Source organism: Streptomyces sp. NPDC004111 (genome assembly GCF_042874215.1).
Classification (GTDB): Bacteria; Actinomycetota; Actinomycetes; order Streptomycetales; family Streptomycetaceae; genus Streptomyces.
This window is the reverse complement of sequence record NZ_JBIAMU010000003.1, coordinates 1-56,967: the sequence shown is the minus strand read 5'-3', so window position 1 is coordinate 56,967 and position 56,967 is coordinate 1. Positions and strand designations below refer to the sequence as shown.

47 protein-coding genes and 3 pseudogenes (1 of these 50 only partly in view) are annotated in these 56,967 nt (G+C 69.7%); 16 read left to right on the top strand and 34 right to left on the bottom strand.

Annotation, left to right across the window (positions count from 1 at the left end):
- The 5 genes and pseudogenes from ACFYVL_RS07305 to ACFYVL_RS07285 all read right to left on the bottom strand — a co-directional run.
- Window positions 1–116, bottom strand: a pseudogene (locus ACFYVL_RS07305) (MBL fold metallo-hydrolase) (its annotated part extends 31 nt beyond the left edge of the window); the annotation flags it as partial.
- 390 nt (window positions 117–506) lie between these two features.
- Complete coding sequence (locus tag ACFYVL_RS07300) at window positions 507–2,408, bottom strand: alkyl/aryl-sulfatase (protein ID WP_389241863.1); 1,902 nt, start codon at window positions 2,406–2,408, stop codon at window positions 507–509.
- Between the two features lie 151 nt (window positions 2,409–2,559).
- A complete protein-coding gene (locus tag ACFYVL_RS07295; RefSeq protein ID WP_389241862.1) occupies window positions 2,560–3,648 on the bottom strand; it encodes an alpha/beta hydrolase in 1,089 nt (362 codons plus the stop codon).
- 481 nt (window positions 3,649–4,129) lie between these two features.
- Window positions 4,130–4,780, bottom strand: coding sequence for a permease prefix domain 1-containing protein (locus tag ACFYVL_RS07290; RefSeq protein WP_389241861.1), 651 nt, complete (start codon window positions 4,778–4,780; stop codon window positions 4,130–4,132).
- A complete protein-coding gene (locus ACFYVL_RS07285) occupies window positions 4,777–5,121 on the bottom strand; it encodes a PadR family transcriptional regulator (RefSeq protein WP_389241860.1) in 345 nt (114 codons plus the stop codon). Before ACFYVL_RS07285 ends, ACFYVL_RS07290 begins: the two co-directional genes overlap by 4 nt.
- A 95-nt stretch (window positions 5,122–5,216) precedes the next feature.
- On the opposite strand from ACFYVL_RS07285, the gene ACFYVL_RS07280 reads away from it, so the two are divergent.
- Complete coding sequence (locus ACFYVL_RS07280) at window positions 5,217–5,699, top strand: hypothetical protein (protein WP_389241859.1); 483 nt, start codon at window positions 5,217–5,219, stop codon at window positions 5,697–5,699.
- A 59-nt stretch (window positions 5,700–5,758) separates the two neighbouring features.
- On the opposite strand, the gene ACFYVL_RS07275 is transcribed toward ACFYVL_RS07280, so the two are convergent.
- Window positions 5,759–7,684 (bottom strand): flavin monoamine oxidase family protein, encoded by a 1,926-nt coding sequence (locus ACFYVL_RS07275; protein ID WP_389241858.1) that lies wholly within the window; start codon window positions 7,682–7,684, stop codon window positions 5,759–5,761.
- 271 nt (window positions 7,685–7,955) lie between these two features.
- Complete coding sequence (locus ACFYVL_RS07270; protein ID WP_389241857.1) at window positions 7,956–9,824, bottom strand: potassium transporter TrkA; 1,869 nt, start codon at window positions 9,822–9,824, stop codon at window positions 7,956–7,958.
- Between the two features lie 549 nt (window positions 9,825–10,373).
- Between ACFYVL_RS07270 and ACFYVL_RS07265 the strand changes: the two genes are divergently transcribed.
- Together ACFYVL_RS07265 and ACFYVL_RS07260 are read left to right on the top strand one after the other, a co-directional pair.
- Window positions 10,374–11,474, top strand: a complete 1,101-nt coding sequence (locus tag ACFYVL_RS07265) for a hypothetical protein (protein ID WP_389241856.1) — start codon at window positions 10,374–10,376, stop codon at window positions 11,472–11,474.
- 54 nt (window positions 11,475–11,528) lie between these two features.
- Window positions 11,529–12,269 (top strand): hypothetical protein, encoded by a 741-nt coding sequence (locus ACFYVL_RS07260; protein WP_389241855.1) that lies wholly within the window; start codon window positions 11,529–11,531, stop codon window positions 12,267–12,269.
- A gap of 411 nt (window positions 12,270–12,680) precedes the next feature.
- Here the strand turns inward: ACFYVL_RS07260 and ACFYVL_RS07255 are convergent, their stop codons facing one another.
- Window positions 12,681–15,035, bottom strand: coding sequence for a hypothetical protein (locus ACFYVL_RS07255; RefSeq protein WP_389241854.1), 2,355 nt, complete (start codon window positions 15,033–15,035; stop codon window positions 12,681–12,683).
- A gap of 317 nt (window positions 15,036–15,352) precedes the next feature.
- Between ACFYVL_RS07255 and ACFYVL_RS07250 the strand changes: the two genes are divergently transcribed.
- Window positions 15,353–15,550: a hypothetical protein gene (locus tag ACFYVL_RS07250; RefSeq protein WP_389241853.1), complete on the top strand. Its 198-nt coding sequence runs from the start codon at window positions 15,353–15,355 to the stop codon at window positions 15,548–15,550.
- A gap of 340 nt (window positions 15,551–15,890) precedes the next feature.
- Here ACFYVL_RS07250 and ACFYVL_RS07245 read toward each other — a convergent pair whose 3' ends face one another.
- From ACFYVL_RS07245 to ACFYVL_RS07220, 6 genes and pseudogenes are all read right to left on the bottom strand, one after another.
- Window positions 15,891–15,983: an iron transporter gene (locus ACFYVL_RS07245; RefSeq protein ID WP_389242542.1), complete on the bottom strand. Its 93-nt coding sequence runs from the start codon at window positions 15,981–15,983 to the stop codon at window positions 15,891–15,893.
- 1 nt (window position 15,984) lies between these two features.
- Window positions 15,985–16,104, bottom strand: a pseudogene (locus ACFYVL_RS07240) (iron transporter); the annotation flags it as partial.
- Between the two features lie 187 nt (window positions 16,105–16,291).
- The gene (locus ACFYVL_RS07235) at window positions 16,292–16,678 is read right to left on the bottom strand and encodes a peptidase inhibitor family I36 protein (RefSeq protein ID WP_389241852.1); all 387 of its coding nucleotides are present in this window, start codon (window positions 16,676–16,678) and stop codon (window positions 16,292–16,294) included.
- A gap of 41 nt (window positions 16,679–16,719) precedes the next feature.
- A complete protein-coding gene (locus tag ACFYVL_RS07230) occupies window positions 16,720–17,178 on the bottom strand; it encodes a hypothetical protein (protein WP_389242540.1) in 459 nt (152 codons plus the stop codon).
- A gap of 571 nt (window positions 17,179–17,749) precedes the next feature.
- On the bottom strand, window positions 17,750–17,935 hold the full coding sequence (locus ACFYVL_RS07225; protein ID WP_389241851.1) for a hypothetical protein: 186 nt from the start codon (window positions 17,933–17,935) through the stop codon (window positions 17,750–17,752).
- Window positions 17,936–18,447: 512 nt separating this feature from the next.
- Window positions 18,448–19,272 carry a helix-turn-helix transcriptional regulator gene (locus ACFYVL_RS07220; protein WP_389241850.1) on the bottom strand — a complete coding sequence of 275 codons (825 nt, stop codon included), beginning with the start codon at window positions 19,270–19,272 and terminating at the stop codon, window positions 18,448–18,450.
- A 220-nt stretch (window positions 19,273–19,492) separates the two neighbouring features.
- On the opposite strand from ACFYVL_RS07220, the gene ACFYVL_RS07215 reads away from it, so the two are divergent.
- The 3 genes from ACFYVL_RS07215 (at window position 19,493) to ACFYVL_RS07205 (ending at window position 23,984) form a co-directional block, all read left to right on the top strand.
- Entirely contained in the window at window positions 19,493–20,230 is a 738-nt protein-coding gene (locus tag ACFYVL_RS07215) for an SDR family oxidoreductase (RefSeq protein ID WP_389241849.1), read from the top strand.
- A gap of 565 nt (window positions 20,231–20,795) precedes the next feature.
- Window positions 20,796–20,957: a hypothetical protein gene (locus ACFYVL_RS07210; RefSeq protein ID WP_389241848.1), complete on the top strand. Its 162-nt coding sequence runs from the start codon at window positions 20,796–20,798 to the stop codon at window positions 20,955–20,957.
- A 903-nt stretch (window positions 20,958–21,860) separates the two neighbouring features.
- The gene (locus tag ACFYVL_RS07205; protein WP_389241847.1) at window positions 21,861–23,984 is read left to right on the top strand and encodes a BTAD domain-containing putative transcriptional regulator; all 2,124 of its coding nucleotides are present in this window, start codon (window positions 21,861–21,863) and stop codon (window positions 23,982–23,984) included.
- Between the two features lie 18 nt (window positions 23,985–24,002).
- Here the strand turns inward: ACFYVL_RS07205 and ACFYVL_RS07200 are convergent, their stop codons facing one another.
- From ACFYVL_RS07200 to ACFYVL_RS07145, 12 genes are all read right to left on the bottom strand, one after another.
- Window positions 24,003–24,689 carry a LysE family translocator gene (locus ACFYVL_RS07200; protein WP_389241846.1) on the bottom strand — a complete coding sequence of 229 codons (687 nt, stop codon included), beginning with the start codon at window positions 24,687–24,689 and terminating at the stop codon, window positions 24,003–24,005.
- Window positions 24,686–25,978 (bottom strand): ATP-grasp domain-containing protein, encoded by a 1,293-nt coding sequence (locus ACFYVL_RS07195; RefSeq protein WP_389241845.1) that lies wholly within the window; start codon window positions 25,976–25,978, stop codon window positions 24,686–24,688. Before ACFYVL_RS07195 ends, ACFYVL_RS07200 begins: the two co-directional genes overlap by 4 nt.
- Window positions 25,965–26,921 (bottom strand): alpha/beta hydrolase, encoded by a 957-nt coding sequence (locus tag ACFYVL_RS07190; RefSeq protein ID WP_389241844.1) that lies wholly within the window; start codon window positions 26,919–26,921, stop codon window positions 25,965–25,967. Before ACFYVL_RS07190 ends, ACFYVL_RS07195 begins: the two co-directional genes overlap by 14 nt.
- Before the next feature lie 72 nt (window positions 26,922–26,993).
- A complete protein-coding gene (locus ACFYVL_RS07185; protein WP_389241843.1) occupies window positions 26,994–28,349 on the bottom strand; it encodes an MFS transporter in 1,356 nt (451 codons plus the stop codon).
- The gene (locus tag ACFYVL_RS07180) at window positions 28,346–29,596 is read right to left on the bottom strand and encodes an acetyl-CoA carboxylase biotin carboxylase subunit family protein (protein WP_389241842.1); all 1,251 of its coding nucleotides are present in this window, start codon (window positions 29,594–29,596) and stop codon (window positions 28,346–28,348) included. Before ACFYVL_RS07180 ends, ACFYVL_RS07185 begins: the two co-directional genes overlap by 4 nt.
- A gap of 92 nt (window positions 29,597–29,688) precedes the next feature.
- The gene (locus ACFYVL_RS07175; RefSeq protein WP_389241841.1) at window positions 29,689–30,066 is read right to left on the bottom strand and encodes a Rieske 2Fe-2S domain-containing protein; all 378 of its coding nucleotides are present in this window, start codon (window positions 30,064–30,066) and stop codon (window positions 29,689–29,691) included.
- A complete protein-coding gene (locus ACFYVL_RS07170) occupies window positions 30,063–31,481 on the bottom strand; it encodes an iron-containing redox enzyme family protein (RefSeq protein WP_389241840.1) in 1,419 nt (472 codons plus the stop codon). The genes ACFYVL_RS07175 and ACFYVL_RS07170 overlap by 4 nt, the downstream gene beginning before the upstream one ends.
- Before the next feature lie 66 nt (window positions 31,482–31,547).
- Window positions 31,548–32,594, bottom strand: a complete 1,047-nt coding sequence (locus ACFYVL_RS07165) for a 50S ribosomal protein L11 methyltransferase (protein WP_389241839.1) — start codon at window positions 32,592–32,594, stop codon at window positions 31,548–31,550.
- A gap of 608 nt (window positions 32,595–33,202) precedes the next feature.
- Window positions 33,203–34,003, bottom strand: coding sequence for an Ada metal-binding domain-containing protein (locus ACFYVL_RS07160; RefSeq protein ID WP_389241838.1), 801 nt, complete (start codon window positions 34,001–34,003; stop codon window positions 33,203–33,205).
- Window positions 34,000–34,593 (bottom strand): RNA polymerase sigma factor, encoded by a 594-nt coding sequence (locus ACFYVL_RS07155; RefSeq protein ID WP_389241837.1) that lies wholly within the window; start codon window positions 34,591–34,593, stop codon window positions 34,000–34,002. Before ACFYVL_RS07155 ends, ACFYVL_RS07160 begins: the two co-directional genes overlap by 4 nt.
- 134 nt (window positions 34,594–34,727) lie before the next feature.
- On the bottom strand, window positions 34,728–36,326 hold the full coding sequence (locus ACFYVL_RS07150) for a hypothetical protein (RefSeq protein ID WP_389242538.1): 1,599 nt from the start codon (window positions 36,324–36,326) through the stop codon (window positions 34,728–34,730).
- Window positions 36,327–36,510: 184 nt separating this feature from the next.
- Entirely contained in the window at window positions 36,511–38,148 is a 1,638-nt protein-coding gene (locus ACFYVL_RS07145) for an NB-ARC domain-containing protein (protein ID WP_389241836.1), read from the bottom strand.
- Between the two features lie 565 nt (window positions 38,149–38,713).
- Between ACFYVL_RS07145 and ACFYVL_RS07140 the strand changes: the two genes are divergently transcribed.
- Complete coding sequence (locus ACFYVL_RS07140; protein ID WP_389241835.1) at window positions 38,714–39,067, top strand: ANTAR domain-containing protein; 354 nt, start codon at window positions 38,714–38,716, stop codon at window positions 39,065–39,067.
- 386 nt (window positions 39,068–39,453) lie between these two features.
- Window positions 39,454–39,816, top strand: a complete 363-nt coding sequence (locus ACFYVL_RS07135; RefSeq protein WP_389241834.1) for a hypothetical protein — start codon at window positions 39,454–39,456, stop codon at window positions 39,814–39,816.
- Window positions 39,817–40,179: 363 nt separating this feature from the next.
- On the opposite strand, the gene ACFYVL_RS07130 is transcribed toward ACFYVL_RS07135, so the two are convergent.
- From ACFYVL_RS07130 to ACFYVL_RS07120, 3 genes are all read right to left on the bottom strand, one after another.
- Window positions 40,180–41,403, bottom strand: coding sequence for a serine hydrolase domain-containing protein (locus tag ACFYVL_RS07130; protein WP_389241833.1), 1,224 nt, complete (start codon window positions 41,401–41,403; stop codon window positions 40,180–40,182).
- 734 nt (window positions 41,404–42,137) lie between these two features.
- Complete coding sequence (locus ACFYVL_RS07125) at window positions 42,138–43,613, bottom strand: purine-cytosine permease family protein (protein ID WP_389241832.1); 1,476 nt, start codon at window positions 43,611–43,613, stop codon at window positions 42,138–42,140.
- 102 nt (window positions 43,614–43,715) lie between these two features.
- On the bottom strand, window positions 43,716–45,380 hold the full coding sequence (locus ACFYVL_RS07120; protein WP_389241831.1) for an amidohydrolase: 1,665 nt from the start codon (window positions 45,378–45,380) through the stop codon (window positions 43,716–43,718).
- Between the two features lie 277 nt (window positions 45,381–45,657).
- On the opposite strand from ACFYVL_RS07120, the gene ACFYVL_RS07115 reads away from it, so the two are divergent.
- Together ACFYVL_RS07115 and ACFYVL_RS07110 are read left to right on the top strand one after the other, a co-directional pair.
- Complete coding sequence (locus ACFYVL_RS07115; RefSeq protein WP_389241830.1) at window positions 45,658–46,263, top strand: TetR/AcrR family transcriptional regulator; 606 nt, start codon at window positions 45,658–45,660, stop codon at window positions 46,261–46,263.
- 259 nt (window positions 46,264–46,522) lie between these two features.
- Complete coding sequence (locus tag ACFYVL_RS07110; protein WP_389241829.1) at window positions 46,523–46,975, top strand: SRPBCC family protein; 453 nt, start codon at window positions 46,523–46,525, stop codon at window positions 46,973–46,975.
- Window positions 46,976–47,023: 48 nt separating this feature from the next.
- Here the strand turns inward: ACFYVL_RS07110 and ACFYVL_RS07105 are convergent, their stop codons facing one another.
- From ACFYVL_RS07105 to ACFYVL_RS07085, 5 genes and pseudogenes are all read right to left on the bottom strand, one after another.
- Window positions 47,024–48,376 carry a lipase family protein gene (locus ACFYVL_RS07105; RefSeq protein ID WP_389241828.1) on the bottom strand — a complete coding sequence of 451 codons (1,353 nt, stop codon included), beginning with the start codon at window positions 48,374–48,376 and terminating at the stop codon, window positions 47,024–47,026.
- Between the two features lie 543 nt (window positions 48,377–48,919).
- Window positions 48,920–50,450, bottom strand: a pseudogene (locus ACFYVL_RS07100) (FAD-dependent oxidoreductase).
- A 97-nt stretch (window positions 50,451–50,547) separates the two neighbouring features.
- Entirely contained in the window at window positions 50,548–51,201 is a 654-nt protein-coding gene (locus tag ACFYVL_RS07095) for a TetR/AcrR family transcriptional regulator (protein ID WP_389242536.1), read from the bottom strand.
- 271 nt (window positions 51,202–51,472) lie between these two features.
- Window positions 51,473–51,928, bottom strand: coding sequence for a hypothetical protein (locus ACFYVL_RS07090; RefSeq protein ID WP_389241827.1), 456 nt, complete (start codon window positions 51,926–51,928; stop codon window positions 51,473–51,475).
- Window positions 51,929–52,275: 347 nt separating this feature from the next.
- A complete protein-coding gene (locus ACFYVL_RS07085) occupies window positions 52,276–53,109 on the bottom strand; it encodes a helix-turn-helix transcriptional regulator (RefSeq protein WP_389241826.1) in 834 nt (277 codons plus the stop codon).
- A 141-nt stretch (window positions 53,110–53,250) separates the two neighbouring features.
- Between ACFYVL_RS07085 and ACFYVL_RS07080 the strand changes: the two genes are divergently transcribed.
- From ACFYVL_RS07080 to ACFYVL_RS07060, 5 genes are all read left to right on the top strand, one after another.
- Window positions 53,251–53,517: an Atu4866 domain-containing protein gene (locus tag ACFYVL_RS07080; RefSeq protein ID WP_389241825.1), complete on the top strand. Its 267-nt coding sequence runs from the start codon at window positions 53,251–53,253 to the stop codon at window positions 53,515–53,517.
- A complete protein-coding gene (locus ACFYVL_RS07075; RefSeq protein ID WP_389241824.1) occupies window positions 53,514–54,248 on the top strand; it encodes an SDR family oxidoreductase in 735 nt (244 codons plus the stop codon). Before ACFYVL_RS07080 ends, ACFYVL_RS07075 begins: the two co-directional genes overlap by 4 nt.
- 447 nt (window positions 54,249–54,695) lie before the next feature.
- Window positions 54,696–55,265: a DUF6189 family protein gene (locus ACFYVL_RS07070; RefSeq protein ID WP_389241823.1), complete on the top strand. Its 570-nt coding sequence runs from the start codon at window positions 54,696–54,698 to the stop codon at window positions 55,263–55,265.
- A gap of 916 nt (window positions 55,266–56,181) precedes the next feature.
- The gene (locus ACFYVL_RS07065) at window positions 56,182–56,469 is read left to right on the top strand and encodes a hypothetical protein (RefSeq protein ID WP_389241822.1); all 288 of its coding nucleotides are present in this window, start codon (window positions 56,182–56,184) and stop codon (window positions 56,467–56,469) included.
- Window positions 56,470–56,719: 250 nt separating this feature from the next.
- Window positions 56,720–56,967 (top strand): transposase (locus ACFYVL_RS07060; RefSeq protein WP_389241821.1); only part of this gene is annotated, 248 nt, incomplete at its 3' end.

Genomic DNA, 56,967 nt, shown 5'->3' with positions numbered 1-56,967 from the left:
TGGGGGCTCTCTGCCCCGATGGTGGTGGAGTTGCCGTGACCGGTGTGCACGGCGATTGTCGGCGGAAGAACGAACAGCTTCCGGCGGACAGAGCCGATGACGGTCGGAAAGGGGGCGAGGGAGCTGCGCGACCTGCCAGCAGGCGGACAGCGGATCGGGCGCGCAGAGTTCGGCGGGCTGCCCGGCGACTTTGCGAGGCTCGAAGCCGTCGCGAGAGCCTTTTTCGACCTCTGCTCCGTGCGGGAACCCCCAGGTGATGGCCACGAAGTCCGCGCGCGTCGTCTGGCCGTCTGGGGGTGTGGCCGCCGCCTGCATTGCTCGGCGGGTCGCTGAGGCCGCCCCGGACTACCTGCAAGAGTCGTGTGCGGTCACAAGTGAACGTCTCAGGGGCACAGCCGAGCTGACGGACCAGCACGTCACCGGACAGGAATCCCTGCTGGCCGCGTTGCACTCACTGGTCCACACCCGGAGCGGAGCAGACCTGGCCGCTTTCGGGGCGGGTGGGGTTAGGGGGTGACGATGGGGAAGTTGCGGTCACCGGGGTCAAGTACGGCGGCGAGGCGTTCGAGGGTGGTGGTGTCTCCGGCCGTCTGGATGCCGGCGTCGGCCAGTGCCTTGGGGTCCAGATTGCCCCGGGCGAGTGCGGGCAACTGGAGGGTGGTGGTCGTGAGAGTGACATCCGGGGTGTCCTGCTGGGGTGCGGCGGTGTGGGTGAGGACACCGTTGTTCAGGCGCAGCCGGTACGTTTCGTTGGTGTCCGTGAGGACGATGTCGAGGGCGAGCTTCTCGTCCCAGGCTTCGGGGCCATTGATCTGGACCGCGAGGGCGTCGAACAGCAGGCGGGGGCTGAGGTTGGCCAGGATGTCGGCGGAGGCGGTGACAGTGGGGGTGCCGAACTGGCCGTGGCGGAGTTCGGTGGCGCCGGAGAGGTAGAAGTTGCGCCAGGTGCCGTTCTCCGCACCGTAGCCGAGTTGTTCGTAGGTGTCGGCGAGGAGACCGCGGGCCGACGTGTGGTCGGGCTGGGCGAGGACGACGTGGTTGAGGACTTCGGCCGCCCATCGCAGGTCTCCGGCGTCGAAGGAGGTACGGGCCTTCTCCACGACGGTGTCCGCGCCGCCCATGAACTCCACGTACCGCTTGCCGGCTTCGGTGGGCGTGTGCTGCCACAGGTGGGCGGGGTTGCCGTCGAACCAGCCCATGTACCGCTGGTAGACCGCCTTGAGATTGTGGCTGACCGAACCGTAGTAGCCGTGGGTGGACCACTCCTTTTCCAGGGCGGGCGGCAGTTGGAGGTGTTCGGCGATTTCGCTGCCGGTCCAGCCCTGGTTGATCAGGCGCAGGGACTGGTCGTGCAGGTAGCCGTAGAGGTCGCGCTGTACGGACAGGAAGTGCTTGACGCGGTCCTGTCCCCAGGTGGGCCAGTGGTGGGAGGCGAAGGCCACGTCGGTGGTGTCGCCGAAGAGGTCGAGGCATTCGGTCAGGTAGCGCGACCAGTTGTGCGGGTCGCGGACCACCGCGCCGCGCAGGGTCAGCAGGTTGTGCAGGGTGTGGGTGGCGTCCTCTGCCGTGCACAGCGCGCGCAGGTCGGGGAAGTGGATGAGCATTTCCGAGGGGGCTTCGGTGTCCGGGGCCATCTGGAAGACCATGCGGACCCCGTCCACGGTCTCCTCCTGCCCGGTGGTGGTGATGTCCACGGTCGGCGGGATGAGGCTGACGGTGCCCGTCGCGGTGGTCTGCCCCAGGCCGGCGCCGACCTGCCCCTGCGGGCCGCGAGCCAGGGCCGCTCCGTACATGTAGGCGGCGCGTCGGGCCATCGCGGTGCCCGCGTACACGTTTTCCGCGACGGCGTGCTCGGTGAAGCCCTCCGGCGCGAGGACCGGCACCCGGCCCGCGTCGACATCCTGTTGGGTGGTGACGCCCTTGACGCCGGCGAAGTGGTCGACGTGCGAGTGGGTGTAGACGACACCGGTGACCGGGCGTTCACCGCGGTGCTCGCGATACAGGGCGAGCGCGGCCGCGGCGGTCTCCGTGGACAGCAGGGGGTCGATCACGACGATGCCGGTGGTGCCCTCGACGAACGTCACGTTCGACAGGTCCAGGCCGCGGACCTGGTAGATGCCTTCGACCACCTCGAAGAGCCCCTGTTCGGCGACGAGCTGGGACTGACGCCACAGGGACGGGTTGACCGTGTCGGGGGCCTCGCCGCGGAGGAAGGCGTAGGAGTCGTTGTCCCATACGACCCTGCCGTCCTCGGCGGTGACGGCGTTCGGAGTGCGGCGGGCGATCAGCCCGCGCTGCGCGTCCTCGAAGTCCCGGGTGTCGGCGAACGGCAAACGGGTCTTGAGCTCGGCTTGCTGCTGGACGATGAACGGCTGCGCGGGCTTGGGCCCCGGGGCTGAATTGGTCATGGCCCATACCTATTCAGAATCTTCCAAAGTTACACATATCGGTGAGTGCGGGTGCACCAGGTCGCAGCTTGGAATCCCGTACACGGCGATGGATATGCCCTGGTCGATACCCGAACAGCCTCGGCGGCGGGACCCACCGGGGCGGGTCGCGTCAGGTGGTGGGGAAGGAGCGGGTTATCTCGGGGAGCGAGCGTGAGAAGGCCGTGTAGTGGCTGACGTCGCCCTGGTCGACGAGCCGGACCCGGCCGCCGTGTGCGGTGACACGGCGTGCGCAGTTCTGGCTGTTGGCCAGGGGGACGTCTCGGTCGCCGGTGGCGCTGTAGAGCGTGACGGGGACATCGGGTTTCCAGTCACAGGTGTAGTCGTTGGTGCGCATCGCCGTGAGCAGGGAGCCGCCGGGGTGGCGCAGCTTCTCGTACCACTGGTCGGTGAGCAGTTCCCGCAGGGTTCCCGGCAGCTTGCCGGCTATCTGGTCCGCGGGATGGTTGCTGTCGAAGAGGGATTCCACATGTGCCGCGTAGGGAGCTCGGAAGACTTCGCGGGGGTCGGCGTAGAAGTGGTGCAGGCGGTTCTGAGCGGTGAGGTAGTAGGCGGTGTAGAAGACTGCCGATCCTGGGCCGACCCGCCCGTCGAAGAGGGCCGGGAGCTGGCTGCCCTCGACGTCGTACGCGCCGCCGACCGCGGCAACCGCGCGCAGTCGGAATCGGGCGTCCTCCCCGGAGTTCAGTGCGCGGCCGAGCGCCATGGCCACCTGCCCGCCCTGGGAGAACCCCGTGGCGTACACCCGGCCGTCGAGCCGTCGGCCGAGCCCGGGGGCAGCCTGGCTCGCGGCACGCAGCATGTCGAGGGAAGCGGTGGCCGCGGAGCGGTTGTCGATGTAGGGGTGGGTGCCCGGCCCCGTGCCGAGGCCCAGGTAGTCGGGTGCGACGGTGGCGCGGCCGGCCGAGGCGTAGAGGCGGGAGACGGTGCGGTCCGGGCCCTCCGCGACGGATGCCGCATAGCCCCGGTAGGCCAGGGTGCCGTGCCCGTGGACGACGGTGGGCACGCGGCGTGCGCCGCCGTCGGTGGGCAGCACGAGGAGACCGGATGCGGTGGTGGGGTTCCCTTCCGGGGTGACGGTGCGATAGGTGAGCCGGTAGGCCGCGACCCCGTACCGTGCGGTGTCGGTGGGGTAGCCCGCTTTCCGGGCGTCGTCTACGACGCGGGCACGGTCGACCGTGCCGAGTGGGGTCACGGACATCAGCTCGCCACGGAGGTGACCGCCGGACGTCTCCGCTCCGGCCGGTGGGGCCGGGAGGGCGACGAGTGCCGTGAGTACGCCCGAGGCAGCCGATGCGGCGACCTTCCGAGGCGCGCCCACCGTACGCCAACGGCCCTTTGTCGCAGCGGACTTGCCGCTCCCCGCCCTGCCGGACCCGTACCCGCTCTCGCTGCTTTTCCTGCTCCGAAGTGATCTCATGTCAAAAAGGCTAGAGAGCAACGGCCGTACGCAGAATGCGGTCTACCGCACACTTCTCCTGCGGTAAACCGCACCCTCGCCCGACGATGAGCGACGCCGGATCGTTCCTGCCCGCGAACTCCGCAGCTCCGCGGGCGCATTCCCGGGACGCGTCGGAGAGGCCCTTCCTCTCCAGGCAGGACAGCCCCTACCGGCGGTCGGCACCCACCGCCAACTGGACCCGAAGGCTCCTGCGCCCAGAAGGCCGTCCGGGGGGACGGGGTTACGCGGGCACTTGCGCGCAGCGACGGCAGGCCCTGGCCGAGGCCGCCACCACCGCATGGGACACGGCGGCCAGTGCGCCCGCCGCGACGGCCAGCGGCCAGTGCGTGACGACCAGTGCCAGTACGACGAGGAGGAGCGCGGCGAGGGCCATGCCGACGCTGGAGGCCGTTCCCAGCCAGGCGACGGTACGGGGCAGCCCGTCCGGGGTGGGCAGCCGTCGGGCGAGCGGGCCCGTGGCCGCCAGGGAGGCCGCGGTGAGCACGGCGGTGCCCGCGGCGAGACCGATCGCCGTGGTCGCCAGCAGGTGCGGCAGGGAGGGGAGTTGCCAGAGTTCGCGTCCCGCCATCCGTACCAGCAACCAGCACAGGCCCGCGAACGGCACCGCGAGGGCCGCGGCGCGGGCGGTGTGGCGGGCCTGCGCAACGGTCAGCTCGTGCTGGAAGGCCGGCAGCAGATCCTGCGACGTGCCGAAGTCCCGCACGGCCAGCTCGGCGGCGCGCTCCGGGGGCACCCCGGCCTCGGCATAGGCCGCCGCGGTGTCGGTCAGGCCGTCGCGCACCTCGTCGAGCATCCGGTCCTTGGCGCGGGCGGGGCCGTGCAGGGCGCCGGCGAGGCTGGTGAGGTACTCCTCGACGCGGGCGGACCTCACGCGGTCGATCCTGTCGCTCCCGCGGCCGGATCAAGGACCGAGCCGATCGCGCGGGTGAACTCCTGCCAGGCGGAACGCTCCTGCGCGAGGCTCTGCCGTCCGGCCCCGGTCAGCTCGTAGCAGCGGCGGCGGCGCTCACCCACCGCGTCCCACGTACTGGCCAACAGGCCCAGCCTCTCCAGGCGTTGCAGCGCGGGATAGATGGTGCCGGTGCGCAGTTCGAGTGCGCCGCCGCTGCGCTGCTGCACCGCGGTGATGATCGCGTAGCCGTGCAGGGGGCCCTGTTCCAGCACGGCCAGCAGGAGTCCGTCCAGGTGGCCGCGCACCGCATCCGTCTTCATGAGTAGGCAGCCTACCCAACCCAGTTGTAGCTGTGCTACCTATTGGCAACCTACATATGAGTTCGTTCGAGATCTTCGCCCGGAGGCGTCACCCGATGACCAAGTTCCTGCTGTCCGCGCATGTACTCGTCGCGATCCTGGCGGTCGGATCGATCGCCGTGGCGGCCTCGATGTTCCCGCGCTACGCCAAACAGGCGGTGACGGAGCACGGCCAGGCCGTGGGCATCGCCACGACCTTGCACAAGATCTGCCGGGGATACGCGATCGCCGGGCTCGCCGTACCCGCCCTCGGCATCGCGACCGGTGCCGCGCTGGGCGCCCTCAGGGACGCCTGGCTGGTCGTCTCGCTGATACTGACGATCCTGGCCGCGGCGCTGCTGGGCCTGTGGATCCTCCCGTACCAGCAGCGCATGCTCGCGATGGCCCGAACCGTGCCGGGCACCGAAACAACCCTCACAGAGGCCGGACTGACCAAAACCACCGCCCGGCTCCATATGCTCACCGGGATCTTCAACCTGCTGTGGGCGGTCGTCGTGGTCCTGATGATCGTCCGCCCGGGTTCGACGACGAGCGCCTAGCGCTCCGATCAGCCCGTTCGTCCACGCCGACGCGGAGGATCGACGAAGTGGCGCATCGGTCAGGGCCGGAGCACTCGGGTGTGCACCTCCAGGGCCGTACGGACTGCCGACTCCAGGGCTCCCTCGATCCAGGCCGGTTTGACGGAGGTGTGGCAGCCCGCGAAGTGCAGTGGCCCCTCAGCGGAGGGGACGTCCGAGAACAGTTCGGTGTGCTGTCCGGGGAGCAGTACGGACGCCTCGCCGTACGCGTAGGGGTCGCGCATCCACGACTGGGTGCGGCCCATGCCGGTGTAGAAGACTTCGACGCGCTGTCCGTACACGTCCTGGACACCGCCGAGTGCTCGCGGGTAGCGCTCCTCGCTGTCGAAGGAGTCCCACTTCAGGGCATCGTCGGACCAACTGTAGGAGGCGAGCAGCACGCCGCCCCTGCTGCCCGCGACAGGGTGGGACGGCTCGAACATGAAGCGGTTGGGGTTGTCGGTGGTCGAGCCGCCGCCGATGACGGCGGCTGCCTCCGGCTGGTCGCGCTGGACGGCACGGTGTGCCGCGTAGTGGGTGCGCTGCCCGTCGGAGATGTGTCCCTTCGGTACGGAGGGGTGGGCGCCGAGCAGGGAACCGTCGGCCGGGGCCTTGCCGCGCTGGTACGCCTCGTACAGACCGGGCCTGACCGCGTCGAGTTCGCGCTTCCAGTCCTGCTCGGTGAATTCCCACCAACGGCGGGAGAACTCCAGCAGCACCTTGGTCGCCGCGTCGTAGTGCAGTTCGGTGATTGCCCGCCGCTTGCCGTAGGGGAGTGGGGGAGTGAAGGTCACGTGCCGCAGCCCTGCGTACGGCACCGTGATGATCGCTTCGTCACCGCTGAACGCTTCTTGTACGACCTTGCCGTCCCGGCCCTCGGAGACGGTGTGCACCGTGACGCCTCCGCCCGGCCCGTGCTCCACGCGCACGGCGCGTCGGTCCAGTCGCACCGCGTCCTTCACCCGCGCGTACAGAGCGTCGGTGAGGGTCGCGGTGCCGTCGGGCAGTTCGTAGAAAGAGGTGTCCGGGCTGATCAGGGCGGAGGACAGGAAGCTGTGGAGGAAGGAGAGATGGATGCGGGAGGTGACGTTCTGGACGGTGCCGATGAGGTCGATCGTCCGGACGTCGAGCTTGGCCTCCTCGGTGAGGTAGCGGAACATCGACCAGGATCCGTACCGCTGGATCACCTTCGCCCAGCCGTCGAGCAGTTCCTGCCCCTGTTTGCCGTCGATCAGCGCGCGGGCGGGGGCGAGCGCCGACCGGTAGATGTCCGAGGCCGGGACGTCCTCGTACTGTGTCGGAACTCCGAAGGAGCGGTTGAGCGCCTGCGGCCTCTGCTGGTAGCGGGCGCGGCGGATACGGATGCCGTTGGCCTGGATCCAGGTCCTGTTCGCGGGTCTGCCGGAGGCGTCGACGTCGACGAGATGGAAACGCCGTCGCTTCAGACCGAGGGAGTCCATCAGTCCGGTGACCAGGGGGTGGCTGTCGGGAATGCGCATGGCGCCGGCCTCGGCGTACTGCTTGGGGTCGGCGAAGGGCTGGGCGGCCCCCTCATGACCGCCGGTGCGGAAGGTCTTGACGCGACCGCCGACCCGGTTGCCGTTGGCCTCGATCACCGTGACCTCGTGCCCGGCCCGGCCGAGCAGGTCGGCTGCGACGAGCCCCGCGGGCCCCGCGCCGACGACCAGCACCTTCTTGGCCTTGCCGCGGCCGCGCGGCAGACCTTCCTCCAGCAAGATCCTGGAGTACCGCGGGACGAGGGGTTCGTCGTTCTCGCCGAGCACGAGGACGGCACGGGCCACGGCGAGACAGGTTTTCCACGATGGGTCCGCTTCAGGCGCGACGGGTGCGGCCGGCACCACGGCGGGGGGAGCGGCGTCGGCGTGCGACGCGAAGGTGAGACCGGCGGCGAGCGTCGTGGCACCGGTCGCGGTCATCATCGTGCGCCTGGAAAGCGGAGTGTCCATTTACGGCACTTTCGGGGAGGTACGTACCGCACGGAGAATGGCACGCGAAGGGCGCTCCGCGATTCACCCGAACGCAGACGCTCCGGACCATCGGCCCTGGTGGGCCCACGGCCTTCTCCTGTTCGTGGGAGAGCGGACGTGAGTGTCGGGGCCGCTGTGTCAGGCGACGCGAGCGGCCCTGTGCGTCGTCGTAGACCGCCCTCGGCTGCACGGATCTCCCGCAGCCGGGTCGCCTGAGGCCGGTCAACCGGCCACTCAGCCGGTGAGCTGGTCAGCCGATCAATACGATGATCCGGTCCTGGTCCGCGTAGCGAACACACGACGACTTGTCCGGGTTGAGGACGTTCCCGTACTGGGGCGGTCGCTGGGCCTCGGCGTGGATGCGGTATCCGATGGCGATCTCGCCCCGTTGCCGCGCCGCGGTGACGACGGCGTAGAAATCGGTTTCCTCCGCCAGGGGGACGTAGTCGCCCGCTGGGCGAAGGGCGATGCGGCAGCCCTCCGGGGAGAACAGCTCATCGAAGATCACGTCCAGCCGGGGGTTCTCGGAAACCTGGGCGAGCCGCAGGCTCAGCAGGTTGCCGCTGACGACGAAGTCGTCGGGTCTGGCCGCCTGGGCGAGGGCGCGGTGGCGGTCGTCGGCCATCTCCGTCACCACGGAGTAGGTGTGCGTGCGGAGTTCGGAGAGGTCGCGGAGGTTCAGCAGGACGGTGAGGGTCCGGGCATCCGCGTCGTGCGGGTCGCAGTCGTCGGGGCTGATGGCGAGTACGTGGTCGTAGTTCCCCAGGGCAAGGGATTCGAGGACGTCCCTGCGGGTGACGTCCGCCTGGCGAAAACTCAGCGCCACCGAGACGTCCGCCTCTTCCGCGGGCTCTTCCGACGGCGGGGGACACAACTGGTGGGCGACCACATCGATCCGGGAACCGGCGTGCAGGTGGGCGCGGAGCTGCCCGATGATGTCGGGGAGTCGCTGATTGCTGCCCAGGATCAGCACCGCGCGCTCCGCCCGCAGGGGGCTCGCCGACATCCGGGGCAGTACCGGTTCGGGCAGTGCGGGGGGCTCGGACAGCCGCATGGTGGTGTCGTCCTCGGTGATGGCGACGATCTGGTCCGCGGGTCCGATCAAGGTTCCGCCCGGCGGGTTGAGCAGCACCCGGCCGCCGTCCTCCACCAGCCCGACGACGCTGGAGGTGCGGTAGGCGAGTTGAGCCTCGGCAAAGGTGCGCCCCACCAGCTCCGGCTGCGGCTGCACATAGATCTCGTCGCCCGCGAAATCGAGCAGTTCGGTGTAGACGGACGAGAGTCCGCTGTGGAGGCTCGTCTGCACCAGCAGCTGGGCGATGAAGCCCTGGATGTTGACGAGGCGGCAGTTCGCGCCGCCCGCCAGTCGTGCTGCGGGCAGATTCTCCTTGTCCTTGATCCCTGCCACGACGACCGGACCGGACCCGTCCATCGCTTGGGTACGGGAGACGGCCAGCAGGGACTTGATGACGGCGAAGTCGGGCCTGTCCGCCTCGGGCGCCACGACGATCACCGACCTGGCGCGTCGAGGACAGACCAGTTCGATGTCGTGCACGTCGGCCGGGTCCCCGGTCCTGCAGACGATCCTGGTGCTCGCCGGGTCACCGATCCGCTCCCGGATCTCCCTCTCCATCTCGGTGCGGTCCTTCTCGGCGAGGACGACCACACAGGCGCGCCGCCTGCTCCGGTTGGCCTCCACCAGTTCCGCCAGCAGCACGTGGACCTGCGACGACCAGCCGAGCAGGACGACGTGCCCCGTCTCGGCCACGGGTGACCGACCCTGGCGCAACCTCGCCAGCTGGTTCTGAAGCCCCGCGCTCAGCACCGGAATGAGGGTGCTCATCAGCAGGATGCCGCCGAAGGCCATGACCGTGGCCGCCGCCAGGAAAGGTGCCGGGCCCCGGTCCCTCAGCAGGGCCGCCGGGCTCAGCATGCGCAGGAAACCCGACCAGAAGGAGGTGCCCACGTCCCGGTGATGGACGGTCTCCGGTGCCAGAAGCAGCAGGAGTAATCCGTTGAGCAGGGTGAAGAGGCAGCACACGGCGGCGAGGACACCGATCAGAGCGGGCGTGCCGCGCGCCATGACGTTGTCGAACCTGTAGCGCAGACGCCGCAACAAGCGGGGCTCCTCGTTCTCTCGGCCCTCGGGAGGATTCTCAGCACTGCGGAGGGATCACACCTGCCGCGCGGGCGGCCGACCTGCAGGGCGCGCAGCTCGGGGGCCGGCCAACGCGGGAGGTGATCGCGACCGGAACACTACTGGGAGTCACCGCGCGACACCCCGACCGCAGGCCGTCGATGGGCCGGTCGGGGGACGACAGCGAGGTACGGACGGGCCCCACCGCAGTGGCCTCGGCCGAAGTGCTGCCCCTGGACGCCTCTCGTCGCGCCGCGCACGCGCCGCGCTCCGTGGTGGCGGCTCCGCCTGAAGCGCATTGGAGTGAACCCGGGACGGTGTGCGGCGCGCCCGAGGTGGGAGGCCGGGGAACCTCTGGATCGTCGCGATGTGATCAGCACACGAAGCTGCGGGCGGAGCCGTGCCGTCACCCACACGCGGGGGTCCGCATGGCTTCTCGTGCTGTGCCTGTGCGCGACCCTGGTCAGCTCCCAGGGAGTACGTAACGCGGCTGCCGACGGCGCCAACAACAGAGGACTGACGCTCCAGGTCATGGTGAACACACGGCCCGGACTGGGAGCACTGCGCCCCGGAGTCAGGGCCGGCCAACCTGTGATGAAGAAATACCGCCTGGTCAACCGCGGCGCGGCGGACCTGTACGACGTCAGGGTGAGCGACCCGGGGCTGGCAGGAGCCCGTATCCGCTGTCCCGGCGGCGATGATCACGTACGAATGCTCACCGGCCTGCGCACGGTCACCTGCTTCGCCCGCGCGCCCGCCCTCGCGGGTGTCTGGGTCCGTGAGGTGGATGCGACCGGCCGCATCCCGTCCCTGCGCGCCACCGCACGCGCCGCCGCGATGTCCGGATACGCCGGTGTCGGCGGCTCACTCGAACTGACGCAGACAGCGAAGGCCGGCGGCTCGGCCCGCGCGGTGGTCCGCTACGCACTGCGCAATACGGGCAACCGCCCGGTGTACGCCGTCAGGGTCTCGGACAGGGCCCTCCCCGCCCTGCGCATGTCGTGCGGGAACGGGCTGGCGACCGTCGCCCGGATCGATCCCGGGCGCAGTCACATCTGCACAGGTACCGCCCGGCTGGCCCCCGGCAGCTACTCGTCCGCGGGCCAGGCTCAGGGCAGCGACCGCATCCGCACGCTCGGGCAGTACGGCGACCAGGTGCCGCCGCCGCGGCTGACGGCACGAGCCTCCGTGCGGTTCACCGTCCCCGAACCTCCGCCGCCGCAGGGGCCGGCGCCGGGCTCCGCCCCGCCAGCGAGCCCACCGCGTGACCCGCCCGCGTCCGCCGCGTCCGCCGCGGCAGTCCCAGCAGCTCCGGCAGCTCCGGCCGCGGGTCTCCCCGTACAACCGGCCCCTCCCGCGCCACCCGAGATCGCCGTTCTCCCGGACGCCTTCGCCCTCCCCGCGGAAGAAGCGGCCCCTCCCGAGGCTCCCGCTCAGGCGGCTGAGCCCGATGCCCCCGCAGGGCGTCCCACCGCGTCCGACAGGACGACTGCGCAGCAGGAGCGTTCGGCACCGGGCCGCTTCTCGCGGCGCGATCAGCGGCGGGAGCGTCTTGGGGTGCTCGCCGCCCTGTTGCTCGTCCTTCTCCCCGCAGCTGCGGCAGCCGCGGTCCTGGGATCCCGAAAGCACTGAACGTCCCCCTGCAGCACTGAACGTCCCCCTGCCGACAGGAATCAGGAACCGTCCATGACCGAAACCCTCGCGATCGTCCTGGGTGTCGCGCTGCTCGCCGCAGGCGTCGTCCTGATCAAGCACCGCTTCTGGCCGATGGGGCCGGACGACGAGCCGCGCGAGGACGTCGCCGAGTACATCTCCATGATGGTCGGTGTCCTCTACGCCTTGGTGCTGGGCCTCGCCCTCGTCACGGTCTGGGACTCGAACTCCAGCGCCGAGCAGCATGTTCGGACCGAGGCCAGCGCCGCGCACCAGGTGAGTCTGCTGGCCGACGGGCTGCCGGCCGAGCAGGGCGCGCTGGTGAGGGCGCGGGTCGGGGAGTACGTCAGGTTCGTCACGGGAACCGAGTGGCCGGCGATGGAACGGGGGGAGCCCTTGGGGCAGGAGGGCTGGCGGCTGCTGAGCGAAGTGCGCAGCGCCGCGCAGGTCTCCGAACGGGCGGACGGCGCCCAGCGGATGATCGCCGAGGAGACGCTCGTGCAGCTGGGGATGCTGGACGACTCGCGGCGCGGACGCGAAACCGACCTGGACGACCGGCTTTCCCCGATCCTGTGGCTGGGCCTGATCGCCGGGGGTGTTCTTACTGTGTCGTTCATGTTCATGTTCGGGGTGAAGCGGAACTTCACCCACGTAGTTATGGTGATGGGCCTTTCCGGTCTTATCACCTTCATGGTGCTCCTCATCCACCAACTGGACGCACCGTTCAGCGGCTGGCTCGCCGTCGACGCCACACCGTTCACCCGCTACTTCTGACCGACTCAGCGTTTGGTCCGTCGGCCGGTACTGGATCTCGGGTCCGGTTCCCTGCAACTTCGGCGAGCAGGACGGATGCAGGCGCCTGATGGAAGACGCGCGGTTCAACCCGGAATGCGGGGGAACCGTGAAATCCATGAGTGTCGGCGGAAAAGTGTTCTATTGCCTCACGAGTGCAAGGGAGATCGGTCCCGGTGCCGTGCATTGGGCACTTCATCAGCGCCGATCTCTCCCGCGGCTGAGTTCTTGGTCCGGGCTGCTTGTGCTCCTGGTATGGGCCGTTGCGGCAGGACTCATTGGCCGGTTGCTCAGCGCACTGCTCGACCGCGCGCGGAACAGATAGCTCGTTTCGCACATCGAAGGACGTGATGCGGGCCCCGGAGCCAACTCCCGATGTCGGTCTCCACCTTGCTACAGCGTCGTCGGGGTGCCGTCCGGGTCGAGACCGTGTGGCCATCTCTGCAAGAGGGTGTCCTCCCAACGCATGGTGTGCCCGGTGTCCGCGATGCGTCGGTAGAGGGCGTCGGCAGTCCTTCGGTCACCGGCGGCGTCCCGTAGAGCCGCCAGGGCTGCCAGGGAGGGAATGTGACCGGCTGCGGCTGCGGGCTCGTAGAGAGTGCGGGCCGTCTCCTTCTTCCGTCGTGCGGTCAGCAGCTCGGCCAGGGCGAATTGCGCGTCAGCGGAGCCGCTCTCGACGACCTCGCGCACCAGCTTCTCCACTGTCCCTGCGGCGCCGTCCTCCAGCAGCAGCTTGAACAACTGATCCCATGTGTGGGCGTGGTCGTACCGTGTTGCCGCCTTCTGCAGGACGGACCTGGCTCCTTCCCTGTCACCCGACTCCTGCTTCATCGTGGCCAGGACACCGATGGCCACGGAGTCCCCGGTGCCGATGACGCTGGCTTCCACTGCCGGATCCCTCTTCCACTCGGGGTCCCTGAGGCTGGCCAGCAGCATCATGGCGTGCGGTTCACCGGCATCCACTGCTTCCTGGAGCAGCGGACGAGCAGCTTCCTCGTCACCTGTGAACAGATGGTGCTCACCGAGGTGGGTCAGGGTCATGGCACTACCGATGTGTCCGAGCTTCCGGGCCAGTGCCGCAGCGCCGTCTCCATCACCGAGACGCGCCAGATATGAGCAGAGGATTCCCATCTCGTGGAACCGGCCCGATTCTTCCGCCCATTGGCACAAGAGGTGGATCGTCTCCGTGTCCCGACGGCCCGATGCCGACTCCGCCAGTTCGAGCAGCGCCTCGGAGTTGCCGGCTCGTGCAGCCTGACGCAGCAGGGTTGCGCTCTCCTCTGCGTCCTTGCTTTTGGCCCGTCGGCGGGCCAGTGCCATCAGCGCATCCGCACACTCCAACGCTGCGGCCCTCTGGAGAAGACTCTCCGACCCGGCATCGTCGTCCGTCACCTCGGCCAACTGCACCATGGAGTCCGGATCTCCCATCTGCGCCGCCTTCCGCACCAGGTGCTCGGCCCACTGCAATCGGAAGCGCTGGGATGCGGCGCCGGCGAGTCCGGCCAGATCGGTGGTCCGGGTGAGGTGGCGATCGGCGGCGTGCCAGAACGAAGCCGGTGGGCACGTGCGTGCCCGCGCGTCGCGGCCGTACTGCTCCAGATAGTCGGCGAGCCGGAACGTCTCCCTCGGGGGGTGCGACGTGCGGTGCCCCGGTGGCGGGCCGCCGGTTCGCGGCGCATTGCGGCGCAGTGGCGCCTGGCGGCCGTGAACCCTCTGGGCGAGTTCATCGAGCGCGGCCTGTGCCCAGGCACCGCCGATGTCGACCTGACCGTTGTCGTCGTAGGTCTCGTAGGCTTCGTCGTCGAGGTAGTCGGTGGCGGCGTCAGTCAGGAAATCGCGGGGGAGGGCGAGGCCGACACCCAGACGGCGTGCGTCCATGGCGGCTTCCAGGAGGGCCCTTGCTGCAGGGCTTCCCGTCTCGTAACGCGCCAACAGCGCCGGTGCTCCCGCCAGGTCCTGTGTCAGTCGGCCCGTGTGCCGGGTACGGGTGAGCGCGTCGGCCAGGAGAGCGTCGCCCGCATCGGCAAGGAGTGCGGCTTCGCGCAACGCCAGGTCGTCGAAGGTCTCCGGTACGGCTACCGTGCGCCCCGACAACAACTCGCGCGTACGGGTGTGCGGATCTGCCGAGCCGGGCCTGGGCAGCGCGGTGTAGCGGGCCGCGTATTCGGGCCACAGGGTGGCGAGCACCAGGACCGGTCCGCGGGCGGGGGTGACGAGGAGGCTGTGTACGGCGGCCGCGAGCTGCTCGCCCACCGCTGGATCGCCAAGGTAGTGCTGGGCTTCGTTCAGCCACACCACGGTGCGCGGTTCCACCTGCTGCAGGTCCTGCAGCGCGGCCTCGGCCCGGGTGGGATCGAACGGATGCCAGAGGCGCCATCCCTGTTCCGCGAGGGGCTGTACGGCCTCCCAGCACGCCCGCGTCTTGCCGGTCGACGACGTTCCCACGAGCGCGAGCATGCTGCTACGGCCGCCCTCCGCCTCGCGTACGAGGTTCGCGAGCACGCGGTCGTGTCCGCGTGGCACATAGGCGGACAACGGCGGTCGCCCCGCCGCGCCCTGTTCTCCCGGCACGGGGAGCGTCTGTGCGGGATGCACTTCCAGGTCGTGCGGATCCCACGCGGGGATCGGCTGCCCGGGTGCGGCCGATTCCGGGGCTTGTTCGCCGGATGCCGCATCAGCACGTAGCTGGGTCGTGTGCAGGAGGTCGAGGAGTTCGTCGGCCGGCATCGTCAGCGCACGGCTCAGCATGGCGAGCGTTCGTGATGAGGGCGCGGGGCCGTCCCATCGCAGGGCCTCTGCGACCGTCGTACGGCCGAGGCCTGCTCGCCGTGCGAGTTGCGTCTGGTTGAGCCCGCTGCGAGCCAGGGCCGTGCGCAGTCTGAGGCGCACTTCCGTGAGCGGCTGATTCCCGTCCGACGGCCTGCCCGCAGTAGGGGTGTCGCCCATGGATCCCCTCTCGTCGTGAGGTGTACGGCGGTGTTCATCTTTGTCCGGCCGAACCCGGCCGAACAGGAAAACGGCGATTTTCGTCCGTGCCAACACTCCACGATTCCAAGGGGTCTGCCGTGAACATCGCCGTTGTCCTCCTCACCACCGCACTGGTACTGGTGGTCGCAGTTCTCGTGGCCGTCGGCGCAGCCGTGATCGCCCGGCACGACGGGGCTTCCCGCACGCAAGCCCTCAAGCAGGGCGCAGTCGCTTTCACGGCCGCTGTGGCACTGGCAGCAGCTGCTGCGTCCGCCTTCGCCGGCGTCCTGCGGTGACCGGTATGTGCCGAAGGGGGGATGAGGTCCACGGAGACGGATATTGAAGCGGCGGGGCGTATGAGGACGACGACGTGGATCGATGAGATGCCCGATGTCCGCACGACACGGCCGAAGGCGCTTGGGCGAGTGGGCCGCGAAGCTCTGGCCGGACCGCTGCCGCGTGGCCCTGGCGCTGCGCGAAGGCGCGGACAGGATGGCCGGGGTCTTGGCGTGCAGCTCAGGCTCAGCGTGTATTCGCGGTCAGCTTCTCAACAGCCCTGGTGATGGCCATTCGCGTGAACGAAATTGAAAGTGACGTCGAACGGTTCCCACCAGGGTGCTACCCCGGCCTCCGGGCTCACGCATCGGTGCAGTTGAGGGTGTAGGAGACCGTCAGATACGGAACCCAGTCCCCCTCGCCGAATCCGTGAGGGTTGGTTCTGGGTCGCATGAATATCGGCCGCGAGGAAGCAGTCTGCTGACGAGGAAGGGAGTCCGAGGCCGGTGGGCTCCATGTCGATCGGATCCGTGTAGACCGCCACCACTTCCAGCTTGTTGGTCGTCGTCGGCATGCCGATGGGGTATACGCGCACGTCATCTCCAGCTCTCGTGGGACAAACCATGGCTGCGCCACGGACAGCACTGCCCGGAGCTGCTCCGCTGACCGGGGCCGACCGTGAGGGGGACGCGGTACGGCCCGGGTCGCCCGGAGGTGCACCGGGGGATCCGGGCCGTACGGTATCGGCGCGCGGTCGGTCGTCAGCACTGCATGGCCCACACGTGGGCGTCACCTCGGTCGTTGGCGTTCGCGTTGCTCGCCACCTCCTGGCCGGGGGACAGGCAGATGGTGTGTTCGCCCCCGTTGGAGGGCCACTGGATGGCGTCCTCGTAGACGATGACGTGGTCCTTGATGCCGGGGCCCGAGATTCCGTGGTTGGCCCACGAGGAGTCGTTGTCCGCGATCCACGACTCCCACCACTCGTCGTCGCCGGAGGAGGCGAAGACCTGGCCGCTGAAGTTGGCGTCCGGCCAGACGCAGAAGGAGCCGCTGGGGCAGGAAGCGGCGGAGGCGGGGGCGGCGAGGACACCTCCCGCGGCGAACAGGGCGGCGGTGAGGACGGTGACCAGGCGCTTGGTGCGCTGCATCGGAATGCCTTTCTGGAGGTACGGAACGGAAGGAGACTGGTTCAGGTACGGGCGCGCGCCGCCTCGGTGAGCAGGGTCCTGGCGCGGGCGAAGGCTTCCTCGAGAAGCCTGCGGTGGTCCGCACGGAGCCTGCCGTCGGCGGTGCTGTCCGCATTGGCGTGCGGTGAGGAGCGCAGGTTGTTGACGCGGGTCGAGACCAGGAACCAGCGACGCTGATCGCCGTACAACCGGCGTTGGGCTGCGGCCAGACAGCCGTCGGAGTGCTGTCTGATCACTTGCCCGCTGGGCAGGGTGAGAGAAAGTTCGGCCCGGCCGGTCCCGAAGAGCGCGTCGGAGATCCGGCGCTCCTGGACGGGTGGGGGAGGAGCGGCACCGGGGCGGGGTGGGGTGAGGCCCTGGTGGGTGAGGCAGCGATCGGTGAGCAGTTGTTGGGCGGCTTTGACGGTGTCGTCGGGCCCGAGTACGACCGGCTTGGCGGGCGAGCTGCAGGCGGTGAGCACGACCAACAGGCATACCGTCAGGGCTAGTTGCATTCGTGGCGAACGGGGCATGATGCGCCTCAAGCTGCCTGGCAGTCGGCGGGCCTGCCGTACTGGACGCCGACGAGCTGCCTCCGCCGCTCCCCGTTGACGGAGTGGTTGCCGCCGCTTCGGTTCGGCGGTCGGCAGGGCGGCGGACAGACGCATGTGGGCGGGCTCCTGAAGTGTCGTGTGCGGTGAAGGAAACTGCGGTCGCAGGCTTCCACCCGACAAGCGCTGGTACACGGAAGATCACCCGTGACGGTGAGTAGTCGTATCGCGGTCATGCCACTGCCGACGTGCTTGGCGCCATGGTCGGCTCAGTGCTGCGGTCGCTACCCCGGTGGGTCGTGTCACGCGATAGGTCGTGGACGTGGGCGTTGTGGCGCCCGCCGTCTGCTTCGCGTCGCGGACGGCCTTGTGTGGCGGGAGGTCGTGCGGCCGTTGCTCCCAGCGATGCGGGCAACGAGCGCTCGCATCTCACACAGCGCACCTCAACACCAGAAGTCGCAGAACGGCCTCAACCCGCCAACTGCCCGCACCAGTTGCCTTCTCAGCCGGGCTGGCAGTCGCTAGGACGGTCGGTCTGCACCGCGTCCAGCTTGTTCCGCCACTCCCAGCTTGTGCTCCGGTCGCCCGTCCAGATCGTCCGGTAGAGGCACTCGCCGGGCCTTGCCCAGTGGATCGCGTAAACGGTGACGTCGGCGTTCGACTCGAAGGAAGCGGCCTTCCTGTGCACGGCCTCCGGTACGTCGGTGTAGCCGTATGGGCGGTAACACCAGGTTGCCCCGGCGTAGTTGGGCTCGGAGTGGAAGCAGACATCCCCCGGCGACTGTCCGCGATCAGGGGCCGGGGGAGCCTGGGCGGATGCTGGGGCTGTCGAGAGGAAAGCTGCTGCGGCGGCGAGGACGAGAGCGGCGGCTCGGCGATGCATGTCGGCGAATCTCCCAGGGGTTGTGAGTGACGTTGTGCACGCTGACCTCCCCGGACGTCATTGCCGATAAGCACTCCTTCACCCGAAGCGGTGAGTAGTAGTACCGCGGTTGCCGCAGAAGGCCACCCTTGCTGCAACCCGTGCGGCCACCCTTCGTACCAGCCGTCAGAGGCTGGAGGGCGGTACGGCGAGTACGGCGTTGTGGACCCAGGAGCGAACCACCGGCCACCGGAGCGGGGGTGGCTGTTCAAGTGGCGCCCAGCCGACCGGTCTGGAGCGGTGTGAGTCCGTTACTTGTACAGAGCGGAACTCCTCTGTCATTCGCGGGTCACAGCCACGCCCTCGTCGGGCGATTCGCCGCTTTCGATGTACACGACCAGCGTCTGCTCCGGCTGTTCGGCCAGGTGAAAGGCGGTGTACGCGTAGTCGGTCGCTCCCCGCCGCGGATGTCGGAGCCGCTTGCGACCGCTGTGCCGGGCCTGCACCTCGTACTGCGGCCACCAGTCCCGCACCTCCGGGCTGCCCTCGTGCAGGTCCTCGATCAGTCGGGTGTACCGGGGGTCGTCGGGATGGCGCGCCGCCAGCGTCCGAAGTCGGCCGAGCAGGCCGCGTGCTTCCGACTCCCAGTCGACCACAACGTTCCGGGCCACCGGTTCGAGAAACGTCCAGCGCACGAAGTTGGCGGGCGGGCCCGCCTCGGTGATGAGCCTCGGGAACAACTCGTCGGCTGCCTGATTGTGACTGAGGACGTCATAGGTGCCGCCGATGATGTAAGCCGGGTTCGGCTGGAGCAGCAGGGGAACGGTCCCCGCCGCGGCCGTCAGCGGCTCGCGTTCCTCGGCTTCGGCCGCAGGCGCGTGACCGGCGAGTTGGAGAAGATGACTGCGCTCGTGCCGGTCGAGTCGCAGCGCCGTGGCGAGGGCGTTGAGCACCTGTTCGGAGACGCCGATCTCCCGTCCCTGCTCCAGGTACGTGTACCAGGTGGCGCTGATCCCGGCCAGCAGTGCCAGTTCCTCCCGGCGGAGCCCCGGAGTCCGCCGGCGGCCGGTGCGGGGCAGGCCCACGTCGTCAGGGGTCAGGCGCTCTCTCCTGCTGCGCAGGAATTCACTCAGCTGACGGCGCCGTTCCGGCTGCGTGGGCATGACGGGTGGTACCTCCAGTTCCAGAATAAGTACGTTCTGGATACCAGGCTAAGCCTGGCGGAGACTCGTGTGTGAGCACGGGTCGCGGCACTGCCGACGGCCCCACACGGTCACACCGGCACCCGGCCGTCAAGTGCGCAACGGCTCCCGCCACGCTCCTCCAGGCCCCCGCTGCCGCTCGGCACTCCGGCTCCGGTGCCGACGAGGGAGAAGACAATTCATGTCCGGAATCAACGGCAAAGTGGTGGCGATCACGGGAGCCAGCAGTGGCATCGGCGAGGCGACCGCGCTGCTGCTCGCCGAGCGCGGCGCACGACTGGTCCTCGGCGCACGCCGGTCGGAACGCCTGGCGGAACTGGTGGCCCGGATCGAGAAGGCGGGTGGCACGGCCGTGCAGATCCGTACCGACGTGACCCGGCGGAGCGACCTGCGGGCACTGGTCGCGCTGGCCGGTGATTGCTTCGGCCGACTCGACGTACTCGTGAGCAATGCCGGAGTCGGCACCATCTCGCCGCTCGACGATCTGCGGGTCGAGGAGTGGGACCACATGGTCGACGTCAATGTGAAGGGCGTCCTGCACGGAATCGGCGCCGCGCTGCCGGTCTTCCGGGCGCAGGGAACCGGCCACTTCATCACCGTCGCCTCCACGGCGGCGTTTCGCATTGTGCCGACGATGGCCGTCTATGCCGGTACCAAGTTCGCGGTCCGGGCCATCTGCGAGGGGCTGCGTCAGGAAGCCGGCGACTCCCTGCGGGTGACTACCGTCTCGCCCGGTGCGACTGCGACCGACTTCGCCGAGGCGTCAACCAACGGCCGGGTCAGAGCAGAGATCACGAAGATGCGGGACGACATCGCGATCCCGCCCGACGCGATTGCCAGGGCCATCGCTTTCGCGATCGAACAGCCTGCCGCGGTCGACGTGAACGAGATCGTCGTCCGGCCCACCGCACAGAGCTGACCTTTCTCGCCCTTCCGGTGCGGACACCCGTCCCTGCGGAACTGTTCCCACGCTGGTGCAGGTGTTCGGCCGCCTCTCCGCCCCGTGCTGGGTACGGGGACGCTGCCACGGGCTCGGTTCATTGCTGGGGCCCATGGTGGCGGTACTCGGTGGCGCGCGGCCGCCGGCGCCCACGCCGTGCACCTGCCGGCAGCGGCCCTCAACGACAGCCAGACCGTCATCGCCCAGCGTCAGGCCGCAGCCAAGAGTGACGAAATCCCCGCCGTCACCCCGCTGCCGGCCGCCGCGTATCCGAAGTGAGGGCTGGTCGGCGGCAGCCGGGCCGGGCATTGCCCTGGTACTGCGCTTGCCCCACCAAGTGCTCCTGGAAGAGGGCGCCGTGGTCGTGCCGTCGGACTGGACGGACCGGGGCGAGGAGTACCGGCAGGCGGCGGATGTCGGGCGGGCACACTCCCCTCACCAACAGCTGGCTCCCCTGATCGCTGCCGACCGGGGGAGGTTCGTGGGTCTGTGCTTCAAATGCTGGGTCAGGCGCGAGGGTGACCTCGACGGAGCGTCGCCATGGATGTCGTCGTACGCACTGGACCAACTGCTGCAGATGACCTTGTACTTGGTGTCGTTCTGCGGCACCAGAACCGCCTCCGCACCGGACCATCCGCCCCCGTACCGCATGACCCGCTCCGCCAAGAGCCCCGCCGACGACTCCGTCCGCAACGTCCGCCAGTAAGCCCGCCTCAGCAAGGCCAGCCTGCTCAGCCCATCGCTGGAGCCGTTGCCTCCTCGACTGCAGCGGCTGCTGCAATCAGTCCTGCAACCCGGGAACGCACAGTAAGTCTCGTGACCGACCCCACACCTGCCGGGCCCCACCCATCCACCGGTCCGCCAGGCGTTCTCACACGACAAGCAGCGAGGCACACCATGACCGGCTCAACCGATCCCCTGACGGTTGCCAGGGCCGAGGCCCTTTTCAGCAGTGACCTGCCCACGGGTGCGACCTTGACGCGGCCGGAGGTCGGGTTCGCTGTTCGGCGGGCGATCCGTGCCCATGGTGGAACCCGTGGCTGTGCCGTTGTCCTGGCCATTGCTTACGGCAACTATCCGGAGACGTCCGTGGCCCGTATGCGCTGGGCCCTGGACCAGATCCGTACGTGCTACCCCCGCCTCTGAGAGTGCAAGGAGCGCGTCCGACCACGGAAATGCTCACCGCCTGCGTCTCCCTCCCCTCCAACCCTGTCGGCGTGATCGTGGTGGCCGGGGCGATCGAGTGGACGGCTCTGTGCGAACACACCGTGTCGCGCGGGATCGGCGTGCTGAGCCCGGCGCCGGTGGCGACGGCTTTCGAGGGGGCGTCCGAACCCCCGGCTTCCGGAGGGCGGTCGGCTCGCACGACCACTGATCGCGTTCACCGAACTCGCGGCCTGGCGCAGCAGGATCGTCCGTCGAGCGACCTGCTCCGGAGAGTCGTCGCAGCCGTTCGGACGCAGGTCCCTTGTGCAACCAATGATTCAGGACTCGCCGGATCACACGCCCCTCCCCGCCCGGGGCTCTGTCCCGACGAGCGGGTCCGCAAGGACCCACCCACCAGCCAACCGGTGAAGCACCGTCTGGCCGCCGAAGGAAGGACACCACCATGCCCACAGCGGGACCCCTCGACGCACGCGTGCGCGCTCACCGGCGGCGTACGGGGCTGACGCAGAGCGGGCTGGCTGCGGCTGCGGGGATCAGCGTACGGGCTCTGCGTGACATCGAGCGTGGGCACGTACGCCGGCCGCAGCTACGTACGCTGTGCGGGCTGGCGGCGGTTCTCGGGCTCGACGTCGAGGAGATCCGGCGCCCGCTCGCCCCGCAGCGAGCACCGGCTGAGGACGACAGGACCGGCCTGCGGATCGGCGTGCTCGGCAGTCTGAGCATCGAGCTGGACGGCGTCGAGCGGGAGATGCGGGCGCTCAAGCTGCGGCGGCTGCTGGCGCTGCTGGTGCTGTGCCATCCCTACCCGGCCGGGCTCGACGAGATCGCCGGTACGCTGTGGCAGGAGAAACGGCCGCGCTCCTATCGGAACCTGATCCACACCTATGTGAGCCAGGCACGCACCTTCTTCAGGTCCGCGACTTCCGGATCGGGCTCCGGCAACACGTCCTACCTGGTCCGGACGCCGACCGGCTACGCGCTGTCGGTGGGGCGCGAGCGGGTCGACCTGACCCGTTTCGAAGACCTGGCGGAGCAGGCGCGGCAGGCCCACGCGCGCGGCGAGGAGCAGGCCGCATTCGAGTTCGCGGCGCTGGCACAGCAGGGCTGGCGGGGCCCGGTCCTCTCGGCGGAGCCGCAGCTGGCCGAGCACCCGGCGGCCATCGCCGCGAACCGGCGCCGGATCGAGAATCTCCTCCTGTACGCAGACCTCGCGCTGAAGTTCGAACAGCCCCGGCTGGTGTTGTCCGCCCTGCGCGCCGCAGCCGAGGACGAGCCCCTGCACGAGGGGGTGCAGGCCCGGCTCGTGCTGGCGCTGGCGAGCTGCGGCGAGCAGGCCGAGGCACTGCGCGTCTTCTCCACCGTCACCCGACGCCTGGACAACGATCTGGGCCTGCGGCCCGGACCCGAGATGCGCCATGCCCAGCTCCAGGTGCTGCAACAGCGCCTCGCCTGGCCGAAAAGTGCACTGATCTCTACTGATCCTCTGCCCACGTCCCAGCCTCTGGACAGCTCTGCGCGGCTCCACATCAGGCCTTCTCAACTCCCCTCCAGGCCCCGGCACTTCGTCGGGCGCATACCGCTCATCCGGGAGCTCGACCAGGTACTCCTCGCGTCCGGGGCGCGGGCCGGGCAGGTGCCGGCGGCGCTGCTGACCGGGCCGCCCGGCGGCGGCAAGACGGCGCTCGCCCTGCGGTGGGCCCACCGGGCCGTCGAACACTTTCCGGACGGGCAGCTCTATCTCGACCTGCGCGGTCATGCCCGGACCCGTCCGCTGACCGCCCAGGAAGCGCTGACCCGGGCTCTGCGTGCGCTCGGCGTCTCCGACCGGGGCATTCCACAGACGCTCGACGAGGCCGAGAGCCTCTATCGCACGAAGCTGTCGGGGCAGCGGGTCCTGGTGGTCCTCGACAACGCGCGCGACGAGGACCAGGTGCGCCCGCTGGTTCCCAGCGGTGCGGGCTGCGCCGTGCTCGTCACCAGCCGCAACACCCTGCCCGGCCTGGTGGCCAGGGACGGGGTGCGGCGCATCACCGTCGATGTGCTCGACCACGAAGAGGCCATGCTGCTGCTCACCGAGCTCCTCGGTCCGCAGCGGATCGGGGCGGAGCCGCTGGCCGCCGGAGCCCTGTGCCGCTACTGCCGAGGGCTGCCGCTGGTGATCCGCACGTATGCCGCCCATCTGGCCCAGCACCCGCGCCTGGGCATCAACCAGTACTGCGAAGAGCTACGGGACAACGGGATCTTCCAGCAGCGGCCCACCGAGCCGGAGGACCAGTTGCACGCCACGGTGCGGGCCGCGTTCGAGCTGTCCTACCTCGCGCTGCCCGCACCGACGCGGCGGGTGTTCCGGCTGCTGGGTGCACTCGGGCGGGGCACCGTCACCGACGACACCGTCGCGCGGGCCGCCGGGCTGAGCCCACCACAGGCGCGGATCGCCCTGCACCGGCTGGCCGAGGCGAGCCTGCTGCGGGAGCACACGCACTGCCGGTTCAGTCTGTCCGCGCCACTGCTCTGGTACGCCCAGTCGGTGCGCGACCAGGGGCAGCAGCGGCTTCCCACCACCTGAGCGGTCCCGGCGCCGCCGTCAGCCACCGAGCGCCAGACGCAGCGCGAACATCGCGAACACGGCGGCGGTGAGCCCGCTGATGACCCGCCGCGCCGAGGGCGAGTCCAGATGCCCGGACAGCCGGTGGACAAGCTTCATCCACAGCAGCAGCCATGCCAGCCCGAGGGCGAGATAGCAGCAGGCCAGCAGCGCCAGGCCGGCGGTTGGGTCCATGCCCGACGGCACGAACTGCGGCAGGAACGCCATCAGGAAGATACCGACCTTGGGGTTCGACCCCGTGCACAGCAGCCCGAGGCCGAACGTCCGCCACCAGCCGCGCTTCCCCGCCCCCACGCTCCCCGCCTCCAGGCTTCCTGCTTCCACGCTCCCCGCGCGCCGACCGGCGCGCCGCTTCCCGGGGAGGGGCTCGGAGCGGTCCACCGGCCTCAGAGCCGTACGCATCGCCAGGCACGCCCACACCAGCAGCACAGCGGCCCCCGCCCACCGGAACGCGGCAAACAGGTCCGGACGGGTGGCGAGCAGCGCGGCGAGCCCCAGCGCCCCCAGCGTCACCTGGACGGCCCCCGCCGTGATCATGCCGAACGCGGCCGGAGCTGCCGTACGGGGCGAGCCGTCCAGGACGAGCCGGGTCATCAGGGCCAGGTCGGGCCCCGGCGCCACGATCACCACCAGGGAACTGGCGAGGAAGGCGAAGGCGTTGATCACTGTTCCCCGATGACGAGCCGCTGCTCCAGGGCGCGGATGGTGCGGTAGTCCCGTTCGACCTGTCCGGCGTCGGAGTGGGCGAGGATGGCGAAGCCGAAGTTGAGGCTGTCGACCAGGTTCCTGGTGACCGGGACGTGATCGCCGTCGGACAGAGCCTGCACCGAGAAGTGGTGGCTCGTCAGCCGGGGGATCGCGTCCAGGACGCCGGTGCCGCGCATGATCCCCGAGCGCGGCGCGATGTGGAAGACGCACATCTGGTGGGTCAACAGCTGGTAGCTCTGCGGCAGTTCACGGCCGGTGAGCCAGCGGACCGTCCGGTCGATCTGGCTGTCGCCGGTGGCGTTGCGGTTGAACTGCGGCTGCCCGCCGCCATGGGGCCGGGCGCCGAGTTCGATGAGGACCGGCCCGTCCACGGTGTCCATCACCTCCACGTGCGCGGAGCCGAAGCGCATCCCGACCGCGCCGAGGACGCCGTACACGTAGCCGGCCAGCGCCGTGACGGCGGGATCGTCCGGGGGCAGCCAGCGCATGGTGTCGTAAACGGCCATGTGAGGGCCGTTGTTGGTTTTCGCGTAGGCGCAGACGTCGACGAGGGAGTGGTTGCCGTCGTGGCTGAAGGTGTCCACGACGTACTCCGTGCCGGTCACGAACTTCTGCACCAGAAGGCGCTCGTCCCGCTCACCGAACTGGTTGATCCGGCCGAGCTGTCCCGTGAACACCTCGCGCCACCCCGACCCGCCGGGCACTTTGATCACGCCGTCGGTGCTGGCGCTCTTGGGCGGTTTGATCACGAGGTCGGATCCGGTCAGGCCCGCACGGTCCAGCCAGGCCGCAGCCTCCTCGACGTCACCCGTGCAGATCTGCGGGATCACCGGAAGCCCGGCGGCCCGTACTGCCGCCGCCATCAGGCTCTTGTCCCGGCGCGCCCCGGCCAGTTCGGGCACGTTGCAGCGCTCGGGCACCACCCGTGGGGCGACCTGTTCGGCGAGTTCCACACCCGATTCGCAGCCCGCGACGACGCAGCGCGGGGCCAGCTCGCGCACCCGGCGAACGGTCTTGTCCAGATCGCCCTCGTGGACGATGACGTCGGGGAAGTCGGCCGGGCGATAGGACGAGGCGTACGCATCGGGCGGGTTCGGACCGGTGACGAGTGCGGCCACGGGGACGCCCTCGGCACGCAGGGCCTGTGCGAACAGGGCACCCGACGAGTAGGGGTCGACCACGACGCAGGGGCCCCGGCCCGGCTCAGCGCTCGTCATGGAGCCCCGGCCCGGCTCAGCGCTCGTCATGGGGCACCTCCCCGCGGGCCAGCGCGGCGACGGCGACGCAGTAGCGGGCGAAGAGGTCCCCGGCCGGCGCGCTGACCCGCCTGGCGCGCACCGGGGCGTGCACCATGCCGTCTTCCCGTACGTACGTCACCGCCGTGCCGCACTTCCGCAGCAGGGCGCTGTACTTCTCGGCGTCCACGCACAGCGAATCCTGCTCGCAGCCGACGACGTAGGCCGGTGGCAGCGAATCGAACGAGGCACCGAGCAACGGCGACACCCGGGGGTCGGCCGCCTGCTCGGGCTCGGGGCAGTAGCAGGCGGTGTAGAACTCCATCTCACCGCCCGACAACAAGGGCGCGTCCTCGCCGCCGTGGCGCCAGCGGGTGAAGTCCAGGACGGGGCTGATCACGGCCTGGGCGCGCAGCCGGGGTCCGCCGCGGTCGCGCGCCATCATCGACAGGACCACCGCCATGTTGGCCCCGGAGCTCTCCCCGCAGAGCACCGCGCCCTCCGGGTCGAGGTCGCCGAGGCCGAGCGCGGGCAGGTCGGCGAGGGTGCCGCACAGGCCCGCATAGCAGTCCTCCAGGGGGCCGGGGAACGGGTTCTCCGGCGCCATGCCGAAGTCCAGGGCGACACTCACCAGGCCCGTACGGTCGGCGAGTTCGGCGACCAGGCTGTGGTGGCTGTGCAGCGAGCCGATGACGAAGCCACCGCCGCGGATGTAGAAGAGCACGGCCCGGCCGGTGCGGCGGGACGGTTCGTAGATGCGGATGCGGGCGGTGCGTCCCTCGTGCGAGACGGCCGCGTCCCGGTGCGTCACCCCTTCGGGGACAGGGATGGGGAGCACTTCGGTCAGTCCGTCGTACAGGGCGCGCTGCCGTGCGACGGGATAGGTGTAGAAGTCGGGCGGCAGCGCGCCGTTGACCGTTTCCACGAACTTCTCGATGCCATCTGCGTACGCCATGCGTGATTCGCTCGCTTCCGGGAGGACGGGTGGCGGGCCGGGTGGCCCGGACCAGGGGAGAGGGGCGGAGAGTCAGCGGGTGTCCTTGGCGGCCGGAGCGCCGCCGCCCGCCGGTTCGGCAATGCTGGTGGCCCGTTCGGCAGCGCTGGTGGCCGGTTCGGCGGAATCGGACGGCCCGACGGCCGGGCCCGCGTCGGCGGGCCTGCCGGAGCGCGGGTCGCGCATGCCGAACCAGGCGGCGGCGACGGCCCCGACGGTGACCGCCCCGGACAGCCACCACACCGACGCCGAGGACGCCTGCCAGGCGGCGACACCGAGCACGGGGCCGACCGCGTAACCGATCTGCATCGGGAACGCGGCGGCGGCGAGGTAGCGGCCCCGCAGATGCCCGGGGGCGACCCGCCCCGGCCAGGCGGAGGCCGTCGGAGTGCCGATCATCTCGCCCGACGTCCACACGACCGTGGCCACCACGTACAGGGCCATGCTGGGCCCGGCCACGTACAGGTTCATGCCGACGCCGACAAGGCCGACGCCGAGGGCAACGGCGACCCGCCCCGGCAACTGCTGCACGTACTTCGTGAACAGCAGCTCCAGACAGATGACCATGACGGCGTTCAGCGACAGAAGCGCGGAGTAGAACCCCACACCGTGTCCGTCGGCCCTGATCTGGAGCGGCAGTGCCGAGGTGTGCTGGATATAGACGACGGCGTTGAGGAACAGCGCGAGCAGGAACAGCAGATAGCGGGTGTCCCGCAGCACGGCCGTGTACGAGCGGGACTGTTCCGGTGTGTCGTCGTCGGCCGACGTCCGCGCGGGGCCGCCGCCGGAGCGCGCGAGGGTCAGGGCGAAGACGGCGAACACCAGTTGCGCCGCGGCCTCCAGGTAGAAGACGACGGTGTAGGAGTGGCTGATCAGGAGTGCGCCGAGCAGGGGCCCGACCGTGGTGCCGAGATTGAACGCCATGCGGTACACGGCGAACACCATGACGTGGTGGTCCTCCGGAGTGCGTTCCACCAGGAGGGCCGCCGAGGCCGGGCGGTACATCTGTGCCAGGAGCCCGATGAGCGCCGACACCACGATGATCGGGGGCAGGCTGTCGAAGTGGGGCAGGGTCAGCGTGCCGAGCCCGGCGAGCGCCATGGAGCCGGCGATGGTCCAGGCGTAACCGATGCGGTCCGAGACGGAGCCGCCCACCAGGACGCCGACCACGGAACCCGCCCCGTAGGCGCCGAGCGCCAGGCCCGCCGCGGTCGCGGAGAAGCCCTGGGCGGTGAGGTAGAGGACCAGGAAGATCTGGAGGAAGTTGCCGAGCCGGTTGACCAGCATGCCGACGAGTACGAGCCAGATGGGGCCCGGGATGCCGCGCAGGGCCTGCATGACGGAGGGGTGCGGTCCGCCGCCGGGGGCGGCGGACTTCTGCTCGGTCATCGGGCGGGCTCCTCGGCCGGCCGGTGCGTGAGCTCGACGATGTGCGTCGCCTGTCCGAGCGCCGCCCTCGCCTGCGCGACCGTGTCGGCGAGCGCGATGACGCGGGCGTAGCGGGAGATGTAGCCGCGTGGCGGCAGCCGCAGTACGGCGCCCGGGTCAGCCATGGCGTCGGCGCTGTGGATCTCGGGGGTGAACCGGTCCTCGTGCACGGTCACCGCCTCGATCTCGACGTCCCGCTCCGGGTACAGAAAGGCGATGGCCGCGGCCCGGCGCCGGGTCTGCCCGGTCCTGGGTCGGCGTCCCGCCGCGACATCGGCCGCGGCCAGGGCCACGTCGACGCCGGTGGCCAACTCGCCGAGGTAGGGGATCATGTCCCCGCCGAGGCGGGCATTGACCTCCATCAGCCGGGGGCCGGTCGCGGTGAGACGGAACTCGGTGTGGCTGACGCCGGTGTGGAAACCGAGCGCGGCGTGGCTGGCGCGCAGTGCCTCCAGCACAGCGGGGTCGGTCAGCAGCGGGTCGGCCGCGTCGACGTCGTGGCCGGTCTCCTCGAAGAAGGGCGCGAACCCCACGTGCTTGCGGGCCACCGCGAGAGCTGTGCCCTTGCCTTCGAAGAACACGGCGTCGACGCTGATCTCCGGGCCCTCGACGTACTCCTCGACGAGTACGGAGGCCTCGAACACCGGCACGCCCGGGTACGACGCGCCGGACGCCGCCAGATAGGCGCCCGTCACGTCCTCGACGCGGTCGGCCCGGCGTACGCCCATGCTCCCGGCAAGGCCGCGGGGCTTGAGCACGACCGGGAAACCCAGCTTCCGCACCGCCTCGTGCGCCTCGTCGAGGGAGCACACGGCGATCGAGGCCGGCTGGTCGACCGAGGCCCGCTCCAGCGCGATCCGGGTGGCGTTCTTGTCGCGGCACGCGATGACCGTCTCGGGCGAGTTGCCCGGCAGGCCGAGCGCCTGCGCGACATGGGCGGCCGGGGTGACCAGGCCCTCGTCGTAGCAGAACACCCCGGCCACCTCGCGCTCGGCAGCCACCTCACGCGCCGCCTCGACGAGGAGCCCGGGGTCGGTGTTGTCCACCTGTGTGCCGCCGACGACGTAGGGCTCCTCCCACGTCACCGGAGCCGGTTGCAGCAGCCAGAGCGCATAGCGGGCGCTGACCGTCCTGAGGATGAACTCCCGGCTGCGCCGGGCGCTGCTGCCTATCAGCAGCAGCAGCGGCTTTCCACCGTCCGTGCCCATGATCCGCTCTCCTCGCGTGTGGTCGTCCTTGGGCCGGTACGCGGCCCAAGGAGCGGGCCGCGTACCGGGCATCTGTGAAACACCGGCCGGTCTCAGGGCGTTGCGCGCGCCACCGGCCGGCCGGACAGGGCGCGTGACAGCGGCCGGTGCTCCAGGACCGCGCCGGGACAAGCCGCCCGGGGAGCGGGCCGGCCACCGGCCGGCGGCCGGTCGGGCAGGACCGCGGTGACCCGGTTTCCGGCGCGCACCGCCGGGACCTGTGCGCGCAGCCAGGTCAACGACGTCTTGCGCTCGTGCCAGGGACACACCAGCCGGATGCCGTCCTCGGCCAGGTCGGCCAGGTGCAGCGGGCCGCCGCGGTGCGCGCAGTCGGCCCGCATCACGAACCCGTGGCCCCGGGCCGTGGCGTACACGTAGGGGGTTCCGGCCACGACCGCACAGTTGTCCCGCCCTCCGGCGGTGAACGTCACGACAGGCACTTCTGGTAGTCCCCTACGGAGTGGATCTCGTAGACGCACTTGTTGGACAGGATGTCCGCACCGTGCAGACGGTTTCGCTTGATGACCACGCCCTCGCCGGCTTCGAGGGTCAGCGAGGAACCCAGGCCGCTCTCGAAGCGCATGGTGCCGGAGACGATGTGGCACAGCTCGTCGCCCTCGTGGCAGTGCGTGTTGGAGAGCTCGTTGAACGGTTCGGCGAGATGGGCCACGGGCGCTTGTACGCGGCCTGCGAGGATGGCCGCGTGGACGGGGCCGTGCAGCTTCTTCAGCTCCGGCTGGGCGTCCATCCAGGCGATCTGCTCACGGAAGTCGAAGTCGGCGACGTCCAGGAGCACCCGGTACTCCTCGATGCCGCGCACGATCTCCGGGATGATGCCCTCGCCGTGCGCCTCGACCAGCGGCTTGATGATCTTTTCCCGGGCCATCCGGCCGTGGTGCTGGTCGATGTGGACGTGCTCGGTGAAGTACGTCGTCTCGACGGTTTCCCCGAAGACGTCCTTCAGCAGCCGGTCGGCGCGCCTGCAGAAGTCGACCAGCGAGGATTCGGTGTAGTACAGCGCGCCCACGTAGCGGAAGAACAGCTCGTGGTTCTTGCCCAGGTAGTGGAAGTAGTTGTTCAGCAGCAGGCTGCTGTTGAGGTAGTACTGCCAGTACCGGTGGAGCTCGGATGCCAGCCCGACCGACTCCAGGGTCTTCTCGAACAGGGTGCTGTGCTTGGTCTCGTGGACGCCGTAGCCGTACTCGTCGATGACGACCTTGAACCACTCGGACTGCGCGGGTCCGTAGTAGCCGAGTACGTTGCGCATCATCGGCGACGCCTCGGAGAGGAAGTCCGGGATGAACTGGACCAGCCACATGCGAGCCGCCCGCTCCCGGTCGACGGAGCCACGGACGGCCTGCTCGGCGGGCGAGGCCTCTGTCGGGGCGTCGGCGTGCAGGGAGTCGAGGTAGGCGTCGAGACTCTCGGCGGTCCAGGGGCCGGAGGTTTCCACCTCGTCGTCGAGGAAGCCGAAGGCGTAGCGCTCCAGCGCCGGCCGGATCCGCTCGCCGAGCGCCCGGTTGGCGGGACTGTAGAAGGCCTTGAAGTCCTCCTCCTTGCCCTGCAGGCCGGACTTCGGGAAGAACACCAGGTCCGCTTCGTAGATGCTGGTCAGAAGGCGCTGAGCGGCGAGGCTCGCATAGTTGAGGATGCCGTCGCGCGCGGGGGGCCCGTCGAAGTCGAGGTGCGGCAGGACCTGGGGCCTGAGCTGGCGGCGGTAGGGGTTGTCGTGGTTCAGCCACTCCAGGCTGTCGTGGTAGATCGGGGCGGTGGCGTACTGGACCACCGCGTCGCGCAGTTCTGCCCCGCTGAGTTCGAAGGGGACGTGGGTGGGAACGTGACTCATTGCTGGCCTCTTGGTTCGCAGGCTGATGGGGGTTCGCTGCGGCGCCCTGGTGGCGCCGGTGCGGGGTCAGACCCGTGCGCGCAGGCTGAAGTCGCTCCAGGACAGCCGCAGCGACACGGGCTCGCCCGCCTTGGTCGGCACGGGCTTGTCCAGGGGGACCCAGCCCTGCATCCAGTGCGACTCGGAGTGGCCCGGCGGATTGGACAGGACGACGCCGTGGCCCATGTCCAGCTCGAACCAGACCACGAGCGCCTGGGCCTCTCCGTCGGCGGTGGCCGGGATCGTCAGAGCCCGCTGACCTGGTTGCAGGGCGTCGCGCGCCAGGTCGAACGCGGCGACCGGGACGGGCTCGGACAGGAACTGGTGCGGCCAGGTGTTGAGCCGGACCGGGAAGTGGCCGCGGGTGGCCAGCATGTTCATGAGCGAGACGTCGATGCCACTGGCCGTGGTGACCTGGTTGAGCCGGATCACGGCGTCGCTGCTGGCCAGTTGCCCGTACAGCCGCCCCGCCGACGGCAGCATGGTGCCGCCGGGTGCGAGCAGGTGCTCGCGGGCGTGCCGCACCGAGGGCAGCAGCCCCTCACCGATCAGGCCGCAGTCGACGATTTCCGACACGAGTACGTCCACCGGGCCGTCCAGGTCGCGTTCGGCGTCGAGTTCGGTGGAGGGCCTGCCGATCACGGTGATCACGTCGGACAGCCCATGGGCGTCCACGATGTTGCGGGCGACCTCCGCGAGCAGGGGGTTCATCTCGCAGGTGAACACCCGGCCGGCGCCTGCCCGCGCCGCGGCGATGGCGAGCAGCCCGCTGCCCGCGCCGATGTCGAGGACCCTCGCGCCGGGCGGGATGCCCCGCTCCAGCGAGGTGACCAGGGCCTCGTTGCGGACGCTGTCGTTGAGCATGGCGAAGTGCCAGTGCGGAACATTCCTGCGAACGATGTGAGCGAAGATCTCCGCGTCCGGGGTAAGGCTCTCCGCAGGCGTCCTCAACAGTACGGACGTCTCCTCGGCGAGTGCGCTCATCTCCCGCGCGAGCGACTCCAGCAGGGCCGCGCCCAGACGATACGAGGTGTCGTTCGCCGGTGTGCCGCGTGCCCCTTGTGTGTCTTGCATACGGGTGCCACTTCTCCTGATGTCGAATCGTGGGTTCGTGGAACGACGCGGTTCGGTGTGCTTCCCGTCGTCGCACAAGGACCGTACGGAGACGCCGTTCGGCGCTTCTCCAGCGGCACTTGACCGCCGGCGACGGGTCCCTTAGCCGGCGGCGCGCCGCTGACCAGGCCCGACACAGCCGTTTCCGCTCCGCTGGAACGGGGCGGCAGAACGCACCGGCGCACCGGGCGCGGACCGAGTTCGCCGCAGGCGCGGGCGCGGGGACCGCGCAGGGACGCGATCGTGCGTGGCGTCCGAGTGCCGTGCGCGTTGGTTACGGTCCTTGTGCGCCCATTGATCAGGGCGCCGCCAACAAGAGACACACCGGGTTACCGCCCAGGGCAGTGCCGACCGCGAGGGGCGCGCACGGCCGGTTCAGGTGCTCGGCCAGTTGTGGGCAGCTCGCGGTGTGCCCGAAGACCACGAACGTACCCGGCGTCATGACGGTGAGGCGGCTGAACGGGGTGGCCAGGCCCAGGCCCACCGGGACGGTGAGTCGCGCCGGGCGCCCCGGACAGGGCGAGCCGGGCGCGGGCCTCTCGGCCGGTGAGGGTGGGCCGCGCCCGTCGTCACACGGTGACGGGCCGACAGCTCCTGCAGGCCCGGTATCCGGCCCGACCCGCCTCGCGGGCGGTACGGAAGGGAACTTGGTGGGGCCGGGTGATGCGGCGGGCGTGTGCGCAGGTGGGATGGCAGTAGATGCGGGTGGTGTCGCTGCCGAGGAACACCGCGCCACGGAGGAGCAGTTCGGCCATCCTGCGCATGTCGATGCCCTCGGCGGCGCGCAGTGCCTCGGCAGCACCGGGCGGGTGGGCGAGATCGCAGGGTGTGCCGTCGTCGTGCACCGCACGGTGGCCGGGGATCAGCACGGTGGCCGGGTTGCGAGCCAGCCCGCCGAGGACCTCGTCCGGTGCGGCCCCTGCTTCCCGGGCGATCCAGCCGATCGGGCGGAGCTGCCCGGCGGGGATGGCGCGGACCGCTTCGAGGACGTCCCGGTCCACCGGGTCCAGAGGGGAGAGGTCGATGCGCAGCCGCCGGGCACGTCCTGTGCGCAGGGCAGGAACGACGCCGGGCAAGGGCCGGGCCGCGGACAGCAACGGGCGTCCGGTGCGGACGCGGTGCAACTCCTCGAAGGCCGTCGCGTCCAACCCTCCGGAGTCCAGGGCGGTGCCGGTCACCGCCTCCTGGCCCGACGCCACGAACAGTCCGCCGGCCGCCGTGTCGAGGCGTACGTAGACGTCGTAGACCTCGCGCGGGATCCCGGCCCTGCGCAACACGCGCACGCCGAAGCCGGCGGGCGGCTGCTCGGCGAGTCCGGCGAGCATCGGCCCGTCCGCGGGCGAGTCCGAGGCATGCTGGCCGCTGCTCATGTCGTCACCTCCTTCAGTTCGGCTGGGTCGGGGGCCATTATTCGGCGTAGACCGGCCAACCCCCGGGAGACGTGAGCCCTGGCCGTGCCGACCGCGCACTGCTGCACCTCGGCCACTTCCCCGTAACTGAGCCCCAGGACGTGGCGGAGTACGACGGGCGTGCGGTGGTGCTCGGGCAGTTCGAGCAAGGCTGCGACCAGCCTTCGCCGGTCGTCGGCGAGCACGGCACGCTCCTGCGGTCCCGGTCCTGGGTCGGCCCACACATCCTGGGGCTCCTCCAGCGGCGCCCCGACCAGAGCAGGCCGGCGGGAGCAGGTGCGCAGGTGGTTGCGCCACACGTTCGCCGCGATCGTGAGCAGCCAGGCACGAGGCCTGAGCACTGCCCGGCGCTGGGGACCGTACTCCCGCAGAGCCGTATAGGCGCGCAGGAACGTGTCCTGCCCCAGGTCGTCGGCCTCGGCGGGCGAACCGGAGACCCGGAGCAGGTACGTGTACACGGTCCTGGCGTGCACCCTGACCAGCTCCGTGAAGCCGTCGTCGAGGTCCACCGCCAGGAGCTCGGTCAGTTGCCGCTCGGCGTTGTCGTCCATCGCCTACTGAAACACCAGGTCCGGTCGGAAGGTTGCACCGGCGTCGCATCCGCGTCGGCGCCATTGGCCAGGCCGGCCACATCCTGATGATGTGGGACTACCGAGGATGAAAGAGGACCGGCGACAGGGCCGGCTCATCCACCGCGAGCAGGGCGGCGCACGTCGTAACCGAACACCCCTGCCTCCCCGCCCACGAAGAGCCCTTGTCCGTCGGGGTGCCAGGTACAGGTGTAGAGATGACTGTTGGTACGCATCATGGTGACCGGAGCTCCGGTGGCGGCCTCCCAGATCCGCACCGTTCCGTCATCGCCCGTAGTGGCTGCCCAGGAGCAGTCAGGGCTGATCGCCACCGCGGCCACCCAGCCCGTGTGACCGGTCAGGGTCCGCGGTGCCACGTCGGCTGCGAGGTTCCAGATCCGCGCCGACCCTTCGTAGTCCGTGGTCGCGAGCCAGTTGCCGTCCCCACTGACGGTCATCGCGGTCACGCTGCTGCGAGAGCTGCCGGTGTTCTGCAAGGTGCGCAGCGTCGCTCCGGTGGTGGTGTCCCACATGCGGATTGTCCCGGCGTCCCCGGCGGTGGCGAGCCACGAGCCATCAGGACCGAAGGCCAGGGCGGTGGTTCTGCCCACGTCGCGCGCCAGCACGCGCAGCCTTTCACCGGTATCCGGATCCCAGATCTGCAGAGTTCCGTCGTCGCCTGTGGTGGCGAGCCAGGAACCGTCCGGGCTGACGGCCACGGCGGCCACCCAGCTTGTGTGGCCGCTCAAGGTCCGCAGTTGGGCGCCGGTGACGGTGTCCCAGATCTCCACCGGTCCGCTACTCGCGGTGGCGAGCCAGGAGCCGTCCGGACTGACCGTCAGGGCGACCGTGCCCCCGTAACTCACGGCTCGCAGGCGTGAACCGGTCGCGGGGTCCCAGAACTGCATCATTCCGAAGTCGACCGCGGTGGCGAGCCACGAGCCGTCCGGACTGATCGCCACCACCGCACCAGCGGGGCTGATCCGAGCCGGCGCCGTCCCGGCCGTCGCGACAGAGTCCCACACGTGCACCGTTCCGTCTTCACCGGCGGTGGCGAGCCAGGAACCGTCCGGGCCGATGACCACCGCGTTCACCCTGCCGACGTGCCCCGCCAGTGTTCGAACCGGGTCGCCCGTGGCGGTGTCCCAGATGCGTACTGCTCCGTCTTCTCCGGTGGTGGCGAGCCAGGAGCTGTCCGGACTGACCGCTACCGCGGTCACCCTGCCGCTGTGACCAGGCAGGGTCCGTAGCCTTGCGCCGGTGGCCGGATCCCAGATTCGTACCGTTCTGGCATAGCCGGTGGTGGCGAGCCAGGAGCCGTCCGGACTGATCGCCACCGCCATCACTCCGCCGGAATGGCCGGACAGGATTTGCAGCGTGTCGCCATTCTTGGGGTCCCAGATCCTCACCGTTCCGTCTTCACCGGAGGTGGCCAGCCAGGTGCCGTCCGGACCGACCGCCATCGCGGTCACCCTGCCGATGTGCCCCGCCAGGGTCTTGAGCGTCTCACCGGTGACCGGGTCCCAGATCCTCACTACTCCGTCAACGCTCGCGGTGGCCAGCCACGAACCGTCCGGCCCGATCGCCACCGTGTCCACCCTGCCTGTGAAATCGGACAGGGTCCTCGATCTCGTACCGGTGGCCACATCGCAGAGCCCCACCGTCGCGTCATCACCGGCGGTGGCGAGCCATGAACCACCCGGACTGATCGCCATGGCGTTCACCCTGCCGCGGTGACCGGGCAGACGACGGCCTCTCTCGCCCGTGGCGATGTCCCAGAGCTGCACCGTCCCGTCATCGCTGGCGGTGGCGAGCCAGGAGCCGTCAGGACTGACCGCCACCGCGGTCACCGCGCCGCTGTGACCGTTCAGGGTGCGAATGAGAGTGGATGCCGGCAGATCAGGGGGAGGCCAGCGGTCTATGAGGGCAGGAACATCCGGAGAAAGGGTCCGAGCGGTCTGCCAATGCGGAGCCTCCGAGATACGGCTGATCAGGACCGCGTCGAGGGCGTGCGGGGGCGTTGTGGGGGAGAGCAGATGGGCGGCACGAGCCAGGTTTCTGGCCAGGGCACGGGCGGTAGGTGTGCCCAGGCGGTCCAGGTCTCGCTGGGGGGGCGGTCGGTCCGCGTTGGTCAAGGCGGGCACGTACCCACTCGAAGTGACTCGCCACCGCTTCTGCCTGTGAGGTCCGTCCGGCGTCGACAAGGTGCTCGATGAGGTGGTCCCGGAGGTAGCCGTCACGGGCCTGCCACCAAGCCGCGCCGACACGGGGCACGGGACCGGCATCGGAGCCGGCGCCCGAGGTGTGGTCCGCATCGGCGGGCAGAGTCGCTGCGACCGCGTCGACCAGGGCGGCGTTCACGGAGGGGAGATCGGAGGCGAGCTCAGCACGCAGGTAGTCACGAACGACGTCATGGAGTGCGAGGGTGCCGCCACGAACGGCGGTGTCGAGCGTGCACAGGGAGAGGTCCGCCATCTGCTTGCACAGCGTTCTCACCTGGGGCTCGTCCAGCCCACTGGTGGCCTGCCACAGCATCGCCACCAAGGAGAGGGGGACGGTCTCGTCCTCGGTGAAGATCCCGAGCTCCGTGAACCTGCGGTCTCCATCGGGCGGCAGCAGAGTGGTGGCTGCCTGGATGCTGGCACGCACGGCGCTGTTCCTGCGGTGCGGATCATCCAGGTCCAGGGGTGCGGCAGGGTCCTGCCCCGCCGGGCCCATCGCGCGCAACCGATCCAGTACGTGCCGGGCCGCCTCACGGACGTCGGCGCCCGTGGCTGCCTGGGCGACGACGACCTGGTTGACCATACGCAGCAACAGGGCCCACCTCCCGGTCTGCTTCAGGAGAGCGTTCACCATGTCGTTCGGTGGTGCGGGCCGCAGGTCATGGGTGAGGACGGCCCGCGCCTGGGCCGGGGACATCCTGTCGACCGTGACGCGGGACGTACCCGACGGAAGCACCGCCGGAACACGAGTGGTCACCAGGCGGACGCACTGGTCCCGCGCCCCGCGCAGGAAGGGCTCCAGTTGTTCGGGCTCCCACACGTCGTCGATCACCATCAGTGTGCGAGGACGCTCGGCCAGCAGGCGCCCCAGGTGGTCACCTGCCTGCTCCGGGTCCTGGCCGACTTCCAGGGTGTCGCCCGTGATGAAGCGGATGGTTTCCGCGACTTTCGCCGCGATGGCCACCCTGCCGCGCACATCCCGCCCGATCGTGACCACGTAGATGCGGCCCTTGAAATGCCGACGCACCTTGGGATGCGCACAGGCCACGCGCGCGAGCATCGTCTTTCCGAAGCCGCCCGCCCCGTCCAGTGCGGTCGTGATCCCCACCGCGGCGCTGTCACGACGTCCTCGACCACGGCGGCAGACGGCCGCGACGACCTGTTCGGCCTCGGCCCTGTCCACCACCCAGTCGGGTACCAGCTGAGCGGGAGGCGGCGGTGGATCTCCGCTCACCCCGGCACGCGGACGCGAGGCGAGGATCAGCGGAAGAACCAGCGCCGAGATCCCCGCGATGCCACCGAACACGCTGGCCATCGGGTCGGCCTTGTCCCACCCACCGCGTACCGCGGTCACCAGGAGCGCCACAACCGCCCCCAAGCACACGGCTACGGCGATACGTCCACCCCAACGCCCCCGACTTCCCATAGAACGCGATCCTCCCGCCTCGGTCGTCGCACCGGAAGGCGAAGGAGGACTGATTCGGTTCGCAGAAGCGGCAGCGCGGGATTGATGAACCTCCGGAGGCGGCTGACCTTGCTGCTGAGCTTCTTGATCCTGGCGACTCCGGCTGCGGGGTGCTCCGCCGCTGGGTCCTCCCGGGAGGGGTACTGCCGCGTCGGGAGGGACTCGCCGTTCGGGAAGCGGGCCGTGTGCACGGGGGGCCGGGATGCGCAAAGAGCGGTCCGCGCAACGTACCCAGGAAAAGTAAAACGGTGACTGCGGCGAGTTCGGGACATCCGGAAAGGTGCCGTCCACCAGGGCTGTGATGGGGAAGACTGGTCCCGTTGCGCTGTGCCGACAGGAGGGGGAGGACTGCGTGAGGGTTTCTGGTGGTGTTCCGGGCGAGCCCGTGATGTGGGACGCGCGTACCCAGCAGTACATGGAGCAGCGCGCCAGGGCCGTGGTCCTGACTGCGTGGGCCGCCCGCAAGCGTCGGCAGGCGGTCGAGATGCGGTTGCGCGCGATTTCGATGCGCGTGTTCTCCCACGCCCTGCGCGCGGACCCGCCCGGCCACTCGCCTGTTCCGGCTGCCCCGGACCGCACTGACATGCGGGGTGTGGAATGGGTGGATGCTGCCCGGGTGACCGAACAGGCCAAGGGCATCCTCGCTGCCCGCTTTCACTGCACCCCTGACCAGGCCCTGTTCCTGCTGCAGGAGCACAGCCGCAGAACGAACCAGCCCTGTGCCGCTCTCGCCCGCCGGGTCGTGCAGCACCGGGGCCTGGCCGCCTAGCGTTGCCTGCGAGCACGCCACGCATCTTTCCGCGCGCCGCTGATGAGTCCCATGAACGGGGACGGCCCTGCGATCGCCCTCGCAGTCGGAACAGCCCGTTGGCCGCGTCCGCCCGTCCGTGAAACCTGCTGGTGAAGGGATGTCGCGATCGGAAACGTGGGCCGGCCGCCGCAGGGCGCGTCAGGGGGCCCTTTCAGGGAGAGCGCGGGGGAGGGCGGTGGCCGGTTGGTTGTTATGGGCCCCGATGCCTCTGACAGGGGTTCGTCGGGCAGGCCCGGCTGGCCGGATGGGAAAGTCGGCTGGACGAGCAGTCGCGGAGATCGGGGCGGGAGACCGTCAGCCATCAGCAGCGCTCCTACGAGGCCCTGAAGCGGGCCCGGGGGCTGGTGGAGGCAAGCCAGGAGCGGCTGGACCGCGGTGAGGCGGCGCTGCGGCGGGCAGAGGCCCGCGAGGAGCGGGAGCAGCGGATCGTGGAGAGTGAGATGGCCGAGTCCGAGGTGCTGCAGGACAGCAAGGACCCCGCCCGGTGGGAGGTCCTGGAGAACAAGGTGCGCGGCCTTCAGGAAGGCTTCGTGGCGGCGGCATCCAAGCTGCGGGCGGCACAACGGGAACTGACCCGCGAGTACGAGCGGCTGGCCGCCGAACAGCCGGACCGGGCGGCCGAGTACGAGCACCGCGCCGAGCAGGCACGGCGCGCGGCAACCGGCCCCGATGCGGACGGGCTGGCCGGAGGCGAGAACAGCGACTGACCGGTTCACGGAAAGCCGGTCGGTCGCCGCGGGCGAGGTCGGTGCGGGGGCCGCCGCGCAGGAAGGGCGGGCCGACGGAGTTCCCTGGAGCGGTGGGCTTACGGGCAGGCGGCAGGGACTGTCGGGCAGTTCAGGACCGTCGGCGCCCCTGTTTCCGGAGCCTGAGCAGTCCGTGGGGTGTGCGGTCGAGTCCGCGTTCTTGTACGTGTTCGCCGACTGCTCCGAGATGTCGCTGTGTCACCACCCCGCAGCCGGGTTCGACCAGCGCGTACTGGACCGGGCGCGCTGGTGGAGCGGCACCAGATGCTGGCCGCACCGCTCGGCGGGCTCCCCGAACCCGCCGAGCAGCACCCCGAGTACGGACTAGGGTGCCGGGGCAAAGCCCGCCGCGCGCGACTTGCGGTCCGGCTTGCCGCAGAATTCCGCATCGACCACGTTCTCGTACAGGGCCTGGTCCCTCAGCCAGTCCCCGTTGGCGTTGAACGTCAGCTGGTGCTTCCCGTCCGGGGTGCCGACCATCGCGGACAGCGACCCGTTGGTCCGGCCGGTCTTGCCGACCACCTTCACCCCGCAGGACATCTGCGCGAACTCGACGCCGAGCCCGAACCCGATCCCCTGCCCCGTCGGAACCTCGGTCAGCATCTCCTTCATTTGTGCGCGCGGCAGCAGTTCTCCGCGCATCAGGGCGCGTTGGAAGCGGTTGAGGTCGCCTGTCGTGGAGATGACGTCTCCCGCCGCGCCCAGCCAGGTCATGTTCTGCTCGGTGGCGTCGTGGATCTCGGCATCGGGGGCCGTCTCGTGGAGGCGGGAGTAGCCGACCGGGTGCGGGGCGGGGAGGTGCGGCGACGTGCCGGGGAAGGAGGTGCCGCGCAGCTTCAGCGGCTTGATGAGGCGGCGGGTGACCTCGCGGGCGTACGAACGCCCCGTGACCTTTTCGATGACCATCCCGGCGATGACGAAGTTGGTGTTGGAGTAGTCCGGGGAGTGCTGCGGGTCGGGGGCGGGCGGGGCGTGCTTGAGGCCAATGGCGACGAGTTTCTCGGGGGTGTGGGTGTCGTATCGGTGCTCGGGGAAGCCGAGGCCGGAGGCGGTGCGGATGAAGGCGTCGTCGTCGGTGTAGTCGGCTATTCCGCTGGTGTGGTTGAGGAGTTGGCGCAGGGTGATCCGGCGGCCGTCGTAGCCGTTGCCCTGTACCAGCCCCGGCAGCCACCGTTCGACCGAGTCGTCCAGCCGCAGCCTTCCCTCGGCCTCCAGCTGGAGCAGCACGGTCGCGATGAACGTCTTGGTGATGCTGGCCCCGCGGAAGTGGTCGTCGGCGGTCCGCTTCCGGCCGGTGCCGGTGTCGGCGACCCCGGCGGTCCCGGTCCATTTGCCCCGCCCGTCCTCCCACGTCTCGGCGGCGACACCGGGCAGTGTGCCCTGCTCGACCATCGCGCGCAGGGCGGCCCGGGTCGCCTGGTGACCGCCGTCGGCGGAAGTGGCGGTGGACGGCTGGGCGTACGCGGTAGGGGCGAGGGTGGCCGCCGTCAGGGTTGCCGTCAGTGCCAGGGCAAGGGATGCGGTGCGTAAGACGGGCCGATGGTTCATGGGTGACGTCTCCGGATCGTTGGAGGGGCCTGTGCGTCCCCTGTGGAGAGTGAGACGCCGAACCGGAGCTCCAGGGTTGATGGTTGGGGGCAGAGCGTCGACGTATGCGTATCGGGGGAAGTGGTCCGATCTGTGGCTTTCGGGGCGGCGTTGAAGTTGCTCGCAGGTGTGAGTCGACTCCTCGCGCCCGTGGCAGTGAAGCCGCACCATCTCCCGAATCAACTGCGGCCTCACGCATTTCGCGGCGCCGGTTCTTCGCCGGCGCCGGCCTTTACCGGGCCGCGGCCTCTCTTGCCGGGTGAGTAGTAGTCAGGGACTCCTCGGGGGGCAGGGTGCTGAGCTTCTGAGTGAAACATCGTCCGCCACGCACGTGATCTCCTTCGCGGCCTGGCGGGAGACTGCCCCACACGTGGGGCGCGCCGCCGGGCGGCACTACGTCACCCTGGCGGAGCTACTGGTCCGGCTGGGCAGTTACGGCCTCACGCTCACCTGGCGAGCTCGGGTCTTCGACCGCATGGGATGCCACGAACTGAACTCGGCGAAGCGAGCCGCAACTTCAGAGACACCTCAACCTACGGGGACCGAGGACGGGTCACCCTTCCACCAGCTTCACCCAAACGCAGGGTCAGGCCGCGACGGTTGTTGAACCGTGCGGCCTGACCCCTACGACGCCTGCGTTCATGGCCTCTGGCCGAGGGGCTGTTCCACCTGGGTGAGTGCCTTGCGGAGCAGCGTCAGTGTGCGGCTGTCTGCTTGCGGATGCTTGGGCCGGCCAGCAGCGCGTACAGCACGACGGAGACCAGCATGCCGACGGGGACGGAGAGGTCGAGGTGGCCGAGGGCGGCGCCGAGAGGTCCTGTCCACACGGTGGTCGACAGGAACAGTGTGGTGGCGACTGCGCCGGCGATGACGGAGACCAGGCCGGCGATGCCGAAGCCGCCGGTGTACCAGAACGTCCCGCCGGGGCGTTCGTCGAACAGTTCGGGTCCGTGGTAGCGGTTGCGGCGAAGCGCGATGTCCGCCACGTACACGGCCATGGTGGGGACGGAGATCACGAGCAGGAACTGGAGCATCAGGTTGACCGAGTCGATCAGGCTCGACGACATCACGAGGACGATGGTGAAGGCCGTGCCGAGCACGCCGATGAGGACCGCTGACGGGATCCGCCGGATCGGCACGCCGATGGACTGCAATGCCATGCTGGCGGAGTAGATGGTCATGCCGTTGAGCGCGATCGTGTTCACGATGACCCCGAGGACGAAGGCCGGGGCGAGCCAGAGCGGCAGTTGCTCCAGCAGTGAGTACTCGATGCCACGTTCGAGGCTCTCGGCGCCGACGGTGCCGCCGAGGACGACCCCGAAGGCGCTGATGATCACTCCCGGGAACACATTGCCCAGGGCAGTGGCTCCGACGATTCGGGACGGCTTCGTGTCACGTGGCAGGTAGCGGGACATGTCGGCGCTGTTGCTGAACGAGAGAGGGGAGGACGAGAACAGTGCGAAGGCGATCGTGAGGCTGGACCACAGGGGCAGGCCGCCGAGCGGTGCCGCCTGGGCGAAGCCCCAGTTGATCGAGGGAGCGATGAACCCCAGAACCGCGGCGAAGATCACGGACAGCCCGATCGCGATACCCATGTAGGCGCGCAGGATCAGAGCGTGCCCGTAGATGGCGACGAGGACGGTGACGGCGGCGGTGACGACGGCGACGAGGACGAGAGCGACGGTCTGATCCGGAAAGCTCCACCGCGTCAGCAGCTCGGCTCCCATGAAGGAGGCGGCGACCCAGTTGAGGGCGAGGAACACGCCGGAGATGAACCACCCGTAGAAGGCGATCACGAATTTGTTGCCGCGGATGCCGTAGATGGCGCGTTGGATCACCGAGCCGGAGGTGCCGGCGGCGGGCCCTGATATCGCCACGTATCCCGGCAGGATCGCCAGGAACGAGGAGGCGAACAGTACGAGCAGACCTTGCCAGATCTCCAGGCCGAGGACGAGCGTCGTAGACGCTCCCACGGTGAGGTTCAGCACGCTGATGCCGGGCGCCGACCAGACGAAGAAGAGGTCGCGCGCCCTGCCGTGACGCGCGTCGTCCTCGACCACCTCGATGCCGCGGGTTTCGGGCGCGGTCGCCGTAGTGAGGACCTCTCGTTGAGGTGGGAGGGAGGGGGTATCCCGCTGCGGATTGGCCGAACTGGCAGATGTCGCGGACATGGCGTGCCTTTCAGCAATTCTCCGGCCTGCGCCGACGCAGGTCAGTGGTGAGTGACGGAGGGGTGATTCAGGTGCTCGGGCTGCCGGGTGGTGACGGGGACCTCAGCTGTCGCTTGCCGTGGGGGCGCGGTGGGCGACGTCGCCGTGGACGAGGGTGAGGAGCACGGAACCGGACAGCAGGTCGTCGCTCGGCCGGGAGAGCGGGTCGAGGTCGAGCACCGCGGCGTTCGCGTAGAACCCGGGAGCGATACGTCCGTACGTGTTGTCCATCCGTCCGGCGAACGCCGCCCCGCTGGTGGCTGCGGCCAGCGCCTGCGCGGCGGTGAATGCGCGCTCGGGGCGGTACGGCGTCAGCGCCGGGTCGAGCGCCGAGCGGCCGGACGTCGCGATGAACAGGTTGTGCAGCGCCTCGTGCGGAGCCGTGGGGGCATCCGTGCCGAGCGCGAGCGGTACCTCCCCGTCCCGGAACCAGTCCCAGGGGAATCCGTTCTCGGCGCGCTGGTCGCCGAGAACGGCCATCCAGTTGTCGAGGATCCCCGGATCGCAGTGCACCGGCTGCATCGAGGCGACGATGCCGTGCGCGCGCATCCGGGCGACCGTCTGCGGGGCCACCGACTCAAGGTGCTCGATGCGAGGACGGCGTGCGGCATCCTCTCCGTTGGCCTGCTCGCACGCCACGACGATGTCGGCCGCGAGCTCACTCGCCGCGTCGCCGATCGCATGCATCGCGAGCTGCAGCCCGGCTCGATCGGCGGCGATGGCGACCGGCATCACCGCTTCCCGGTTCCAGATCGGATCCGCGTTCGTGCCGTCGGCGTAGGGGCGCACCATGGCCGCGGTGCACGCATCGATCACGCCGTCGAGAATGAGCTTGATACCGGCGACACGCAGCCACGGCGTACCTTCGGCGGCGAGCTCGTCGCGCAGTTGCACGGCCCGCTCCACCTGCGCGAGATCGGCGACGGCGTCGCCGGTCGGGTTGATCAGCCAGTGCGCGGAGACGGGGAACGGCAGGCGTCCGTCCCGCCCCAGAAGACGGCGTAGGGCCGCCCAGGAGCTCTCACCCATCCCCATGTCCACGGCCCCCGTCACCCCGGCCTTGAGATAGGCGTCGAATGCTTGTGTCAGGTGCATGTCACCCTCATGCTCCGTGGTAACGCTTTCGAGGTAGGACAGCGCGAGATCCAACGCCGCATTCTCCAGCAGGAAGCCGGTCGGTTCGCCGTCCTCGTCGCGTACCACCTCGCCGCCGATCGGGTCGACGGTGGTGCGGTCGATGCCCGCGGCCCGCAGCGCCGCCGAGTTCACCCACGTCGAGTGAAGGTCGTTCGCGTCGAGGAAGACCGGGACGTCGTCGATCACCGCGTCGATCATCGCGGCGGTCGGCTGCGAGACGCCTGCGGGCAAGGCGTCGAACAGCCAGCCCACGCCTTCGATCCGCGGGGCGTCCGGGTTCTCACGACGTGCCTTGAGGAGCCGCTCCTGGATCTGCTCGACGGTCGTGCAATCGCGCAACTGCACCTTCCCCTGGGCATGGCCGAACATCGACAGGTGCGCGTGTGCCTCGATCACTCCGGGCATGACGAACGATCCGCCGAGGTCCACCTCCTTGGCGTCCGTGCCCGCCGCCAGGCGCACTTCGTCCGCCGAACCGACAGCCAGGAACCGCTCGCCGCGCACCGCGAAGGCTTCGTGGCGCGGCCCTTCGGCGAGCCCGTCGAAGACGACGGCGTTGACATAGACAGTGCTCTCGGAGCTCTCGGACATGTACGGGTCCTTTTGGATCGTGTGCGGCAGGGGACCGGGCGAGTTCGGTACTCACCACGGGATGCGGGCGGGTGGTGCTCGGTACGGGCAGCCGTCGAGGGCATGGGCTCGACGTGCCCGGATCGGGACATGGCGTCGCCGGGCTTGTCCGGCTCGGCCTCTCCGGGAGCTTCGTCCCGGGCACGTGGGGGCCGGGGTGGGCCGCCCCGCCGTGTCCGTGGCGAGTTATTGATCGCGCGATCAACAATGCGGCTGAAAGTATTAGGGTGTCTGCACCATGTCAACAGCCAATCGGACACGCGCCCGTAGAAAATCCCCGCAGGAGCGTGCCGACGACATCGTCGCCGCGGCGTACTCCCTCGCTCTCGAAGCCGGGATCGGCGCCTTGACGCTTCGTGCGGTGGCCGGCCGTGCGGAAGTCACTCCCGCACTGGTCGCCCACTACATCGACGGCATGGACCGCCTCGTCGCCGACACCTTCCAGCGGATCGTGGCCGACGAACGCCAGGAAGTGGCCGCTCTCGTCGAGGCATCCGACAGCCCCACGGCGAGCATGGACGCCCTCCTGGACACGATGATCGACTCACGCCGGGACGACGTCACCCTGGTCTGGGTCGAAGCCTGGGCCCACGGCCTGCGCAACGAGGCTCTTGCGGACGCCGTCCGTAAAGAGATGGACTCCTGGCAGGAACTGATTCTCTCGGTGGTCGAGCGCGGTACGGCATCGGGCGAGTTCCGTCCCGACTCCGCCGTCGCCGCCGCCTGGCAGATCCTGGGCATGGTCGACGGGCTCAACGCACAGAGCCTCGTCCGCTGGGGCGACTCCCAGAGCCGCGGCACCATGCTCCATGCCGCCGTCGCCGGCGTCCTTCGCACGAAGTGAATTCCCGCCCGCACCAGTTGAAGTAAGTGATCGCGTCCTGCGCTGAGGGCGCCTCCTGGGCCGCCACCAGCAGGCGGCCCGGGGCCGCTACTTGGCGCGCGGCAACACCTCGGGCACATGCGACCCCGGTGGCGTCTCCCGGGCGAACAGGACGCGTTTGCCTGAAAAGCGGGATTCGGGGGAGAAACGCGAAGAGCGAACTGCGATCGTGGGCGGACATCCCGCTGCCCGACCGACCCCCGACCGACCTGGAGACCAGATGATCAACGTAGAGCGCCGCTTCGTCGTGGACCGGCCGATGCGGGAGACCGTGGACTACCTCGCGGACTTCGCGCACGCCGTGGACTGGGATCCCGGGACCCGGTCCTGCACCCGGATCGGCGACGGACCGCTGACCGAAGGGGCCCGCTGGCACAACACGTCCGAGTTCAGGGGGCGAACCACGCAACTCGTCTACCGGCTTGCACGGCTCACGGAGGACCGGCTGGTGTTCCGGGGCACGAACAAGACCGCCGACTCCACCGACGACCTCACCTTCAGGCCCTTGGGCTCGGACGGCGCGGCGACCGAGGTCACGTACCGCGCGACGATCAGGTTCAAGGGGTTCGCCGCGCTGGCGACCCCGTTCCTCCGGGGAGAGTTCGAACGGCTCGGGGACGACATCGTCACGCGGCTCCCGCACGCCGTGGAGGCCGCCGTACCGCGCGCCTGAACGGGGCGGGGCGGGCGGGGCTGCGGGAGCCGCTGACGGGAGTCGCGGTCAGGAACCGGTGGTGGGCACCTCCGGTGCGAGGGAGTTGCCCGCCGGGATCCGGCCGCAGTCGGACGGCGCAGCCTTGCCCGCGAACCTGTCGTTGAGCCAGCCCAGGGCGACGGGCGCCCAGGGCACAGCGGCGCCGACGTGGCTCAGCGCGTCGAACTGCTGGTACTTGACGGCCGCGTCGCCCTTGTCGCAGTACTGCCGTGCCAGGGAGCGCACGTCACCGGCGACCATGACGCCGTCGCCCCGCCCGATGCCGGGGAGATTGCTGAGGGTGCCCTCGAAGACGCCCCCGTTGCCCTGGGCGATGTACCCGGGGACCGTCGGGGTGGCGGCCGTTCCGAGGTTCAGCTTGTTCACGGCCTCGACGAAGGGGGCCACCGAATTCGGGTCGGAGTACTGCGGCTTCACCATCTTCTTCCAGGTCAGTCCCGGGTACTGGCCGAGGGCGTTGACGATCGACCCGTACTTCAGCTTCTTGAAGACCTGCTGGCCGTAGTCGTTCAGGTAGGGGGTGAAGTCGATGTCGTACGCGCGGGCGGCCCCGATGACGGCCATGGGGGCGACACCGGCCCAGATCGAACTGCCGCCGATGTACTTGAGGTTGTGCGACGGCTTTACGAGCAGCCCGCCCTCGGCGTAGCCGACCAGTCTCTTGTTGACGTCCGGCGCGTAGTCCGGTGCGAGAACGGCGGCCCAGTGGGTGGCGATGGCTCCGCCGGAGTAGCCGGCCATGCCGAAGCGGGTGGCGGAGTTCAGGCCGGTCTCCGGGGAACGGCTCGCGGCCCGGATCGAGTCGAGGGTGTTCGTGCCGTACTCCGGTCCCGCGGCGAAGTTCGCGTTCTGGCCCTCGGTGTCGGGGATGACGACGTTGTAGCCCGACAGCAGCAGGGGGACCAGGAGGAGGGACTCGCCGTTGGCGATCAGGCCGCCGAGGGAGACGTCACCGGCGATGGCCCGTGAGGGGGAGTCCTCGGGGTTGAGGGAATCGTAGAACGATTGGTACGACACCGCCTTGCTTCCGTCGCCGTTCGGGCTGCGCACGATCGAGGTCACCCCGGCGGACGGCCGGCCCTGCGCGTCGACCGTGCGGAACAGCAACTGGGTGGCCTGGACCGGTGTGGGGATGCCGAGGACGTGGTACTTCAGGGTCCGCGTCTTCAGCACGTCTCCGGGTGCGTACGACGCCAGGGGCTTGCTGCCGTCGTAGGTGTAGAACGAATCGCTCGCTGTGACGGCGGAGGTGGACGGGGCGGCCGTCGCTGTGGTCGTCGCCGTGGCCGTGGGTACGGCGGTGACGGCCAGCACGGTGACGACTGCGGCTGCCAGCTTCCCAGGTGCGGTGCGCTGCATGGTTCCCTCGGATTCGTCTCGTGGGGGCACGGGGATGCCAGCGGGGTGTTACCCACTGGTAAACAGCGCCGAAAGTTACCAGTAGGTAAGCGAGTTGACCATAGTTCTAACAAGACTGCTCCGTGTGGAGGGTCGTGTCGTGATCCGGCTGGTGTTCGACCCGTGGCCGGCCCGGGGGTCGCGTCGGCCGTCGGCCGCGCCCTTGATCCGGTTGACGATCTGCGCGTCCGTCTCGGGTGGATTCGTAGGCAACTTTCCGTCGTGGCTCGCGCAGCTGTACGTCGTGTCCGCGACAGGGCACGACGATCGACGTGGGGTTGACCTGGTCGGATGGGTACGGCCACTTGTTGCCCGCACCGATGGCCGCTGCGCCGACGGCTGCCGACGTAGCCGTGCGTGCTTCGGTCATCGCTGCGACAGTACGGCGCCGGGGGAGGGGCGCGCGGGAACGGCTCGGGCACGCGTGATGCCGGTCGACCGTCGGACGACGGCGGTCTGTGTGTGGGGGCCCGTCCGTGTGGACGGCGAAGACACGGGAGCGGGTTAGTTCTGGGTGTCCGCGAACCAGCGAGTGGCGGCCTGTTCAAAGGTGCCCGGGTTCCAGTCGTCTCCGGCGGCCCAGGCCACGACGCCGTCCGGGCGGACGAGTACGGCGCTGAAGCCGAGGTCGTTGCGGGCCGGGCCGGCCACGTACAAGAGCTGGCCCTCCCAGGCCTTGGCCGCACGCTGCAGCAGTTCATCGGTGCGGAAGTCCAGCAGGACGCCCCGGCCCTGGCGCAGCAGGTCACTCAGACGGCTGCCGGCCTCGAAGCGGAAGTCGGGTGCGGTGCAGCCCACCAACGGGTGGGCATCGCCCAGGTCGTAGCGGTGGAACAGGCCCGTCGTGCGGCGGTAGGCGAACGTGGTGCCGTCGCTGGTGCTCAGCAGCTGGTGGACCAGTTTGCGCAGCGCGGCGGCGTTGGGACCCGGCCTCATGGTCGCCACCTGGGCACGCGACCAGTCGAGCACCGCAGCCCCGACGGGGTGGCGCTCGCTGGTGTAGGTGTCCAGCAGACCCTCGGGCGCGGTGCCGCGCACGGTCGCGGCCAGCTTCCAGCCGAGGTTGACGGCATCGCCGATGCCGAGGTTGAGACCCTGGCCACCGAGCGGCGCGTGGATGTGCGCGGCGTCCCCGGCCAGCAGGACGCGCCCGTTGCGGTACGTCGTGGTCTGCATCGAACGGTCGGTGAAGCTGGAGGCCAGGAGCACCTCGTTCAAGGACACATCGGAACCCGTGATGTGGCGCAGGACCTCCTGGAGGTGCTCGCGGGTCAGCGGCTGGGACCGGTCGAAGGCTCCGCCGTCGAAGTCCATCATCCCGAGGTGGCCCTCGAAGGGCGTGCGCAGGTACATGCTCTGGTCCGTCAGGTTGAAGCCCGGCGACAGCCGCTCGGGGTCAGTGAGGGCGACCTGGGCGACGTACCCGGTGAACAGCGGATCCGTACCGACGAAGTCGAAGCCCGCCAGGCCCCGCACCGTGCTGCGCCTGCCGTCACAGCCCACCAGATAGCGCGCTCGGTACTCCTGGCCGCCGGCCGTCATAGCCGTGACCTGCTCGGCGTCCTGCGTGAGGGCCGTGACCGGTCTGCCGCGCAGGATCTCCACGCCGAGCGCGTTTGCGCGCTCGGCCATCACGGAGATGACCGCCTCCAGGCTGGTCATGAAGCCCTCCATGGCCGGGCTGGGCAGCCGGAAGGGCAGCGAGGACACGTCGATGTCGGCCGCGTCCAGCCCCATGCCCGCGAAGTGGCTCACGTCCCGCGGGTGGGGTGCCTCGACGGCGTCGGGGGCTGCGCCAATCCGCGCAGGATCGGCGTGTGAGGCGCTGATGAGGGCATCGAGCAGGCCCGCCCCGGCGGAAAAGCGTCTCGGCCGACCCGGCGCTCAGGCCCCGCAGGCCCAGCGGGAGCGCCTTCCACGGCGAGGTGGCGTCCTCGTCGCGTTCCAGGACCAGGACGCGGGCGCCGCCCAGGGCGAGTTCGGTGGCCAGGAACAGGCCGACCGGACCGCCGCCTGCAATCACTACGTCGCGCATCTGGGGATTCCTCTCTCACCGCACAAGCTGAGGGGGGCTACCGGGGCCGCTGGGGCGGCCGGGACGACCGGGGCGGGGCCGGGACGGCTGGGACGAGCTAGCCGAGCTGTGTCAGACCGCCGAGAATCACGGCGATGCCGGTGAGGAACTGCACGCGGTCGTCGTGGGCGTTGATCTGACCGGCGACGGCGTGCATGAACGGGTACTCCTCGGCGTCGAGGTCCTGCCAGGCCGCTGCGGTCGTGGCGAGGAAGGCGCCACGGTCGTGCGAGCCGTCCGGGGCGTCGCCTTCCGTCCGGGTGTTCTGGCTGACGGCGCCGAGGATGTAGTGCACCAGCGTCGACGTTGCGTCGAACCAGCACGCCTGCGGCACACCGAGCGCGCCGACCTGACGACCGATCCGCTCGAAAATGCCGACCGTCACGGGCCCGAACGGCCTGCGTACCACCTGCTGAGTCAGTCGCGCCGCCAACCACGAGTGTTCGGCGATCGCGTAGAACAAGGCCAGGGCCACGGTGCGGATCTCGTCGCCGGGCGCGGCGGAAGCCTGTACGGGCCTGGCCTCCAGCGCGGCGGTGACGAGCACCTCCGTCGCGGTGTCCAACAGGTCGTCCCGGCTGCCCGCCCGGTAGTAGATCGCTCCCGAACCGGTGGACAGCCGCTCGGTGAGCGCCCGCGTGGTCATGGCGCCCTCACCGCCCGAATCCAGCAGCTCGATCGCCGCCTCGATGATCCGCTCCCGGGACAGCACCTGATTGCGCCGCTCCGGGCGGCGGTTCCTAGGCAATGTTTTTGTTGCCGTGTCGCCGCCATGACGCATTTACCTGGTGCGGTCGCACAACATGACGAAGCACGACTGGAGGCGGCCCGGCCGGTCATGTGCATACTCGGCGTCCGATGCGTTCCTGTGGTTACGGACCAGGTCGCACTGGCGAAATCTGAGACGTACGAGAATTTGGCCAAGGAGCAGACCCGTCCCGCGCCCCCGGAAGAGCGTGAGACGGGGCTGGTGGCCCGGACCGTCAGTGCTTCCTTCCCTTCCCCAGTTCGGCGATGAGGAGCGGGGCGCACTCCGAGGACGCATTGGTCCCGGCGAACACCACGGCCTTGATCCCCTTGCCCAGGTCGGCTGCCCCTCGCACCTCCCAGTCCCCCTTGGTCACGATCCTCACGTCCACGTCGCCTTTCCGATCACTCTTGCCCTCGGTCCAGCCGGCCTTGACCAGGCCGGCGATCGTGTCCGCGAACGAGTTCTTCGGATCGACGGACTTACCGGGGTCGTCCGCCACCCAGTCGACCTTGCACTCCTTGACCTCGGGGCCCACCAGGTCGATCGACGAGTCCTTGGTGAACCCGGCCGCGGTCGCGGCCCTGTCGACCTCCTTTGCGACCGTGGCAGCTTTCACCGTCACACCGCCGTCACCGGCGTCACCGGCGCACCCCGCCACAAGCAGCACAACACCGGCGGCCGCAGCCACCCAACCAACCCTGCGCACAGTCCCCCCAAACGCCACACGAAGGCCACGTGCCTCCATCGAACGGGTGCACAGTCTTGCACCGTGCGGACACGAGCCGGGCACAGGGCGACCAGCCCGCCTCCAGACTGCCGTCCCGGCCGAACCCGAACAGCGAAGTGGAGCGCTGTGCCGGGGACTTGTGCGGCCGATCGTGGACGTGGGCTGTCGGACCGGCAGGCTGCCGAAGCGGTCCGCTGCTGCATCGATTTCAGGTAGGGAATCGCCAGGGAGTCTGATCCCTGCACGACAAGGTGGCGGCGAATCAGGCCTTGGTCAGCGACTCGGCGGATCCGGCCCGGCGCTTTCGGCTATCTGGCGGTCTGGTTCGAGGTGGCGCTGAGGGAGCCGAGCAGGTTGAGGGCCTGGGCGCTGGGGCAGCCGGGTTCGGCCTGGTAGATGACGAGTTGCTGACCTGGCGCGTCGCGTACGTCGAAGGCCTGGTAGGTGAGGGTCAGGGTGCCGACGTCGGGGTGGAGGAAGTGCTTGGCGTCCTGGGTCTTGCCACGCACGGTGTGGGTCGTCCACAGGCGGGTGAAGTCCGTGCTGTGCTCGGTGAGGATGCGGACGAGCTCGCGCAGCCGCGGGTTGTCCGGGTCGAGGCCGGCCGCCTGGCGCAGGTGGCCCACGGTGGCCTGCGCCGTGTAGCTCCACCGGGTGTAGAAGTGTCGGCCCGCCGGGTCGAGGAAAGTCATGCGGGCCAGGTTGTCCGCCGGCTCGAAGGGCGAGTGCAGGGCCTCGGCCAGGGCGTTGGTCGCCAGGATGTCCAACGTCCGGTTGATGACGAACGCCGGGGCGCCCGGGTAGCCGTCCATCAGCTGGCGAAGGGCGGGACTGACCCGGTCCACAGTGTGGGTGAACTGGTTGCTCGGCACCGTCCCGGCCAGCTGGTGCAGGTGCGTGTGTGCGTCGGGGTCCAGGCGCAGGGCGCGGCCGAGCGCGTCGAGTACGTGGGCCGAGGGGTGGCGTTCGCGTCCCTGTTCCAGGCGGGTGTAGTAATCCGCGTTCACCCCGGCCAGGACGGCGACCTCCTCACGGCGCAGCCCGGCGACTCTGCGTACGCCGTAGCTCGTCATGCCGACGTCCTGCGGCCGCAGGGCCGCCCTGCGTGCGCGGAGGAACTCTCCCAGGTGGTTGTCGGTCATGTCCTCAGGCTAGGCCGCAGGGGCGGTGTGCTGCCTGGGTGTGGTGCACCCAGGCAACACACGTCCTGGTCGGCGGCCTTCGGCCTGGCCAGACTCGGTCGGGCAGGAAAGATCCACACCTTTGGACGAGGGGAGTTCGTCATGACCGCGAACACGGAGGAGGGACATGCCGGCGTGGTCGGCATGTGGGTCACCTCGGACGGTCACATCCGCCAGGAGTTGCTGCCGGACGGCAGGTACGACGAGGCCCGCGGCAACCGGCGCAGCGCGTACACGGGCCGCTACACGGTGACCGGCAACCACATCGATTACGTCGACGACTCCGGGTTCACCGCGACGGGCGACATCCGCGATGGCGTGCTCTACCACGAGCACCTCGTGCTGTACCGAGAGGGAATGCAGGCATGACGGACACAGCCAAGGTCGTGGCGGTAACCGGAGCGAGCAGCGGAATCGGAGAGGCGACCGCCCGCCGGCTTGCCGCCGACGGCCACCAGCTGCTCCTCGGAGCACGGCGCACCGATCGTCTCGAAGCGCTGAACAAGGCGATCACTGCCGGAGGCGGCACCGCGGCGTTCCAGCGGCTAGATGTGACGGATGCTGCCGATGTCCGGGCCTTCGTGTCCGCCACCCGTGAGCAATACGGCCGTGTGGATGTCGTGGTCAACAACGCCGGAGTGATGCCGCTCTCGCCCCTGGAAGCGCTGAAGGTCGACGAGTGGGACCGGATGATCGACGTGAACGTGCGGGGAGTCCTGCACGGTATCGCCGCCGCCCTGCCCGTGATGCGCGCTCAGGGCTGCGGGCACTTCGTGAACGTCGCTTCCGTCGGCGCGTACGAGGTGTCTCCCACCGCCGCCGTGTACTGCTCCACCAAATTCGCCGTCCGCGCGATCTCCGAAGGACTGCGCCAGGAGTCGACCGGGAACATCCGGGTCACCCTCGTCTCCCCGGGTGTGACCGAGTCCGAACTCGCCGACAGCATCTCCGACCCTGCTGCCAGGGAGGCCATGCGCACCTACCGCGCCGTGGCACTGCCTGCCTCCGCCATCGCGGAGGCCATTGCCTACGCCATTTCCCAGCCTTCGCAGGTCGACATCAACGAAATCGTCGTCCGTCCCGCCGCAAGCGCCCAATGAGTTGCAGCAGTGCCACATGTGTTGAACGCGGCCGTGTCGCCTGCACCGGCGCTGGGACGTACAAGGTGGGCTCTGTTCGCCTCGCGCCATAGTGGGCGCAGTACTTCCTCCACCGTGATTGCGGGGCGGTGAGTTCGCTCAAGGGGGTGGCTGGGGGGCGGGGGCAGGAGCGCGGCCAGCCACCCTTCGGGCAGTCACGTACCCGCGTCGCGCAGTTCGCGCGTATCGATCCTCTGCTCCGTCCTGTGCGCGCGAGCGCGGTCCTCGAAGACAAGAAGACGAGCAGACAAGGGGCCCGCCCCGGTACACACCGGAGCCCGCCCTCTCGCGGCCGGACCGCCGATTTCCAGGCTGGCCGTCGCGAACAGATCGTACGGACACCCCGGTTCGTCATGCCGTGAACGCGTACTGTTGTCGGAAGTTCTTGAGGTTGACGAAGGGGGCGTCATGGAACCTGGCGAGTTCGCCAAGCGCACCGGTCAAGTCGTCGAACGGCTCGCGCCGAAGCTGCCGGCGCAGCACGCCGCCTCGATGCGCGGAGCCAACGGTGCCGGTGAGTGGCTCATCGCGCTTGACACCTTGGTCGGATCGCTCGCCGAGAAGAGAATCCCGGTGTCTCCCGAGGACTACCGCGACCTGAGACTCCTGCTTGAGCACCTCACGTCCTCCGCCAGCGCGAGCGTGCGGTACGACATGGAGCCCGTACTCGCGTGCCTCCTGCGGGACGTGCTCGTCCTTCGTCGGCCGCGCCCCACGGATGTCGGCGCGATGGACGAGGCCGAGGCGAGCGGTCAGGTGTGGCGGGAGGAGGTGCGCATGCGCCCGTCGGCCGCGCAGGACCGGGACACCCTGGCACGGCTGGTCGACACGGACGCGAGCGACTTCGAGGTCGAGCTGTACGAACGGGCGGCGGACCCCCAAGTACTCGCCATCGACCGCGCCCAACACTCCCACGCGGGTCAGCACGCCCGACACGTACGCCGAATCCGCGAACGCGAGCAGCGCCAGGACGACTGAATTCGGCCAGGACGAAGGGCTTCGACAAGCCGCCAAGCCGCTGTCCACCAGGGCTGAAGCCAGGGCCGAGTTCGGCCAACTGGCCGCCGAAGTCGGCAGGGTGCTGCTGATCGAGCACCAGCCCACTACCGATTCCCCGCTGGAACCCGGCCCCTGGGCTGGGTGTCGCGAAGCGGCGGAACGTTGTTGCCATGGGGGAGTTGCTTACGTGGCAACGGCGCATGGTTCGTGGCTGATCAGGCCAGGCCCGTGTCGGGGGCGGGCGCCGCCTTCCCAAGGAGCCGCGAAGTTCCCGAACCTCGGACGACCGCACAGGCGGCTGGTGGGCAGGTTCGGGCGCGGCGGCTGTGTGCCATGGTCGGCGAAGTGTCGGTCGGATACGGGGTGTCCGCGTGGGGGACGAAGAGGCCGGGGCGGGCCGCTGAGGGCGCCGCACTCCGGGGACGTATGACGCAATGGCGTGCGTTGAGTGACGCTGAGGTTGTCGAACTCGCCGAACGGCTGCGGTCCTTGGACCGCACATGGGAGTTGAAAGCCACGCCCAGCGCCAGGCGGTCCACGCGGTTCCCGCGTCGGGCGCTGATGGTCCGGCCGCGGGGCGGGCTCACTGCTGCCCGAGGACACCGCCTACGGGCACAACTGGTGGAGCGAACTGCCCTGGCCGTCGTCGTCGGACGGCTATCGCGAACTGGCGGGGATGACGGTGAGCGGCTTGCGCGACGGGTTGCGGATCGCTGGTCCGCAGGCGCTGGTCTACGAAGCCTGGGACGGGCGCAGGGGCAATCGCCCGCTGACCTTTCCTCTGCTGGGCCTCACCGCGCAATCATGACGAAGGGCGGCGAGCCGCGCTATGCCCGCACCGGACACCCGAGCGTGCCGACTGGCGCGGCTTGCCGCACAAGGCGACTGGCCGTAGGTGGCCGGCCCGAACGGCGACGACCACTACGGCCCCGAAGTACTGGATGTGCTCTGGCCGGCGAGCCGCACCACAGCCGAACAGGCATGTACGAACCTGCACTACGCGGCCATCGGCGACGGCAGCGCGGTGCGGGCGGCGGCCGAGATGCGGCCCGTCCTCGTCGAGGCTGCCCGGGACCCGCAGATGACGGTGCGCTTCGAGATCCTGAAGACGATCGGCGCTCTCGCGGCCACGGGCAACACCGCTCCCGCCGCGAAGGCCGCTCCGATCCGCCAGGGCCCGTGACCCCGGTCGTGCCCGCCCTTGCACGCCCTCCTCGACATGGACGAACGTCCCGTACGGCACGATCACTGGGGCGCCCTCCGGAACGACAGCGTCGTGTGTGCGGCGGTCCGAGCGGTACTGGACGCCGTTGCCGCGAACAGCGCCACCAGCCCGGCGGACACCGGAAACGACGACGCATGGGCCTTACCCCCTTATGTTGAACACACGAGACACTGGATCCTGAGGATCTGAGAACGGACATCTCGTGGTCATGAAGAACTACCCGCCGCAGTTCAAGGCGGACGCGGTCGCGCTGTACGAGTCGCGGCCGGAAGCGACGATCAGGTCGGTTGCCGCCGATCTGGGGATCAATCCGGAGACGCTGCGGAACTGGGTGAGGGCAGCCGGGGTGAGCCGTCCCCGAGGACGGCGGACACAGGAACCAGCCGTGCCGCCGGCACCGCTGGAAGCGGAGAACGCCGCCTTGCGGAAGAAGGTCCGTGAGCTGGAGGAGGAACG

What these genes read in the sequence shown, in the direction of transcription:
- ACFYVL_RS07190 (WP_389241844.1), bottom strand. Translation starts at nt 26,921, where the DNA reads ATGGCGTACGCAGATGGCATCGAGAAGTTCGTGGAAACGGTCAACGGC.
- ACFYVL_RS07235 (WP_389241852.1), bottom strand. Translation starts at nt 16,678, where the DNA reads ATGCAGCGCACCAAGCGCCTGGTCACCGTCCTCACCGCCGCCCTGTTC.
- ACFYVL_RS07210 (WP_389241848.1), top strand. Translation starts at nt 20,796, where the DNA reads ATGTCGTCGTACGCACTGGACCAACTGCTGCAGATGACCTTGTACTTG.
- ACFYVL_RS07295 (WP_389241862.1), bottom strand. Translation starts at nt 3,648, where the DNA reads ATGTCCGTGACCCCACTCGGCACGGTCGACCGTGCCCGCGTCGTAGAC.
- ACFYVL_RS07195 (WP_389241845.1), bottom strand. Translation starts at nt 25,978, where the DNA reads ATGACGAGCGCTGAGCCGGGCCGGGGCTCCATGACGAGCGCTGAGCCG.
- ACFYVL_RS07130 (WP_389241833.1), bottom strand. Translation starts at nt 41,403, where the DNA reads ATGAACCATCGGCCCGTCTTACGCACCGCATCCCTTGCCCTGGCACTG.
- ACFYVL_RS07165 (WP_389241839.1), bottom strand. Translation starts at nt 32,594, where the DNA reads ATGCAAGACACACAAGGGGCACGCGGCACACCGGCGAACGACACCTCG.
- ACFYVL_RS07140 (WP_389241835.1), top strand. Translation starts at nt 38,714, where the DNA reads ATGGAGCAGCGCGCCAGGGCCGTGGTCCTGACTGCGTGGGCCGCCCGC.
- ACFYVL_RS07300 (WP_389241863.1), bottom strand. Translation starts at nt 2,408, where the DNA reads ATGACCAATTCAGCCCCGGGGCCCAAGCCCGCGCAGCCGTTCATCGTC.
- ACFYVL_RS07260 (WP_389241855.1), top strand. Translation starts at nt 11,529, where the DNA reads ATGACCGAAACCCTCGCGATCGTCCTGGGTGTCGCGCTGCTCGCCGCA.
- ACFYVL_RS07255 (WP_389241854.1), bottom strand. Translation starts at nt 15,035, where the DNA reads ATGCTGAGCCGTGCGCTGACGATGCCGGCCGACGAACTCCTCGACCTC.
- ACFYVL_RS07180 (WP_389241842.1), bottom strand. Translation starts at nt 29,596, where the DNA reads ATGGGCACGGACGGTGGAAAGCCGCTGCTGCTGCTGATAGGCAGCAGC.
- ACFYVL_RS07280 (WP_389241859.1), top strand. Translation starts at nt 5,217, where the DNA reads ATGACCAAGTTCCTGCTGTCCGCGCATGTACTCGTCGCGATCCTGGCG.
- ACFYVL_RS07160 (WP_389241838.1), bottom strand. Translation starts at nt 34,003, where the DNA reads ATGAGCAGCGGCCAGCATGCCTCGGACTCGCCCGCGGACGGGCCGATG.
- ACFYVL_RS07245 (WP_389242542.1), bottom strand. Translation starts at nt 15,983, where the DNA reads ATGCGACCCAGAACCAACCCTCACGGATTCGGCGAGGGGGACTGGGTT.
- ACFYVL_RS07185 (WP_389241843.1), bottom strand. Translation starts at nt 28,349, where the DNA reads ATGACCGAGCAGAAGTCCGCCGCCCCCGGCGGCGGACCGCACCCCTCC.
- ACFYVL_RS07220 (WP_389241850.1), bottom strand. Translation starts at nt 19,272, where the DNA reads ATGCCCACGCAGCCGGAACGGCGCCGTCAGCTGAGTGAATTCCTGCGC.
- ACFYVL_RS07215 (WP_389241849.1), top strand. Translation starts at nt 19,493, where the DNA reads ATGTCCGGAATCAACGGCAAAGTGGTGGCGATCACGGGAGCCAGCAGT.
- ACFYVL_RS07070 (WP_389241823.1), top strand. Translation starts at nt 54,696, where the DNA reads ATGGAACCTGGCGAGTTCGCCAAGCGCACCGGTCAAGTCGTCGAACGG.
- ACFYVL_RS07170 (WP_389241840.1), bottom strand. Translation starts at nt 31,481, where the DNA reads ATGAGTCACGTTCCCACCCACGTCCCCTTCGAACTCAGCGGGGCAGAA.
- ACFYVL_RS07075 (WP_389241824.1), top strand. Translation starts at nt 53,514, where the DNA reads ATGACGGACACAGCCAAGGTCGTGGCGGTAACCGGAGCGAGCAGCGGA.
- ACFYVL_RS07080 (WP_389241825.1), top strand. Translation starts at nt 53,251, where the DNA reads ATGACCGCGAACACGGAGGAGGGACATGCCGGCGTGGTCGGCATGTGG.
- ACFYVL_RS07110 (WP_389241829.1), top strand. Translation starts at nt 46,523, where the DNA reads ATGATCAACGTAGAGCGCCGCTTCGTCGTGGACCGGCCGATGCGGGAG.
- ACFYVL_RS07285 (WP_389241860.1), bottom strand. Translation starts at nt 5,121, where the DNA reads ATGAAGACGGATGCGGTGCGCGGCCACCTGGACGGACTCCTGCTGGCC.
- ACFYVL_RS07205 (WP_389241847.1), top strand. Translation starts at nt 21,861, where the DNA reads ATGCCCACAGCGGGACCCCTCGACGCACGCGTGCGCGCTCACCGGCGG.
- ACFYVL_RS07120 (WP_389241831.1), bottom strand. Translation starts at nt 45,380, where the DNA reads ATGTCCGAGAGCTCCGAGAGCACTGTCTATGTCAACGCCGTCGTCTTC.
- ACFYVL_RS07265 (WP_389241856.1), top strand. Translation starts at nt 10,374, where the DNA reads ATGGTGAACACACGGCCCGGACTGGGAGCACTGCGCCCCGGAGTCAGG.
- ACFYVL_RS07105 (WP_389241828.1), bottom strand. Translation starts at nt 48,376, where the DNA reads ATGCAGCGCACCGCACCTGGGAAGCTGGCAGCCGCAGTCGTCACCGTG.
- ACFYVL_RS07115 (WP_389241830.1), top strand. Translation starts at nt 45,658, where the DNA reads ATGTCAACAGCCAATCGGACACGCGCCCGTAGAAAATCCCCGCAGGAG.
- ACFYVL_RS07275 (WP_389241858.1), bottom strand. Translation starts at nt 7,684, where the DNA reads ATGGACACTCCGCTTTCCAGGCGCACGATGATGACCGCGACCGGTGCC.
- ACFYVL_RS07150 (WP_389242538.1), bottom strand. Translation starts at nt 36,326, where the DNA reads ATGGCGATCAGTCCGGGTGGTTCATGGCTCGCCACCGCCGGTGATGAC.
- ACFYVL_RS07145 (WP_389241836.1), bottom strand. Translation starts at nt 38,148, where the DNA reads ATGGCCAGCGTGTTCGGTGGCATCGCGGGGATCTCGGCGCTGGTTCTT.
- ACFYVL_RS07085 (WP_389241826.1), bottom strand. Translation starts at nt 53,109, where the DNA reads ATGACCGACAACCACCTGGGAGAGTTCCTCCGCGCACGCAGGGCGGCC.
- ACFYVL_RS07155 (WP_389241837.1), bottom strand. Translation starts at nt 34,593, where the DNA reads ATGGACGACAACGCCGAGCGGCAACTGACCGAGCTCCTGGCGGTGGAC.
- ACFYVL_RS07125 (WP_389241832.1), bottom strand. Translation starts at nt 43,613, where the DNA reads ATGTCCGCGACATCTGCCAGTTCGGCCAATCCGCAGCGGGATACCCCC.